Annotated in this window: 53 protein-coding genes (2 of these 53 cut by a window edge); 33 read left to right on the forward strand and 20 right to left on the reverse strand. The window is 62.5% G+C overall.

What is annotated here, in order from left to right; all coding sequences use genetic code 11:
• The 4 genes from HX898_RS26725 to HX898_RS26740 form a co-directional block, all read right to left on the reverse strand.
• On the reverse strand, positions 1-621 hold the 5' end (the start) of the coding sequence (locus tag HX898_RS26725) for an ATP-binding cassette domain-containing protein (RefSeq protein WP_180196266.1). The gene continues 1,071 nt to the left of window position 1, outside the view; 621 of the gene's 1,692 nt are visible here — the first part of the coding sequence; the start codon lies at positions 619-621; its stop codon lies off the left edge, out of view.
• Complete coding sequence (gene cydD, locus HX898_RS26730) at positions 618-2,363, reverse strand: thiol reductant ABC exporter subunit CydD (RefSeq protein ID WP_180196267.1); 1,746 nt, start codon at positions 2,361-2,363, stop codon at positions 618-620. Before cydD ends, HX898_RS26725 begins: the two co-directional genes overlap by 4 nt.
• A gap of 4 nt (positions 2,364-2,367) precedes the next feature.
• On the reverse strand, positions 2,368-2,946 hold the full coding sequence (locus tag HX898_RS26735; RefSeq protein ID WP_180196268.1) for a GbsR/MarR family transcriptional regulator: 579 nt from the start codon (positions 2,944-2,946) through the stop codon (positions 2,368-2,370).
• A 296-nt stretch (positions 2,947-3,242) separates the two neighbouring features.
• Positions 3,243-3,842, reverse strand: a complete 600-nt coding sequence (locus HX898_RS26740) for a HupE/UreJ family protein (protein ID WP_180196269.1) — start codon at positions 3,840-3,842, stop codon at positions 3,243-3,245.
• 275 nt (positions 3,843-4,117) lie between these two features.
• On the opposite strand from HX898_RS26740, the gene HX898_RS26745 reads away from it, so the two are divergent.
• Positions 4,118-5,149 carry a hydroxyacid dehydrogenase gene (locus tag HX898_RS26745; RefSeq protein ID WP_180196270.1) on the forward strand — a complete coding sequence of 344 codons (1,032 nt, stop codon included), beginning with the start codon at positions 4,118-4,120 and terminating at the stop codon, positions 5,147-5,149.
• Between the two features lie 27 nt (positions 5,150-5,176).
• Here the strand turns inward: HX898_RS26745 and HX898_RS26750 are convergent, their stop codons facing one another.
• On the reverse strand, positions 5,177-6,172 hold the full coding sequence (locus HX898_RS26750; RefSeq protein ID WP_180196271.1) for a Tim44 domain-containing protein: 996 nt from the start codon (positions 6,170-6,172) through the stop codon (positions 5,177-5,179).
• 84 nt (positions 6,173-6,256) lie between these two features.
• On the reverse strand, positions 6,257-6,715 hold the full coding sequence (locus HX898_RS26755) for a YbaK/EbsC family protein (RefSeq protein WP_180196272.1): 459 nt from the start codon (positions 6,713-6,715) through the stop codon (positions 6,257-6,259).
• 248 nt (positions 6,716-6,963) lie between these two features.
• Between HX898_RS26755 and HX898_RS26760 the strand changes: the two genes are divergently transcribed.
• The 7 genes from HX898_RS26760 (at position 6,964) to HX898_RS26790 (ending at position 14,152) form a co-directional block, all read left to right on the forward strand.
• Entirely contained in the window at positions 6,964-8,310 is a 1,347-nt protein-coding gene (locus HX898_RS26760; protein WP_138334004.1) for an extracellular solute-binding protein, read from the forward strand.
• Positions 8,311-8,374: 64 nt separating this feature from the next.
• The gene (locus HX898_RS26765) at positions 8,375-9,676 is read left to right on the forward strand and encodes a sugar ABC transporter permease (RefSeq protein WP_180196273.1); all 1,302 of its coding nucleotides are present in this window, start codon (positions 8,375-8,377) and stop codon (positions 9,674-9,676) included.
• Between the two features lie 2 nt (positions 9,677-9,678).
• Positions 9,679-10,521 carry a carbohydrate ABC transporter permease gene (locus HX898_RS26770; protein WP_003549234.1) on the forward strand — a complete coding sequence of 281 codons (843 nt, stop codon included), beginning with the start codon at positions 9,679-9,681 and terminating at the stop codon, positions 10,519-10,521.
• Entirely contained in the window at positions 10,521-11,576 is a 1,056-nt protein-coding gene (locus HX898_RS26775; protein WP_138334010.1) for an ABC transporter ATP-binding protein, read from the forward strand. The genes HX898_RS26770 and HX898_RS26775 overlap by 1 nt, the downstream gene beginning before the upstream one ends.
• Positions 11,576-12,349 carry a glycerophosphodiester phosphodiesterase gene (locus tag HX898_RS26780; protein WP_180196274.1) on the forward strand — a complete coding sequence of 258 codons (774 nt, stop codon included), beginning with the start codon at positions 11,576-11,578 and terminating at the stop codon, positions 12,347-12,349. The genes HX898_RS26775 and HX898_RS26780 overlap by 1 nt, the downstream gene beginning before the upstream one ends.
• A complete protein-coding gene (locus HX898_RS26785) occupies positions 12,339-13,343 on the forward strand; it encodes a LacI family DNA-binding transcriptional regulator (protein WP_180196275.1) in 1,005 nt (334 codons plus the stop codon). The genes HX898_RS26780 and HX898_RS26785 overlap by 11 nt, the downstream gene beginning before the upstream one ends.
• The gene (locus tag HX898_RS26790) at positions 13,343-14,152 is read left to right on the forward strand and encodes an inositol monophosphatase family protein (protein ID WP_180196276.1); all 810 of its coding nucleotides are present in this window, start codon (positions 13,343-13,345) and stop codon (positions 14,150-14,152) included. Before HX898_RS26785 ends, HX898_RS26790 begins: the two co-directional genes overlap by 1 nt.
• A 49-nt stretch (positions 14,153-14,201) precedes the next feature.
• Here the strand turns inward: HX898_RS26790 and HX898_RS26795 are convergent, their stop codons facing one another.
• The 11 genes from HX898_RS26795 to HX898_RS26845 form a co-directional block, all read right to left on the reverse strand.
• The gene (locus HX898_RS26795; protein WP_180196277.1) at positions 14,202-15,857 is read right to left on the reverse strand and encodes a GGDEF domain-containing protein; all 1,656 of its coding nucleotides are present in this window, start codon (positions 15,855-15,857) and stop codon (positions 14,202-14,204) included.
• A gap of 130 nt (positions 15,858-15,987) precedes the next feature.
• Positions 15,988-16,851, reverse strand: a complete 864-nt coding sequence (locus HX898_RS26800; RefSeq protein ID WP_180196334.1) for a glycerophosphodiester phosphodiesterase family protein — start codon at positions 16,849-16,851, stop codon at positions 15,988-15,990.
• A gap of 168 nt (positions 16,852-17,019) precedes the next feature.
• Entirely contained in the window at positions 17,020-18,114 is a 1,095-nt protein-coding gene (locus HX898_RS26805) for an aminotransferase class V-fold PLP-dependent enzyme (protein WP_180196278.1), read from the reverse strand.
• A gap of 11 nt (positions 18,115-18,125) precedes the next feature.
• Positions 18,126-18,908 (reverse strand): dipeptide/oligopeptide/nickel ABC transporter ATP-binding protein, encoded by a 783-nt coding sequence (locus HX898_RS26810; protein WP_138389956.1) that lies wholly within the window; start codon positions 18,906-18,908, stop codon positions 18,126-18,128.
• Positions 18,905-19,699 carry an ABC transporter ATP-binding protein gene (locus HX898_RS26815; protein ID WP_138334025.1) on the reverse strand — a complete coding sequence of 265 codons (795 nt, stop codon included), beginning with the start codon at positions 19,697-19,699 and terminating at the stop codon, positions 18,905-18,907. The genes HX898_RS26810 and HX898_RS26815 overlap by 4 nt, the downstream gene beginning before the upstream one ends.
• Positions 19,696-20,529 carry an ABC transporter permease gene (locus HX898_RS26820; RefSeq protein WP_180196279.1) on the reverse strand — a complete coding sequence of 278 codons (834 nt, stop codon included), beginning with the start codon at positions 20,527-20,529 and terminating at the stop codon, positions 19,696-19,698. Before HX898_RS26820 ends, HX898_RS26815 begins: the two co-directional genes overlap by 4 nt.
• Entirely contained in the window at positions 20,526-21,515 is a 990-nt protein-coding gene (locus tag HX898_RS26825) for an ABC transporter permease (RefSeq protein WP_180196280.1), read from the reverse strand. The genes HX898_RS26820 and HX898_RS26825 overlap by 4 nt, the downstream gene beginning before the upstream one ends.
• Positions 21,516-21,555: 40 nt before the next feature.
• A complete protein-coding gene (locus tag HX898_RS26830; RefSeq protein WP_180196281.1) occupies positions 21,556-23,178 on the reverse strand; it encodes an ABC transporter substrate-binding protein in 1,623 nt (540 codons plus the stop codon).
• A 130-nt stretch (positions 23,179-23,308) separates the two neighbouring features.
• Positions 23,309-24,715, reverse strand: a complete 1,407-nt coding sequence (locus HX898_RS26835; protein WP_180196282.1) for an LLM class flavin-dependent oxidoreductase — start codon at positions 24,713-24,715, stop codon at positions 23,309-23,311.
• Between the two features lie 16 nt (positions 24,716-24,731).
• Positions 24,732-25,793: an ABC transporter permease gene (locus HX898_RS26840; RefSeq protein WP_180196283.1), complete on the reverse strand. Its 1,062-nt coding sequence runs from the start codon at positions 25,791-25,793 to the stop codon at positions 24,732-24,734.
• Positions 25,790-27,274, reverse strand: a complete 1,485-nt coding sequence (locus HX898_RS26845; RefSeq protein WP_180196284.1) for a sugar ABC transporter ATP-binding protein — start codon at positions 27,272-27,274, stop codon at positions 25,790-25,792. The genes HX898_RS26840 and HX898_RS26845 overlap by 4 nt, the downstream gene beginning before the upstream one ends.
• A gap of 237 nt (positions 27,275-27,511) precedes the next feature.
• On the opposite strand from HX898_RS26845, the gene HX898_RS26850 reads away from it, so the two are divergent.
• Entirely contained in the window at positions 27,512-28,558 is a 1,047-nt protein-coding gene (locus HX898_RS26850) for a substrate-binding domain-containing protein (RefSeq protein ID WP_138389948.1), read from the forward strand.
• A 78-nt stretch (positions 28,559-28,636) separates the two neighbouring features.
• Entirely contained in the window at positions 28,637-29,845 is a 1,209-nt protein-coding gene (locus tag HX898_RS26855) for an acyl-CoA dehydrogenase family protein (protein ID WP_180196285.1), read from the forward strand.
• Between the two features lie 79 nt (positions 29,846-29,924).
• On the opposite strand, the gene HX898_RS26860 is transcribed toward HX898_RS26855, so the two are convergent.
• On the reverse strand, positions 29,925-31,142 hold the full coding sequence (locus HX898_RS26860) for an SfnB family sulfur acquisition oxidoreductase (protein ID WP_180196286.1): 1,218 nt from the start codon (positions 31,140-31,142) through the stop codon (positions 29,925-29,927).
• Between the two features lie 321 nt (positions 31,143-31,463).
• Between HX898_RS26860 and HX898_RS26865 the strand changes: the two genes are divergently transcribed.
• Complete coding sequence (locus HX898_RS26865) at positions 31,464-32,798, forward strand: LLM class flavin-dependent oxidoreductase (RefSeq protein WP_171599527.1); 1,335 nt, start codon at positions 31,464-31,466, stop codon at positions 32,796-32,798.
• 45 nt (positions 32,799-32,843) lie between these two features.
• On the opposite strand, the gene HX898_RS26870 is transcribed toward HX898_RS26865, so the two are convergent.
• Complete coding sequence (locus HX898_RS26870; RefSeq protein WP_246697996.1) at positions 32,844-33,092, reverse strand: type II toxin-antitoxin system Phd/YefM family antitoxin; 249 nt, start codon at positions 33,090-33,092, stop codon at positions 32,844-32,846.
• A gap of 50 nt (positions 33,093-33,142) precedes the next feature.
• Positions 33,143-34,186, reverse strand: a complete 1,044-nt coding sequence (locus HX898_RS26875) for a substrate-binding domain-containing protein (protein ID WP_180196287.1) — start codon at positions 34,184-34,186, stop codon at positions 33,143-33,145.
• A gap of 215 nt (positions 34,187-34,401) precedes the next feature.
• Between HX898_RS26875 and HX898_RS26880 the strand changes: the two genes are divergently transcribed.
• The 22 genes from HX898_RS26880 to HX898_RS26985 form a co-directional block, all read left to right on the forward strand.
• Entirely contained in the window at positions 34,402-35,436 is a 1,035-nt protein-coding gene (locus HX898_RS26880) for a Gfo/Idh/MocA family oxidoreductase (RefSeq protein ID WP_138334049.1), read from the forward strand.
• Positions 35,437-35,447: 11 nt separating this feature from the next.
• Complete coding sequence (locus tag HX898_RS26885; protein WP_138334051.1) at positions 35,448-36,350, forward strand: sugar phosphate isomerase/epimerase; 903 nt, start codon at positions 35,448-35,450, stop codon at positions 36,348-36,350.
• 62 nt (positions 36,351-36,412) lie between these two features.
• Positions 36,413-37,645 carry a sugar ABC transporter substrate-binding protein gene (locus HX898_RS26890; RefSeq protein ID WP_138334053.1) on the forward strand — a complete coding sequence of 411 codons (1,233 nt, stop codon included), beginning with the start codon at positions 36,413-36,415 and terminating at the stop codon, positions 37,643-37,645.
• 246 nt (positions 37,646-37,891) lie between these two features.
• Complete coding sequence (locus tag HX898_RS26895) at positions 37,892-38,794, forward strand: sugar ABC transporter permease (protein ID WP_003552007.1); 903 nt, start codon at positions 37,892-37,894, stop codon at positions 38,792-38,794.
• On the forward strand, positions 38,791-39,618 hold the full coding sequence (locus HX898_RS26900; protein WP_171599532.1) for a carbohydrate ABC transporter permease: 828 nt from the start codon (positions 38,791-38,793) through the stop codon (positions 39,616-39,618). The genes HX898_RS26895 and HX898_RS26900 overlap by 4 nt, the downstream gene beginning before the upstream one ends.
• Positions 39,615-40,685 carry an ABC transporter ATP-binding protein gene (locus HX898_RS26905; RefSeq protein WP_138334055.1) on the forward strand — a complete coding sequence of 357 codons (1,071 nt, stop codon included), beginning with the start codon at positions 39,615-39,617 and terminating at the stop codon, positions 40,683-40,685. The genes HX898_RS26900 and HX898_RS26905 overlap by 4 nt, the downstream gene beginning before the upstream one ends.
• 301 nt (positions 40,686-40,986) lie before the next feature.
• Positions 40,987-42,531 (forward strand): phosphoric/sulfuric ester hydrolase PehA, encoded by a 1,545-nt coding sequence (gene pehA, locus HX898_RS26910; RefSeq protein WP_138334056.1) that lies wholly within the window; start codon positions 40,987-40,989, stop codon positions 42,529-42,531.
• A gap of 34 nt (positions 42,532-42,565) precedes the next feature.
• Entirely contained in the window at positions 42,566-44,200 is a 1,635-nt protein-coding gene (locus HX898_RS26915; RefSeq protein WP_180196288.1) for an ABC transporter substrate-binding protein, read from the forward strand.
• 188 nt (positions 44,201-44,388) lie between these two features.
• Positions 44,389-45,396 carry an ABC transporter ATP-binding protein gene (locus tag HX898_RS26920; RefSeq protein ID WP_180196289.1) on the forward strand — a complete coding sequence of 336 codons (1,008 nt, stop codon included), beginning with the start codon at positions 44,389-44,391 and terminating at the stop codon, positions 45,394-45,396.
• Positions 45,387-46,388 (forward strand): ABC transporter ATP-binding protein, encoded by a 1,002-nt coding sequence (locus HX898_RS26925; protein ID WP_138334061.1) that lies wholly within the window; start codon positions 45,387-45,389, stop codon positions 46,386-46,388. Before HX898_RS26920 ends, HX898_RS26925 begins: the two co-directional genes overlap by 10 nt.
• Before the next feature lie 3 nt (positions 46,389-46,391).
• A complete protein-coding gene (locus tag HX898_RS26930) occupies positions 46,392-47,321 on the forward strand; it encodes an ABC transporter permease (RefSeq protein WP_138334063.1) in 930 nt (309 codons plus the stop codon).
• An 11-nt stretch (positions 47,322-47,332) separates the two neighbouring features.
• Positions 47,333-48,202 carry an ABC transporter permease gene (locus HX898_RS26935; protein ID WP_180196290.1) on the forward strand — a complete coding sequence of 290 codons (870 nt, stop codon included), beginning with the start codon at positions 47,333-47,335 and terminating at the stop codon, positions 48,200-48,202.
• Positions 48,203-48,333: 131 nt separating this feature from the next.
• Positions 48,334-49,356 (forward strand): LacI family DNA-binding transcriptional regulator, encoded by a 1,023-nt coding sequence (locus tag HX898_RS26940; protein WP_138334066.1) that lies wholly within the window; start codon positions 48,334-48,336, stop codon positions 49,354-49,356.
• A gap of 38 nt (positions 49,357-49,394) precedes the next feature.
• Positions 49,395-50,348, forward strand: coding sequence for a substrate-binding domain-containing protein (locus tag HX898_RS26945; RefSeq protein ID WP_138334068.1), 954 nt, complete (start codon positions 49,395-49,397; stop codon positions 50,346-50,348).
• The gene (locus tag HX898_RS26950; protein ID WP_138334070.1) at positions 50,345-51,166 is read left to right on the forward strand and encodes an ATP-binding cassette domain-containing protein; all 822 of its coding nucleotides are present in this window, start codon (positions 50,345-50,347) and stop codon (positions 51,164-51,166) included. The genes HX898_RS26945 and HX898_RS26950 overlap by 4 nt, the downstream gene beginning before the upstream one ends.
• Entirely contained in the window at positions 51,163-52,167 is a 1,005-nt protein-coding gene (locus tag HX898_RS26955) for an ABC transporter permease (protein WP_138334072.1), read from the forward strand. The genes HX898_RS26950 and HX898_RS26955 overlap by 4 nt, the downstream gene beginning before the upstream one ends.
• Before the next feature lie 4 nt (positions 52,168-52,171).
• The gene (locus HX898_RS26960; RefSeq protein ID WP_138334074.1) at positions 52,172-53,251 is read left to right on the forward strand and encodes a phosphotriesterase; all 1,080 of its coding nucleotides are present in this window, start codon (positions 52,172-52,174) and stop codon (positions 53,249-53,251) included.
• Between the two features lie 118 nt (positions 53,252-53,369).
• Complete coding sequence (locus HX898_RS26965) at positions 53,370-54,143, forward strand: glutamine amidotransferase (protein ID WP_180196291.1); 774 nt, start codon at positions 53,370-53,372, stop codon at positions 54,141-54,143.
• 35 nt (positions 54,144-54,178) lie between these two features.
• The gene (locus HX898_RS26970) at positions 54,179-55,021 is read left to right on the forward strand and encodes a BtpA/SgcQ family protein (protein WP_138389929.1); all 843 of its coding nucleotides are present in this window, start codon (positions 54,179-54,181) and stop codon (positions 55,019-55,021) included.
• A gap of 2 nt (positions 55,022-55,023) precedes the next feature.
• Positions 55,024-55,671: a TenA family protein gene (locus HX898_RS26975; protein ID WP_138389928.1), complete on the forward strand. Its 648-nt coding sequence runs from the start codon at positions 55,024-55,026 to the stop codon at positions 55,669-55,671.
• Between the two features lie 23 nt (positions 55,672-55,694).
• Positions 55,695-56,588, forward strand: a complete 894-nt coding sequence (locus HX898_RS26980) for a ribokinase (RefSeq protein ID WP_180196292.1) — start codon at positions 55,695-55,697, stop codon at positions 56,586-56,588.
• 105 nt (positions 56,589-56,693) lie between these two features.
• Positions 56,694-57,193, forward strand: the 5' portion of a protein-coding gene (locus HX898_RS26985) for an inositol monophosphatase family protein (RefSeq protein ID WP_138389926.1). 334 nt of this gene lie beyond the right edge of the window; the window shows 500 of its 834 coding nt (coding positions 1-500); its start codon is at positions 56,694-56,696; the stop codon falls past the right edge of the window.

Genomic DNA, 57,193 nt, shown 5'->3' on the forward strand with positions numbered 1-57,193 from the left:
CCGCAGCGCCTCGATGCCATGGGCGCGTTGGCGGGCATGTTTGCGCGCCGCCCGGCCAGCGATCAACGGCAGGCCGAGGCCGGCACCGGCGAGAAAAAGGCCGAAGCACAGGCCGAACACGGGATGCATCAGCCCTAGCACGAGGCTTGCCGCCAGCGCTGCACCGATCGCCGCCGCAGCCGGCACGAGGATGCGCAGGTAGAGGGAATCGAGCGCATCGATATCGGCCGTCAGCCGGAAGAGCAGCCGTGCCGGACGATGGAGCAGGGCGCGGGCAGCACTCGGTTCGGCAAAACCGCGAAACAGCCTTTCGCGCAGGGCGGCGAGCACGCCGAGCGTTGCGTCATGGGTCGCAAGCCTTTCGCCGTAGCGCGCGGCCGTACGGACGATGGCGAGCAGGCGGATGCCGGCTGACGGCGCAAAGACGTCGAATGTGATGGCGGCAGCAGCCGAAAGGCCGGCGAGTGAGGTGGCGGTGATGAACCAGCCGGACAGGCCGAGCAGGGCGATGCCGGCCGTTACCGTCGCTGCAGAAAGTGCCGCGCCGAGCAGCAGCGCACGCCGGCGCTCGGCAAGGAACAGACGCAGGATCGGCTTGAGGTCCGCAGCAAATCCGCTCATTCGGCGGCCTCCCTGATAACGATGCCGGCATCGACGCGCTTGGCGCGATGCATGCGGGCAGCAAGCAGCGGATCGTGGGTCGCAACGATCAAAGTGCGACCCCTGGCGAGCGAAAGCAGGCTCTCGGTCACCTCGGCGGCGGTGGCGGCGTCGAGATGTGCGGTCGGCTCGTCGGCCAGGATGATCCGGAGATGCGGATTGCAGGCCGCCCGCGCGATCGCCAGCCGCAGCGCCTCGCCGCCGGAAAGCCCGATCCCGCCTTCGCCGAGCGGCCGGTTGCCATAGGCGGCGGCGACTTTTCCGAGCCTGGCGACGTCGAGCGCATCCGTCACGTCGCCGCGCAGGATACCGGGCCTGCCGAGCGCGATATTGCCGGCGATGGTGCCTGCGAAAATATGCGGTCTTTGGCCGATCCATGCCATGCTGGCGCGCAAGGCGTGGGCGCTATCGTCCACAAGTTCGATGCCGCCGATGACGATGCGGCCACCGGTACAGGGCGCCAGTCCTGATATGAGCGAAAGAAGCGTCGACTTGCCGGAACCGCTAGCGCCGAGAAACGCCAGATGTTCGCCGGCCGCGATATCGAGGTTGAAATCGTCGAGGATCAACGGTTCGTCGGCGTTGTAGCGGAAATCGACATTCTCAAGACGAATGGCCGGCGCTTCGGCGACGGCAGATGCCGCTGGCGCGACTTCGGCTGCTCCTCGGATGGACAGGCTGCCGGCAGCGAGGGTGTCCAGGGCCTTCAGCGCCGCTTCGCCGGCCGCCCGATCGTGCCAGACGGCCGAGAGTTCGCGCAGAGGCTCGAAGAAGGCTGGTGCGAGCAGCAGGATGAACAGTCCCTCGGTCAGATCGAGCCGGCCTACCCAAGTGCCGAAGCGGATCTCGCCGAGCAGGCTGAAGCCGACATAGACGGCAATCATCGCCACGCCGAGTGCGGCGAAAAGCTCGAGCACCGCCGAGGACAGAAAGGCGATCTTCAGCACCGCCATGGTGCGCGCACGCAGCGACTCTGCCTCCGACCGCAGGCGGAGTGCCGTTGCATCGACTGCGTCGAGCGAACGGATGGTCGCCAGTCCGCGCAGCCGATCGAGCAGGAAGCCGTTGAGGCCACCGGTCGCGGCGAGTTGCCTTTCGCTGGCCGCCTGGGCACGCCAGCCGATCAGCGCCATGAAGATCGGGATCAGCGGCGCGGCAAACAGCAAAACCAGAGCCGCGATCCAGGAGACCGGAAGGATGAAGGCAAGGATAATGAGCGGCACGAGGCTGGCCTTCATCCGTGCCGGCTGGAAACGGGCGAGATAAGGCACGATCAGCTCGGCCTGTTCGCCAATGACACTTGCCGCTTTGCCGGAGGCAGATCGGTCGCGATCGACCGGCGACGACACGGAAAGTGCCGCGGCGGCGATCTGCCGCCTGCGGCTGAGTTCAGCGCGGGCGGCTTGAAAAGCCAGGCGGCCGCCAGCCGCATCGAGACAGCTTCTTGCAAATCCGAGGGCGAGGATACCGAGGGCGGGCCAGAGAACGTCATGCAATCCGCCGCCATCGGCGATCCGGCCGACCGAGACGGCGAGCAATGCCGCCTGCGGGATCCAGATGGCGGCGGCCATCGCCTGCAGCATTGCCGCTCTGCGCAGCCCACCTTTGACATTATCGGGGCCAGTGACAGGCGAGACAGTATCGCCGTCCGGCACCGGCTTGGCGCCCCGTCCGTCCTTCGCGTCGAAGAAAGCAGTGCCCATGGCGCTAACTCTTGTTCGCAGGATTTGGCCGGCGGCTGCGGCCGAGCGAAACGACCCGGTCCTTGGCCTCCAGAAGCTTGGTCACTTTCGCGCCAAGCGAGAGTAGCGTTGCGAGCCTTTCTGTTTCAAGTTGTTTTACGTCTTCATACCAATGCGTCAGCTGCTCGATCAGCGTGTGCATCTCGCTCATGCGTTGCTGCGCATGCCGCTCGGCGTCGCTGGCCGGCCGCTGCATCAGGATCTCTCGAAGAACCGACAGCGTCGGATCGACTTCGCGCTTCTTTCGCTCCTCGGCAAGCGTCCTCAATATGTGCCAGACATCGTCCGGGGTGGTGAAGAAATCGCGGCGATCGTCCGGCTTGTGTTTCAGGATGACAAGGTTCCAGGCCTGCAATTCGCGCAGGCTCATCGACACATTGGAGCGCGAGATGCCGAGCGACTCGGCGATCTCCTCGGCGCAGATCGGCGCGGGCGAGACGTAGAGCAGGGCATAGATCTGGCCGACCGTGCGGTTGATTCCCCAGCGCGACCCCATTTCGCCGAAGTGGAGAACGAAGGACTGGACGAGAGGCGGAAGGTTCATGGTCGTTTCCGTTGCGTCTGTGATTTCAGAAATTTCTGAAATCACTATACTGACTTTCACGTCTCGCCGACAATCGGCAAGGCATGCCTGCGTCAATTTGGATGTCCGTTCGTTGATCGTTGGCTAGATATAGCCCGGTACGACGTGGCTGGATTTGACTTGGGTCAAGTCCACAGCACTTTACCGCAATCACGCAGAAACGCCCGGCAATGCGCTTGCCTGCCGGGCGTTCTGGTCGGATTGAGATGTCTAGGCCGCCGCCGCTGCCCAGTTTTCGTTCAGGAATGCCGTCCGGCTCAGATCAAGCCGGCCAGGATGCCGACACCAGCAATGGCGGCAATGCCACCTGCCGTGCGCGTCACGAAGACGCCCTGGCGTTCACCGGCGCGGCCGATGACGTAACCAAGGACGAGACCGGCGACATGCAGCAGCGCCGTCGCGGCCATGAAGCCGGCGGCATAGGCGGCACCGGCGGCATTTTCCGGCATTTCGGCGCCATGTGCATGACCGTGGAAGATGGCGAAGAGGCCGATCATGCCGAGTGCTGCGGCGAGCGGCGCCTTGACATTGAGCGCAACGACGGCGCCGAGGACGACGACGGAAAGCGCGATGCCAATTTCAACGAAGGGAACATTGATCCCAGCAACGCCGAGCGCACCGCCGAGTGCCATCACCAGAACGAAGGTCGTAGGCACGAGCCAGGTGGCGCGGCCACCGAGCTGAAATGCGAAAACACCGACCATCACCATGGCGAGGACATGATCGAGGCCAGAGATCGGATGGGCAAAGCCATGGCTGAAGCCGGCAGCTTCGCCGATGGCGGGATGGGCATAGGCGACGGCTGGAAGCGCTGCGGCAGCCAAGGCAAACAGACCGCTCTTGAGTGCTGATTTCATTGCTCATTCCCTCGTGAGTTCGAATATCCTGCGGCCGCCGAACAAAGGCATGGTTCCAAGTCGCGTGCATCACGCTAGTTCAAAGAATTCGCGCCGTCAACGAAAATGCCATGAAATACCGAGCCAATTCAATTGCTTATCTGATAGGCAGATGCCGCTTTCGATAGCGCCTCCCAGCGCCCCAGCGACTCAAGATCGAACTGGAAACGGTCCCCCACAGAGGCTATCAATCGTCCGGCAGAGACGGCGCAGACCGCCGTGATGGAGGAGACGCCATGACGAATACCGAACGGCCGCTGGCGATCAGCGCGCCCGAGCCGCGCACGCTCGATCTGATTTTCAGCGACAAGGCGCGCGCCGAATTGCAGGCGAAATATGAGATCGTCGAGGCAGATCCCGAGAATATCGCCGGTCTCGGCGACGAAGTCCTCGGCAAGGCGCGTTACATCATCGGTCAACCGCCACTTTCGGCGGAAACGCTGGCCAGAATGCCGGCCTTGCGTTCGATCCTCAATGTCGAAAGCAATCTTCTCAACAACATGCCCTATGAGGTGCTCTTTGAGCGCGGCATCCATGTGGTGACCACAGGCCAGGTCTTTGCCGAGCCAGTCGCCGAAATCGGTCTCGGTTTCGCGCTGGCCTTGGCGCGCGGCATCGTCGATGCGGATGTCGCTTTTCGCCAAGGCAACGAACTCTGGGGAGGGGAGGGGAATGCAAGTGCGCGGCTTATCGCCGGCTCCGAGATCGGCATCGTCGGCTTCGGCGATCTCGGCAAGGCGCTGCGGAGGCTGCTGTCCGGCTTCAGAGCCCGGATCAGGGTGTTCGATCCCTGGCTGCCACAATCGATCCTCGAGGAAAACGGCGTCGAGCCGGCGAGCCTCGAGGATGTCCTGACGAAGAGTGATTTCGTCTTCGTCGTCGCGGCCGTCACCAGCGAGAACAGAAGATTTCTCGGCGCTAAGGCCTTCGCCAGCATGCGCAGGGGCGCGGCCTTCATCCTGCTCAGCCGCGCCGATGTCGTCGATTTCGATGCGCTGATGGCGGCCGTCTCGTCAGGCCACATCGTCGCGGCCAGCGACGTCTATCCTGAGGAGCCGCTGCCGGCCGATCATCCGGTGCGGAGCCTGAAAGGCTTCATCCGCTCGGCCCACCGGGCCGGCGCGCTCGACAGCGCCTTCAAGAAGATGGGCGACATGGTGCTCGAAGATATGGAGCTGATGGATCGCGGCTTGCCGCCGATGCGCTGCAAGCGGGCGGAACGCGAGACGGTCTCCCGCATGCGTTCCAAACCGGTGGCGGTGAATTAGAACAGAATGCCGACGTGACGCGTCGCTTTAGGCGGCGCGCTGCTCGGCACCCTGAATCGCCGCAAGCTTCCAATCGGCGCCAGACTTGCGGACGAAGGTCCAAACCTCGGTGCTTTCGCTCGGACGGCGGTCGTCGCCGGAAACGACGCGGCCGCTGTCGCGTTCGACCATCGCGTCGATCGAGGAATAACGCATGGCGAGCGTCGCATATTCCTGGCCGTCTTCGCGCCAGGCCTCGGCAATATCGCCCTGCAGCAGCTTGACGTCGGAGACGCTGTTGCGCACACCGTTGGTGGCGTTTTCGCCAAGCTCCTCGGCAAGATAGGACATCGCCTCAGGCGTCGTCAGCCGGCGCAAGGTGCCGTAATCCTCGGCGCCGTAAGCGGTCTGCACTTGGGTCAGCAGTTCCTCGAACTGATCGAGATCGGCCTGCGCCAGCCCGATCTCGTCGCTTGGCCGATTGCCGCGCGACTGCCCGCCGAATCCGCCGCCCGAACCGATCGTTGGGATCTGGAAGGACGAATTATTCTTGGGCGACATGTTATAGGACCGGCTCTGGCCTCCGACGCCGTAGGAAGGCTGGCGGCGGTTGGCGAAATAACGCATGGCGAGCATGACGGCGCCGCCGATCAGCGCGATCTGCAGCAGCATGCCGAGCAAGCCGAAACCGCCGCCGAAACCGTGACCGAGCAGCATGCCGAGAAGGCCGCCGGCAATCAGACCGCCGATCATCGAACGGCCGAAGCCACCGAGGAAACCGGGGCGCTGAGCGCCGAGAGGCTGCTGTGCGGTGGCGGGTGCCGTGGTCTGCGAACGCGGCGTCATCGACCGTTCGATCGGCGCGGCGGTTCCAGGCGCAGTGCTGGTGACAGGCGGTGCCTGGAAGGTGCGCGTGCCGCGGCTGCCAAAACCGCCGCTGCCGGCGCGGCGCGCCTCGGCATCGTCAAGGGAAGCAAAAACGGTAGCGCTCGTCAGAGCGGCAATGGCCGCGACCTTGGCAAAACGCGAAACGGCACTCGGCATTCCTGATCTCCTGTCATGCGCAATCACGGCATATCGAGATGTAATATAGGGACTCTTTCCGCCGTGTGAAGCTCTTCGCCGCCATTACTGGCAGACATCGACCCAGCTGGCGCCGGTCAGCTCCGCCAGCCGTCCGGTTTCGATGCGCACGGCCGAGTTTGTCGAGCCGGCGGCCGGCACGACTTCATCGAAACGTTTCAGCGAGATATCGCAATAGATGGGCAACGGCGACGGCAGGCCGAAGGGGCAGACGCCGCCGACCGGATGGCTGGTGACGGCCACAACCTCTTCGGCATCGAGCATGCGCCCCTTGGCTCCGAACGTGTCCTTGAACTTGCGATTGTCGAGCCGCGCCGTGCCGCCGACAACGACCAGCATCATCTGCTCGCCGACACGCAGGCAAATCGTCTTGGCGATCTGGGCCGGCTCGACGCCATGGGCTTCGGCGGCAAGCGCCACCGTCGACGAACTCTCGGCGGTTTCGATGATTTCAATATCGGGTGCGTGGGCGCTGAGGAAGGCGCGGACGGATTCAAGGCTCATGACGCGATGCTAGCCCAGGAAATACGCAATTTGAAGCGTAAAAGACGCCTGTCGAAAACCGCCGCTTGCAAGTCGCGCGGACATCGTCATAATAATTTTGCACACGTGCTCAATTTTGTCATTCGGCCGTTACGTTCAACCCCTAGAGCGGGATACGCCACGTTTTCGTGGGGTTTTCGGAGCGGTCATCATCAGCAGTGCTGACCCGTCAAGAGGCCTCACACTGCTCTTCTAGGGAGACGAAGAAGATGACCATTTTGCCGACATTGAAATCTCTTGCCGTCGCAGCCGCCATCCTGGCTTCGACCTCCGCAATTGCACTCGCCAAGGACGTTCACATCAGCGTCTGGGCCGGCGGTACCGGCCCGAACGACGTCTATCGCCTCGACGCCATCGAGATCGCAGCCCAGCAGCTGCAGCGCGAAGCCGCCCTCAAGGGCGAAGAGCTGAAGATCACCGTCGAGAAGAAGCCCTATTCGGCCTGGGAGGACTTCAAGCAGGCGCTGACCCTTGCCGCCGAAGCCAAGACCGCTCCGAATATCGTCGTCAGCGGCCATGAAGACATCGCACCCTGGTCGCAGGCCGGGCTGATCGTTCCGATCGAGGATTATGTCGATCTCGACTCCTGGCCGCTCAGCGACATCTATGAAAACCTGCTGCAGATCGCGTCCTATAACGGCACCGTCTACGGCATCCCGCAGGATGCCGAATCCCGTCCGATGTTCTTCTGGAAGCCTTACATGAAGGCGATCGGTTACAGCGATGCCGATCTGGATGCGCTGCCGCAGAGCGTCCAGGACGGTAAGTACACCATGAAGAACCTGCTCGAAGACGCCAAGAAGATGCAGGACAAGGGCCTCGTCCAGGCCGGCTACGGTTTCTATCCGCGCACCAGCAACGGCCCTGATTACTGGCAGTTCTACACCAGCTTCGGCGGTACGATGGAAGAAGGCGGCAAGCTCGTTTTCGACAAGGCCGCGATGACCCGCACCTATCAGTTCTTCGCCGATGCCGTGAAGACCGGTGTTACCAAGAAGAACCACATCGGCATGCCGGGCGACCAGTGGTGGAAAGAAGTCGCCACCGGCAAGGCCGGCATCTGGGACGGCGGCACCTGGCACTATGCCCGCCTCGTCAACCAGGAAGGCCTGAAGGACTTCTTCGGCAACGTGATCTTCACGCTGATCCCCGCCGGCGAAGGCGGCAAGGCCAACACGCTGACCCATCCGCTCGTCTACCTGCTGACCGCAGGTCACGACCAGGAAGACACCGAGATCGCCGCCCAGCTGGTCAAGATCGCCTCCGAGCCGCGCACCAACGCGCTGCATGCGGTCAAATCAGCCCATCTCGGCATCTCCAAGTCGGAAGCCACGGTCGACTTCTACTCGGCCGACCGCTGGACCCGCGAAGCCACCGAGCGCCTGCTGCCGCATGCCAATGCGATGCCGAACAATTCCGATTTCGGCAAATATTGGAACATCATGTGGAAGAACCTCGAAGCATCCTGGACCGGTGCCAAGACCGTCGACGCCGCCATTGGCGATGCCGAGAGCGAGCTGAAGAGCACGCTCGGCGACAAGATCGTCATCCGCTAGATCGAAGCACTCTTCCGGGCGGCGGTAACCCGCTGCCCGGTCGGTCCGCGATGAGGGGGCTTCCATGAAATCGTCCAGAACGCTCGGACTGGTGATGATCGCGCCTGCGGCGATCATGATCGTTCTTTTCTTCCTGATGCCGGTGGTTCTGACGGCGGTCTTCTCGATGACCAACATGACGACGGCGACCGGCATTTCCGGCGGTGTCTACCAGATCGCGCCCAATTCCCTGATCGCGCTGAAATCAGCGATGCCAGACATCGCTGCCGAGATGGCCGAACCGCGCTACACGATCGACGACGCAGGCCTCAAGGCCGTCGAGGGCCTCGGGCTTGCGCCGGGGATTGCCGCGGAATTGCGCGCCAAACATACAGGTGAGGTCTTTCCGACACGCCGCGACGTCGAGCGCATGATCAAGGATCTTGCCGAGCGACCTTCGACACGCGAGGTCAAGCAGATCTCCGAACAGTTCAACCGCTCCGTCCTCAACACCCGTTTCGACAGCAAGGAGCAGCTCTTTTCGGCGCTGGACAGTCTGGGGTTCAAGCTGACGCCGGAACAGAAGGAAACCGTCGCCAGGGTCACCTATACCGGCTGGACCTGGACGACCGACAATTTCTCACGCATGGCCACCTCGCCCGACATGGCGCGCGTGCTTTTCAATACCGTGCTCTACGTCGCGCTGGTGCTGATGCTGTTCAATGTCGGTTATGCGCTACTGCTGGCCATCTGGACGCATTACATGCCGCCGACGCCGGCATCGATCTTCCGAGGCATCTGGCTCCTGCCGCGCATCACGCCCGTCGTCATCTACGTCATGCTGTGGAAGTGGCTCGCCTGGGACAGCGGATTCATCTCTATCCTGATGGGCAAGTTCGGCTATCCGCCGAAGAACTACCTGCTCGACAACGCCTATAACGCCTGGCTCTTCGTCGTGCTGATCAACGGCTTCATCGGCGCCTCGATGGGCATGCTGGTGTTCTCCTCGGCGATGAAGGCCATTCCGAAGAGCCAGTTCTATGCGAGCGAGGTCGACGGCGCCTCGCGCTGGCAGCAGATCCGCTACATCATCCTGCCGCAGATGCGCTGGCCGATCCTCTTCGTTACCTGCTATCAGACGCTGTCGCTGCTTGCCTCCTTCAATGAAATCCTGCTTGCGACCAATGGCGGACCGGGCAATGCGACCGAGGTCTGGGCGCTGTCCGCCTATCACACGGCGCTGAGGAACTATGCCGGCAATCTGGAATACGGGTTGGGTGCCGCCATGGCATTGGTGCTCGTCGTCATCGGCGTGATGCTGTCGCTCCTCTATCTGCGCGTCTTCAACTACGGCACGCTTGTCGCCAAGCCCTTGATCGAGGATTGACCATGGCCGAACGATCGCAGCCCTCGGCAAATTACCGCAGCTGGCCTGTCATAACGGCGCTGACTATCGTCAGCCTGCCGCTGCTGCTGATGTATGTCTATCTCTTCCTCGACACCGTGACCGTGAAGCAGGCGGACGCGCTGCTGCCCTCCGGCTTGACGCTTAGTCACTGGCGATTCCTTTGGCAGACGACGGAGGGCAAGGCGAACATCTGGCAGGTGACTGTGAATACGCTGCTCTTTGCGGCCTGCACCACCAGCCTCGTGCTCATCGTTTCGTCGATGGCGGGCTATGTTCTGTCACGACTGAACGTGCCGGCGCGCGGCTTCTTCCTTGCCGGCGTCATGGTGCTGCATGCCTTCCCGTCGGTGACGCTGATCATCGCCATCTTCATCGTGCTGCAGATGATCGGCCTCTACAATTCGCTTATCGGCGTCATCCTGGTGAAGGCGGCGATCGACCTGCCGCTCGGCATCTGGCTGATGAAGGGCTTCTACGACACAGTGCCCTGGGAAATCGAAATGGCCGGCGTCGTCGACGGCGCCTCGCGCTTCCGGGTCTGGCGCAGCCTCGTCTTGCCGCAGGTCAAGCCCGGGATCATGGCGCTTGGCCTCTTTTCTTTCCTCTCCGGCTGGGGCGAGTTCATCCTACCGCAAGTGCTGGCGCCTGGTAATCAGGTGCAGGTGCTCTCGGTCTATCTCGCGGCCTTCCTCGCCGACGACAACAACTATGATTTCAACATGTTCAAAGCGGTCGGCGTCTTCTACCTCGTTCCGGTGCTGATCGTTTACGCGCTCTTCAACAAATATCTCATGAACATCTATGGCGGCGGGAGCAAAGGCTGATGCGCATCCTCCTCGACAATTTTTCGAAGAGCTTCGGCTCCACCAAGGTCATCGAGAACATGACGCTCGAAGTCGGCAACGGCGAGATGCTGGCGCTGCTCGGCCCTTCCGGCTGCGGCAAGTCGACGACGCTGTTTTCTGTCTGCGGCATCCACCGGCCGAGCGGCGGGCGCATCCTCTTCGGCGACCGCGACGTCACCGACCTGCCGAGCCAGGCCCGCAATGTCGGAGTGGTCTTCCAGTCCTATGCACTCTATCCGCACATGACGGTTACCGAGAACATCGGCTTTCCGCTGAAGGTGAAGGGCATGCCGGCCGCCGAAATCCGCAAGGAAGTCGACCGCATCGCCGCCCTCGTTCAGATCGGCAACCTGATGGGCCGCAGGCCGGCCGAGCTTTCCGGCGGCCAGCAGCAGCGCGTGGCGCTGGCCCGCGCGCTGATCCGCAAGCCCGATGTGCTGCTGCTCGACGAGCCGCTCGCCAATCTCGACGCCAAGCTGCGCCTCGAAATGCGCTCGGAAATCCGCCGCCTGCAGCGCGAGACCGGCATCACCGCCATTCTCGTCACCCACGACCAGGTCGAGGCGATGAGCATGTGCGACCGCATCGCCATCATGAAGGAAGGCGAGATCGTTCAGATCGCCACGCCTGCCGAAATGTACAATGATCCGAAGACCGCCTTCGTCGCCGGCTTTCTCGGCAATCCGCCGATCACCTTCCTGCGCGGCGTCGTGGACAAGGGCGCCTTCATCATCCCGCAAAGCGAGATCCGCGTGCCGCTGCCGGATTCTGTCGGCGCCGCCGAGGGCACGAAGCTGATGCTCGGCGTCCGGCCGGAGCATTTTACGCCGGCAGGCGACATCGCCGTGCCGGGCAAGGTCACCTTTGCCGAAACACAGGGTCGCGAGAACCTCTACGACGTGGCTCTTGCCGGCGGACCGCTGCTGCGCTCGATCCAGCCGGTGCGCAGCGATATCCATGTGGGCGACGACGTCCGCTGGGCGATCGACAGCCGCGGCATATTCGTCTTCGACGAAAATGGCAGGAGGCTCTGATGACCCGCGATTTCTCGGCATTTTTTGAGCGTTACGGCTGGCCATCGGGCAAGGGCCGGCTTCCCTTTTGCATCGGCCATCGCGGCGCCAGCGGCCATGAACGCGAAAATACCATCGCCGCCTTCCGCCGCGCCGCCGAGCTCGGCGCGGAAATGTGGGAACTCGACACGCAGCTGACCAAGGACGGCGTGGTCGTCGTCTCGCATGACGATCACCTCGAGCGCGTCTTCGGCATCGACCGCCGCATTTCCGAGATGACGGCGGCGGAGCTTGCCGGCCTCGACGGCGTCGACGTGCCGAGTTTTTCGGAGGTGGCCGCACTCGGCCGCGAGACCGGGACCGGCCTCTATATCGAATTGAAGGCGCCTGGGACCGGCATGCGCTGCTGGCAGCACCTTGCCGAGATGAACCAGCGTTTCGCCTGTCTCGGCTCCTTCGACACAGCACAGGTGCGCGAACTTAGCGACGCGGCCTGCGATTTCCCGCTTTCGGTGCTGATCCGGGTCGGCCACGATCCGCACGCGCTCGCTGACGAGGCCGGCGCCGATATCGTGCATCTATGCTGGGAGAGGGCAGGCGAACGTCCGCAGGATCTGGTGACCGACGCGCTGATGCGCCGTGCCTTCGATGCTGGCCGCGAGATCGTGCTCTGGCACGAGGAGCGGCCGGCCATTCTCGATGACATCATGAAGCTTCCGGTTCTCGGCATCTGCACGGATCTGCCCGATCTGATGCGGCCGTCGGCAGTCAAGGAAAAAGCAGTTGGCAGATAGGGATAAGGGACCGCGCAAGGTAACCTCCTTCGACGTGGCGCGTGTGGCCGGCGTCTCGCGCGCCGCCGTGTCGCGCGCCTTCACGCCGGATGCCAGCGTCTCGCCGAAGACGCGCGAGAAGGTCTATCAGGCCGCCAAGGAACTTGGCTACCGGGTGAATTATCTTGCTCGAAGCCTGACCAACAAACGCTCCGATCTCGTCGGCGTCGTCGCCGCCGGCCTCGACAATCCGTTCCGCACGCTGCAGATCGAGCATCTGGCAAGAATGCTGCTCGCCCGCAATTTCCGCCCCATCCTGCTGCCGACCTCGCCGGAGGCGGATACTTCGACGGTCATCGGCCAGCTGCTGCATTACGCCGTCTCAGGCGTCATCGTCACCTCGGATGCCCCGCCGACCGAGATCTGCGAGCAGTGTGCGGCTGAGGGTGTGCCGATCGTGCTGATCAACAAGGGCAATGACATTCCCTTCGTCGACCGCATCATCTCCGATGATCGCATGGCCGGCCATCTCGCCGCCACCCACCTGATCGACAGTGGCGCGCGAAAACCCGCCGTGATGGCCGCCCCTGCCATATCCTATACGGCGCGGCGGCGCAGCGAGGCCTTCATTGCACGCTGCAAGCAGCTCGGCGTCGAGGCGCAGTTTCTGCAGGTCAGAATCAACGACTACCGGAGCGGCTACGATGCTGCAGCCGAACTTGCCGCATCCGGCATAGACGGGCTGTTTTGCGCCAACGACTACATGGCCTGCGGCGTCATCGACCGCGTCATGCAGGGCCGCGGCCGCGATGATGCGCCGCCGCTCTCCATCATCGGCCATGACGACATTCCTCAGGCGAGCTGGACCGCCTACGATCTCACGACCATCCGTCAACCCTGCGACGTTCAGGCCGAAAAGACGATCGACCTGCTGATGAGCCGGATGGCTGAACCGGACCTGACGGCGCGTGTCGAATTTACGCCGGTGACACTGATCAAAAGAAGGACCGCCTGATGAACTCCGCATTCGACGCCGCTGCCATCCGCGCACGGGCGGAGGTCGCCATCACCGTTGCCCTCGAGGTCGGGCGGGAAACGGCCCGGTTTCGGCACGAGTCTGAGCTCGGCGCGCTTGCCGTCGAGAACAAGGGACTGCAGGATTTCGTCACCATCGCCGACAGGAAGGCCGAGCAGGCGATCCGCGAGGGGCTGCTCTCGCGCTTTCCGGATGATACTTTCATGGGCGAAGAAAGCGGCGGACGATCGGGCGAGGGCGGCACCTGGGTTGTCGATCCGATCGACGGCACGACCAACTACATCAGAGGCTTCCGGCACTGGGGCGTCTCGATCGCCTTCGTCGTCGGCGGCAAGGTGGAGATCGGCGTGGTCTACGACGCCGCCGGAGACAAAGTCTTTCACGCCGTCCGCGGCGGCGGCGCCTTCAAGGACGGTCTTCCGGTGCATGCGGCTGCGACCGTCGATCCGGCCAATGCGCTTGTCATTCTCGGCCATTCCCGCAAGACGAGCTTCGACGATTACCTCGCGCTCTCGCGGCGGCTCCACGAACGCGGCATGGATTATCGCCGCATGGGTGCTGCCGCCATCGACCTCGTTCGCGTCGCCGAGGGTGCCGCCGATCTCTATTACGAACGCCACCTCAATGCCTGGGACATGCTCGCCGGCGCGCTGATTGCCGAAGAGGCCGGCGCTGTGGTGGCGATGCCGCCGGTTGACAGGCTGCTTGCGCAGGGCGGACCCGTCATCTCTTACTCGCCGGGGCTTGCCGGCGAATTCGCGTTCATCCTCGACATCGAGGGGCTATAGATACACCGTCCCAGAGACGCGATCCGCCCGATTGGCGAAACTGCGAGCGTTACCCAACAACGCGATTGCGGCCGCTCTTTTTAGCCGTGTAGAGATTCTGATCGGCGATCGCCAAAATCTCGTTCGGAGACTTGGCAGACAGGGTATTGGCAACACCTATGCTGATCGTGACGTGCAGCCCGTTGCAGATCTCGGACCAGTCCCACTGTTCAATGGCCGAACGCAGCTTTTCGCAGACATCGGCGGCACCTCGGGGAGCGCCAGCGAGCAGGACGACGAATTCCTCGCCGCCAAAGCGAACTGCCTGATCGGTAATTCGCAACTGGCTACGCAATATGGCCCCAATGGTACTAAGGACCCGGTCGCCGATCATGTGAGAGAAGTTGTCGTTGATCGACTTGAAGTGGTCGACATCCAGCATCGCGATGGAATATGGACGCTTCTCAGACATCAGTTCCTTAAAGCGGCTGTCGAGATATTTGCGGTTATAGAGCCCGGTCAGCGTGTCCAGATAGACGGCACTGGCAAGGATATCGGTTTGCTCCTGCAATTTCTGATAGGAGGCCTCCAGCGTTTCTGCGCGCTTCGTCTCCGTTTCGGCAACTTCCTTGAACCGCCTGGTTTCATAGTAAATTTCGGCGAGACGTGCGCGCTGCTGGGTTCTCTCGGCGCTATTGCGCAAATAGGCCTGATGGTATTTCTTATGAGCCGCCAGCGCCGGATCGAACTGTCCCAGCCCTTCATAGGCCTGCGACAGATAGAGATAGATCTGGATACAGGAATCGAAACTACCGCCGTCGTCGATCAGCTCCACCGCCTCGAGCAGCGGCGACAGGGCTTCCGCGAATTTTCCGGAATTGTTGTAGATCTGGCCCAAGGTGTAGAGATATTGCTGCCTGTCCCTGACATAGCTGTTCTCTTGAAATAGCCGGTAGCGGACCATGCACTGGAGCGCCTTGTCATGTTCGCCCAAGTGGCTGTGGAATTCGGCTTTATTGCCGAGACAGATGCGAGCAGCCCAGCTGTCGCCGGTCTCGGTTGCAATGTCGAGCGCCTGTTCGGTCAGTTCCAGCGCTCTCACCAGCATCTGGCGTCCTTCCCCCGGCTGGCCGAGCGCCTCCGCGATATATCCGCCTTCCGAATGAGCGCCGCCGAGATTGATGAGCCACCAGCATTCGTAGGTCTTATTGCCGATTGATCTGGCGAGTTCGACGGACCGCTCACTCATCAAAATGGCCCGGTCGGGCTGTTTGTTGTACCAGAAGATAATTCCAATGACGTTGGTCGCCAGGCTTTGCGCTTTCAAGTCTGCGGTCTTGTCGGCCAGATCCAACGCGCGGGTGGCTTCTTCGATCGCTTCCTCGGGCAGGCCCAGTTCCAAGAGCAACCATCCGGAATACGCCCGGGCACAGGATTCCTGTTTGGGCTCCCCGCTCAATTTCCAGAAGTCTACCGCCCGGCGGACATGCGTCAGTCCAAGTTCGGCCTTGCCGATCTGAAAACAGTACCAGGCAATGTCGGTGTCGCATTGCGCGGCGAGCCGATCGTCGCCCCGCGCCTTGGCATCGGCAAGAATTTCGCCGGCCAGTGTGAGTGCCTCAACCGACCGGCCCGTACACCCAAGATGCCACGCTTCCTGCAAGCTGGAATTTGCTTGTTGCGCAATTGCTTTAGTATCAACAACTTGCATATCGAACACCAACATTTGTCTGCTGGATATGGATAGCATCAGAAGTTTAAAATGATGCAAACTGCAAAAAAACAGGCGACAAACCCAGAACCAGGGTATCGAAAGCTTCTCATACCTTTCGGCATTATGCTCCAATGTCCGCCGGTTAATCCGCCATGCGGCGGCGCCAGGCGCGTTCTGTCGCCGGTGCCTCGTCGGTGGTGATCTGATCCGGCTTCAGGGCCACCAGCGCCGAAAAGCCTCGCCATTCCTCTTCGCTGAAACCGGCCTCCGGATCCTTCAGGGTGAAGGTCCAGGCATCGACGCGTTTGCCTTCGTCCTGGCAGAGCGCGATCATATCCAGCCCCGCATTGGCCGCATCAAGGATCAGCGGCCAGTGCAGATAGATCGTGTCCGGCTCGGTCGGGCCGCGCAGGTCAGCGCGCAGTTCCGTCTCGACCGCCTTCCAGCCGCTGGCCTTCCTGATGCCGTAGAGCTTGTCAGTCGGATCGATGCCGCGCAGGAGATCGGGAAGTTTCTCCTTGACCGCGACGATGAGGTCGAGACTGTCGCCGCTGACAATCACCGAGGCGGCGATATCCCTAAAATGCGCGGCCAGATGCGCGACGCCCCTGGCGCCGATCGCTTCAAAGTCGTCCTTCATGTCGAATTGCAGCAATGCGGCTGGATGCGTCGATTGCATCATGGCAGCGAGATCCTCGCTGAGGATCAGCGGCCGGTCGCCCTCTTGCATCCTGATATCCCTGAGGTCACTGACGCTCTTTTCGGCGACCGGTCCATGTCCTGTCGTCTCGCCTTCGAGTTCCTTGTCGTGCAGCACGACGAAACCGCCGTCGGCGCGCACGCGCAGATCGAGCTCCATCGAGGCGCCCGCCGCAAAGCCTTCCGCCATCACCTCGGCGGAAAACAGCGGATCGGCACACTGCTTGCGCAACCGGTGCCATTTCAGGCGGGTACGATGCCCCTCATGCGAAATCTCCAAGCCCTGCGCATCCAGCAATCTCGTCATCTGCATCAAGTCTCCGCGATGCCACTCTCCTGCCTTGACGAGCCGTGATTATCAAGGGCCGAATAGGGCTTTCGTCGGGGTGCCGGGAAGTTTTCGTCAGGCCGGGCTTAAGTCGGGCTGGCGGCCTTGTGGTCGCCGACAGGCCTTCCCGGCTCTGAGAACATCCTATCAGCGGCTATAGGCCGCCGACATCGCCTCCGAAGCGGCTGGGATATCCGCAGCATGGCCGGCCTGCCTGAGGGCCGCACCATACGCCACGACATTCGAGAGCACCGTCTGGAATGCGGCGCGCGGACCAGTGTGGTTCAGCCGCACGAGACGGGCCGGCGCGGTTCCGACGCCTTCGCTCAGCTCGACCCCGAGCTGCCCGGCGGTTGCGATCAGCGCGGCAGGCGCCAGCGCCTCCGGCACCGGCACCGCCGTCACCAGGTTCGAAGCCTTTGCTGCCGGTACCCAGGCCGAGGCTCCGAGTGCGGCAAGCCCTGCCCGTGTCGCCGATGCCGCCAGAGCGTGGCGAGCGACGACATTCTCCAGGCCTTCGGCCTCGATGCGGTCGAGCGCCGTCTCCAGCGCGAAGAATTCCAGCGGCGCCGGTGTTCCCGGCAGGCTACGGCGGCCGCCGTCGATCCAGCTCTTCAGATCGGCCAAAGACAAGATCGAATCGCGCGGGGCGCCGTCTCTGAGGATCAGATCCCAGGCGCCGCCGCTGACGGAAAGTGCGGACACGCCGGCCGGGCCGCCGAGCGCCTTCTGTGGCCCGATCACCGCGATGTCGATGCCGAGATCGTCAACGTTAAGTTCATGGCCACCAACCGAGGCGACTGCGTCGACAACAGTGACGATGCCGCGTGCCTGCGCAAGCGCCAGTATCTCGGGCAGGGGGTTCAGAATGCCGCTCGCCGATTCCGCGTGAACCAAGGCAAGCACATCGATCCGGGGACCGGCGTCGAGCGCTTTTGCCACCGCCTCGATCTCGACCGGCAGGCCTGGCTCGGCGACAATATCGGCGACCGTCGCACCACCCCGCCGCAGCCATTGCCCGAACCAGCCGCCATAGGGGCTGGTGATGATATTGAGTGCTGTCAGGCCGGGACGCGCAAGACTGACGGCCGCCGCCTCCAGCGCCACCACCGCCTCGGCCTGCACGAGCAGGATGTCGTTGCGGCTGCGCAATATGCCGCCGATCCTGTCGGCAAGGGCAGCGAAGCGCTCTGCGGGGTAGGAGGGGACACCGTGCAGGGGATTCCAACCAGGATCGGACATGGACACTTCCTTCAGCAGGGATCGGTCACGAGACGAGGGACGGCGGCAACGAGCGCGCGGGCGGCATCGGATTGCGGCGCGGCAACGACCGCCGCTGCCGGTCCGGTCTCGACGATCCGTCCGCCATCCATAACGGCGATGCGGTGGGAGACGGCGCGCACCACAGCAAGATCGTGCGAAATGAACAGACAGGCAACGCCCTGTTCTTTCTGCAGATCGACCAGAAGCTCCAAGATCCTGCCACGCACGGTCACATCGAGCGCCGAGACCGCCTCATCGAGCACCAGTAACGAGGGCCGTGTCGCGATCGCCCGCGCAATCGCCACACGCTGCCGCTGGCCGCCGGAGAGTGCCCGCACCGGACGGGCGGCATGATCTGCGGTGAGGCCGACACGCTCCAGCAGCTTGGCGATCTCGCCAGGACGTCGATCTTTCGCGACGACGCCATGGATGCGAAGCGGATCGTCGAGCACTGCACCGACGCTCGCCACCGGATTGAAGGCGGCGAGCGGATCCTGAAACACCATCTGCATACGCGCCCGCCGGCGCCGCAAAGGCGCACCATTCAGCGCGAGCCAATCCTCTCCCTCGAAGCGAATCGAGCCGGCATCGGCAGCAACAAGCCGCAGCAGGATGCGCGATAGCGTCGATTTTCCACTGCCGGAGGCGCCGACGAGACCGAGCGTTTCCCCCGCCGCGATGGTGAGCGACACATTATCGAGAGCGGCAATCCGGCGTCCCGCAGACGAAAAACCTTTCGACAGGTTTTCGATGGAAAGCAGCCTGTCGTTCATGACCGCACCTCCACGATCAGCGGCGGCGTCGCGAGGTCTCGATGGCTGGCGATCAGGGCGGCGGTATAGTCGCTCTTAGGCGCCGAAAGCACCGAACAGACGGGGCCTGCCTCGACCAGCCTCGCATTGCGGAAAACGGCGATGCGATCGACAAAGCCGGAGGCAAGCGCGATGTCGTGGGTGATGAAGAGCAGCGTCATGCCGTCTTCGCGTACGAGCCCGTCGAGCAGGCGGACGATCTCGGCCTGGACGACGACGTCGAGCGCGCTGGTCGCCTCGTCGGCGATCAGCAGCGCAGGCCTCGCGGCAATCGCCGCCGCAATCGCCACGCGTTGGCGCTGGCCGCCGGAAAGCTGATGCGGAAAGGCCCGCATCGCCTTGTCGGGCTGCGGTATTCTCACCCGCTCAAGCAATTCCTCGGCCCTGATATAGGCCTGTTTCCAACTTAGGCCGAGATGGCGTCTGGCGCCCTCGGCGATCTGTTCGCCGATCGTCAAAACGGGATTGAGGCTGGAGCCCGGATCCTGGAAGACGAGGCCGAAATCGCGGCCTGGGCGGGGCGGATGGCCAAGGCCGGGCCAGAGTATCTCGCCGCCGACCTTCGTTCCCTCCGGCAGCAGACCGGCAAGCGCGCGGGCAAGTGTGCTCTTGCCGGAGCCGCTTTCGCCGATGATCGCCAGCCTTTCGCCGGCGACGATATCAAGATCGATATTGTCGAGCGCGGCCGCGCCGTTCCCACTGCGCCCGTAGGTGACCGAAAGCTGCCGCAGGCTACAGAAGACGCCGCTCATGCCGCCCTCACGCCATTGTCGCCAAGCGCCTTGCCCAGACCCTCGCTGAAGAGATGGACGCCGAGCACGGTCACGGCGAGTGCCGCACCCGGTATGACCGAGAGATAGGATGCTGAACGCAACACGCTGCGGCCCTCTGCGATCATCGAACCCCAGGTGGCGATATTGGGGTTACCCAGACCAAGGAAGGACAGCGCTGCCTCAGTGAGGATCGCACCGGCGACGATGGTGGCCGAAAGCGCCAGCACCGGTGGCAATGCATTCGGCAGGATTTCCCGGAAAGCGATCTCGGCCGGATGCATGCCGATCACCCTTGCCGAGGCGACATAATCCTGCTCGCGGATCGCAAGCACCTGCGCTCTCGTCAGCCGCGCCGGATCGGCCCAGGTGCCGAGTGCGATGGCAAGGACGACAATGGGTGTCGACACGCCGATGGTGCTGACGAAAGCGAGGGCGAGCAGGAAAGCCGGCACGATCTGGAAGGCGTCAACCACCCGCATCAGCGCCTCGTCGACGAGTCCGCCGGCAAAACCGGCCGCAAGGCCGACGCAGAGCCCAAGCACCATGGCCGCAAACGCCGCCGCCAGGCCAACGGCAAGCGAGGTTCTGGCACCATAGAGCAGGCCCGCCAGCACGTCGCGGCCGAGACGGTCGGTGCCAAGCGGAAAACCCGGATCGGTGAATGGCGCCAGCAGGGCGTGGCCGACAATTTTCAGCGGATCGCCCGGCGAAATGACGGGAGCGAGCAGCCCGGCCGAAAGCAGGACGAGAAGGATCGCAAATCCTGCAGCACCTTCCGGCGTGCGCAGCAGCCGCCGCAGCCAGCTCATGCGCCGCCCTCCGATGCGCCGATGCGCGGGTCGAGTGCGGCATAGACGAGATCGACGAGGAAATTGACCGAGATGACCAGGACGGCGCTGGTGACGGTGATACCCATCAACAACGGCGCGTCACGGCCGTTGACCGCCTCCTGCGCCAGCCGCCCGAAGCCCGGGATTGCAAAGATGCTCTCGATCACCACGCTGCCGCCGAGCATGGCCGCCGATTGCAGCCCGAGCATTGTGACGAGCGGCAGCAGCGCATTGCGCGCGACATGGCGCAGCACGATCCGGCTCCGCGACAGCCCCTTGGCGCGGGCGAAGAGCACGAAATCGAGCTTCCATGCCTCGGCCATGCCGCTGCGCATCACCCGCAGGAACAGAGCGAGATAGATCAGCGCGAGCGCGCCGACCGGCAGAACGAGGTGATCGGCGATATCGAGCACGCGCGAAAATCCTGTTTTGCCGGAAGCGATCGTCTCGACGCCGGCGATCGGAAACCAGCGCAGCTTCACCGAAAAGGCGATGCTCAGCACCAGGCCGAGCCAGAAGCTCGGAATGGCATAGACGATCAGCGAGCCGATCGACAGCAGCCGATCCCGCAGACCACCCGGTCGCGCGCCGGCAAGGATGCCGAGCGCCGAGCCGAGGCCGAAGGAGAGTGCCGTCGCGCTGCCCATCAGCAGCAGCGTATTGGGCAGGCGTTCGGCAATGAGCGCACCGACCGGTCGGCCGAAGGCGACCGACCAGCCGAGATCGAAGCGTGCGAGTGAGGAAAGATAGAGCCAGAGGCGCGCGAACATCGATTGGTCGAGGCCGTAGCTCTCGCGCAGCGACTGCCTAAGTGCGGCATCGCCGCCGCCGATCGAGCCAAGATAGGCGTCGACGGCATCGCCCGAGGCGGATTCAAGCAGGAAAAAGGTGAAGATCACCACGATCAGCAGCACCGGAATGCTGCTGATCGCCCTGCGCCTCAGGAGGATGATAGCACGTCTCACGCCGGACAGGGCCTCTGGAAGAGAATTGCCGCCGATCCTATCACGATTGTAGCGCCGTATCGCCCCAGTTCGAGACAGCCCAACGCGGATTATCCGCAACGTTGAGCACGCTGTCGCGCGCGACGGTGATGAAACCCCATTCCGCGACGTTGATCAGCGGCAGATCGGCTGCGACGAGCTGCTGGAACTTGCGATAGAGATCGGTGCGCGACGCCGTGTCGACGGTCTCGGAGGCCTGTTTGATGATCTTGTCGACCTCCGGATTGACGTAGCCGCCCTGATTGGAGAAGGGCACGCCGGCTGGCGTCCCGGACTGGACGAGAATGGTGGTGGAGATCGCCGGATCACCGCGAAAGACCGGCGGACCGACGGCGAGATCGAAGTCGTGGTCGGTATAGACTGCCTTCTGGTGCGAAGCCGCATCGGCATTGACGATTTCCGCATTGATGCCGATCACCGCGAGCGCCTGGCGAAGGTAATCGCCGAACTGCCGGGTCTCGTTGAAATAGGGCGCGGGGCGCAGTTTCAGCGTAAAGCGGTTACCATCCGGTCCTTGCTTGTATCCTGCCTTGTCGAGAATGTCGTTGGCGGCCGCTGGGTCGAAGGCATAGGTCGCTACATCGGGTGTATAGAACTCCGGCGCATTCTTCGGCACCGGGCCGGTCGAGGCGGCGGCATAACCGAGGAAGATCGTGTCGACCACGAATTTCTTGTCGATCGCCTGCGCGATCGCCTGCCGCACCCTGAGGTCGGCAAGCTCCTTGCGGCGATGATTGATCTCGACGACGAGCTGGTAGGTCAAGGCCTCATAACCCTTGGAAATCACCTTGATGCCATCGACCTTGGAGATGCGGTCGAGATCGGCGAGCGGCACAGCCGAGAAGGCGGCAAGCTGGATTTCCTCGGCTTCGAGCGCCGAACCCGCTGCTTCGCGATCGGGCAGCACGCGGAAGATGATCTCGTCGAGTTTCGGCTGCTCCTTGTCCCAGTAATTCTCGTTGCGCGTCAGCCGGTAATATTCGCCGGGCTTGTGTTCGGCGAACTTGAAGGGACCGGTGCCGATCAGCGTGTTGTTGGCAGGGTTGGTGGCGATGTCGGTGCCGTCGAAAATGTGCTTGGCGACGACGCTAGTGACAACAGGCAGGGCGTTGCGGATCAGCTGGAACGGCGTCGGCTTGGAGAAGCGGAAGATGGCGGTGTAATCGTCGGGTGTATCGACGGCTTCGAGATTGGTGAAGACCAGGCGGCCAAGATTCTGCAGCGGCTTCCAGACGTTGAGCGCCGAGAAGGCGACATCGACCGAGGTAAACGGCTTGCCGTCATGCCAGGTGACGCCATCGCGCAGCTTGAAGGTGACGGAGAGGCCGTCATCCGAGCCCTCCCAGGAGGTGGCAAGCCGCGGCGAAAGCCCATCCTTGCCGTCGAACGACGCTTCGGCGAGCGGCTCGATCACCTTGCTTGCGACGAAGAAGACGCCGTTCGAGGCGACGATGGCGGGATTGAGGTTCTTCGGCTCAGAATCGGCCGCAACGATCAGCCGGCCGCCGCCGCCCGGGGTGGTCTGCGCGGTCTGCGCAAGCGCCTGCCGGGCGAGCGCCGTCGAGGCAAGCAGCAGGGCAGTGCCCTTCATCAGCGTGCGCCTGGAGATAGATGGTACGGTCATGACCCCTCCTGGTCGGTGAACAATTCGCCAGACTATATTCGAAGCGAAAAGATCATTGCGACGGATATTAGATTCAAATGCGCAAGCCGGGCGAGATATTTTTCTGCCCTGTGCGCATTCGCCCGAGCAATCACTGCCGGTCAGCCGCGGCGGCAAGCCTGACCGGTTCTCCCGCCAGATTACGATAGGCAGCACCCGGATGCGGCGCGACAAGCCGCGGCCCCGCTCCCCCAAGCTTTTCCCGCAACGTTCCCTTGGCGTAGTCGGTCTTGTAGACGCCGCGCTTTTGCAGTTCCGGCACCAGCAGATCGACGGCATCCTCGAAACTCTCGGGCGTCACGGCATAGGCGAGGTTGAAGCCATCCACATCGGTGTCCTCGATCCATTCCTGCATCAGATCGGCGACCGTCTGCGGCGAGCCGACGAAAACAGGGCCGAAACCGCCGATGCCGACCCAATCGGCCATTTCGCGCACCGTCCATTCCTTGGTGGGATCGATTGTCGTGAAGGTCTCGACAGCCGATTGCACTGCATTGGTATGGCGGTGGCGCAGCACCTCGTCCGGCCCGAACTGCCCGAAATCGATGCCGGTCCAGCCGGAGATCAGCGTCAGCGCACCCTCGAAGGAGGCGTATTTGCGGTATTCGTTGAACTTCCGCTGTGCTTCGGCATCGGTCTCGCCGAGGATCACGGTCTGCAGGTTGAAGGCAAGGATTTCGCGCGGGTTGCGGCCGACGCGTTCGGCCGCCTCGCGGACATTGGCGACGTAGCGCTTCAGCACGGCTTTCGATGGCGACGCGACGAAGATGCACTCGGCATGGGCGCCGGCGAAATCCTTGCCGCGGCTGGAAGCGCCGGCCTGGTAGAGCACCGGCGTGCGCTGCGGCGAGGGTTCGCTCAAGTGAATGCCGGGCACGTTGAAATGCTTGCCGGAATGGCGGATCGGGTGGACTTTTTCTGGATGGGTGAAGATGCCGGTTTCCCGGTCGCGGACGACCGCGCCGTCCTCCCAGCTTCCCTCCCAGAGCTTGTAGCAGACCTCGAGATATTCCTCGGCGAGGTCGTATCGGTCATCATGCTTCGTCTGCGCCGGCTGGCCGATATTGAGCGCGCCGCTGTTCAGGTAGGAGGTGACGATATTCCAGCCGACACGCCCTTTGGTCAGATGGTCGAGTGTCGAGATGCGGCGGGCGAAGGTGTAGGGATGCTCGAAGGAAAGCGACGCCGTCAGGCCGAAGCCGAGGTGCTCGGTCTCGTAGGCCATGGTGGGGATCAGCTGCAGCGGATCATTGACCGGCACCTGCGCCGAATGGCGAAGTGCAGCATCGACATTGCCGTTCAGCACATCGTAGACGCCGAGCACGTCGGCGATGAACAGCCCGTCGAACCTGCCTCGTTCCAGCGTCTTTGCCAGATGCACCCAGTAGTCGAGATCCTTGTAGGTTGAGGACTTGTCGCGCGGATGGCGCCAGAGCCCCGGCGACTGGTGTCCGACGCAATTCATGTCGAAGGCGTTCAGCCTGATTTCCCGGGTCATGTTTTCTTCCTTGGAATTAGGGATTGCTGCGGCCGAGGCCGTAGGTCAGCGCCAACGCGCCGACGAGCACGGCGCCCTTGACGAAATCCTGTGTGTAATAAGGGGCGTTCAGCATGGTGAGGCCATTGAGCAGCACACCGACGAAGACGGCGCCGGCAATGGTGCCGAGCACGTTTGGGCGGCGCAGGTTGAAGACGGCAAAGCCGATCAACGCGGCAGCGACCGAATCCATCAGCAGCGAACCGCCGGAGGAAATGTCGCCGCGCCCGACGCGGGCGGCGATGACAATGCCGCCGAGCGATGCCAGCGTGCCCGATAGGACATAGGCGAGCGTCTTCAGCCGCACCGTCGAGGCGCCGGCAAGCCGGGTGGCGACCTCGTTGCCGCCGGTCGCAAACAGCAGCCGACCGATGCGGGTGCGCTCGGTGAGGATGAAGAGCCCGATGGCGACCGCCGCCATCAGCACGACGGAAACGGGCAGAGTGCCGAGGATGCTGTAGCGGCCGATCAGCAAAAAGGCCGGATCGTAGGCGCCAGCCGCCTTCGATCCGTCGGGCAGGGTGAGGCCGGCCGAAATCGACCGGCCGGCGGTCGGGATCAGTTGCAGGCCGGAAAGCAAAAACATCATCGCCAGCGTCGCCAGGAGATCCGGCACCTTCAAGCGGACGATGAGGAAGGCGTTGACGAGACCGACCAGAGCGCCGAAGGCGAGCACCAGCGGCACCGTCGCATAGGCATCAAGGCCCCAGACGATCATCGCATAACTCGCCGCCATCACGCTCGATGCGGCGACCGCGCCGATCGACAGGTCGAAACCGCCGACAGCCAGCGTGACGGTGACGCCTGCGCCGAGAATGGCGACGACGGACACCGCCTGCAGGATGCTCATCAGATTGGCGATATTGATGAAAGCGGGCTCGGCGATGGTGAAACCGACGACGAGCAGTGCCAACAGGATGAACACCGCGCCTGCCCGGAGGAACGTCCCGAGTGCTGCAAGAAGACCGCTATCGGCTTGCGGCGATGCCTTTGGCCGGGCGCTTGTCTGTGGAAGAGTGTCGTCATCGATCGTCGTCATGCGGATATTCCCTGAATAGCGGAAGGAGTGGCAATTCCGTCTGCCGCGGGCCTCAACTCGTGGCGGTCGATGACGAGGATGCGGTCGGCCACCTCATAGGCCTCCTCCGGGTCGGAGGTCGCAATCAGCGTCGCCCGGTCTCTGCGCGCGCGGATTGCCCGGATGATGTCATGCCGGGCGCCGACGTCGACACCCTGGAAGGGTTCGTCGAGCAGCAGCAAACGGCTCGGTTCCGCCTCCCAGCGGGCGATCACCGCCTTCTGCTGGTTGCCGCCGGACAGCGACCAGACCGAGGCGAGCGGGCCTGTGGCCTTGATGCCGAGACGGGAGATCGCCTGCTCGGCTTCGCGTCGCTCGCGGCCGCCGACAAGGAAACCGCGCGGATACCATTTGCCAAGATGCGGCAGGCTGATCGTCGCCGACAGCGAATGGCCGGGCCATGCCGGTGGCATCAGCGAGGAACGATGACGGTCTTCGGCCGCCATCGCCACGCCTGATGCAATCGCTTCGGCCGGACCTTTCGGCCGGTAGGGCCGACCGCCGAGGAACATCGCACCGCCTGCAAGCGCAGTTACCCCGAAGATTGCCGATAGCAGCCGGCTCTTGCCGGCGCCAAGCACACCGGTCACCGCCACCACCTCGCCCTCATGCAATGACAGATCGAAGGAGGCAGCCCCAGTGAGCAGTCTGATATCGCGCATCTCGAAAATCACTGGTCCGGTCGCAGGCCGCGCATCCGGCCGAGCCGCATCCAGTCTGCGGCCGATCATCGTCTCGACGGCGCTCGAAAAATCGATCGGCCGCGCGAAGGTGCCGACGACGCGGCCGCCGCGCATGACGAGCGCGCGGTCGGCGATGGCTTCGAGGTCGGCGGTACGATGCGAGATATAGAGGATCGCCAGGCCCCGCTTACGAAGCTTCAGCAGAATATCGAAGAGGCGGCGACTTTCCTCTCCGGAAAGGCTCGCCGTCGGCTCGTCGAGGATGAGGAGGTCGGCGCGGTTGGCAAGCGCGCGAGCGATCGCCACAAGTTGCCGATCGGCGCTGGCGAGGTCACCGAAATCGCGGTCCAGCGGCAGGGTGAAGCCGGCGGCATCGAGCATGGACTGGGCGGCACGGCGGATGCCGGCGCGCGAGACGAAGAAGGGTGTGCTGCTATCGGCAAACCGGTTGAGCAGCAGGGCATCGGCAACGGTCACACCGGCCGCGCCGACGAGATCCGTCGATTGATGCACCGTGACGACACCAGCCCTTGCCGCTTCGGCCGGGCTGCGCGGCGCAAAGGCGCGGCCATCGAGGCTGACCATGCCGCCATCGGCCGGAAGCACGCCGGAAAGGATCTTGACCAGCGTCGATTTGCCCGCGCCGTTTGCGCCCATCAGAGCCACGATCTCGCCGCGCTCCATAGAAAAATCAGCGCCGGCAAGCGCCCGCGTCGACCCGAAGCTGCGGGTGATATTTTCAATGTGAAGAAGCGGCATCGACAAAGGTCCGGGACTGTAATCGAAGCCGGAGTGTGCCCTGTCCGGGCGGTCGAACTCCAGGCACGGCTTTCCCCGGCGAACTGCCCTCGGGAAACAAAGAATCTCCCACAGCCCATAAAATCGGATCATTTACTCTACTAAAAACATAGAGATTATATCTAATAATCCGACGCGTCGCAGGGGCTGCCAGACCTGTCAGACGACGCCCCGCGATTTGCTAGAAGGAACGCGACGATGAAATCCCTCGCACGGCTCGCACTGTCTGCCGCCGTCATTCCGTTCATTTTCATTCAAGGCGCAAAAGCCGACGGTCTGTCCGGTGCTCCTGCCCCTTTCGACAAGGGCGGCGTCAAAGTAGCGCTGATCAGCTACATCTCGGCCGGCGATTTCTTCCAGGCCTACCAGGCAGGGGCTGAAGCCCAGGCCAAGGCGCTGGATATCGACCTGCGCATCTTCCCCGGCCGGCAGGATGCCGCCGAGCAGCGCGAACAGATCCTCCAGGCGATCAATCTCGGCGTCTCCGGCATCGTCATCGATCACGGCCTACCGGAATCGCTCGGCGACGTCGTGCAGCAGGCGCTCGACAAGGGCATCAAGGTCGTGGCCTTCGACGTCAACCTCAACAACCCCAAGATTCCGCAGGTGGAGCAGAGCGATCACGAACTCGCGTCACTGGCGCTCGAACAGGTGGTGAAGGACAACGGCAACAGCTTCAACGCCGGCTATGTCTATGTCGCGGGCTTTGCGCCGCTCGACCGCCGCAACGAGGTCTGGGACAAGTTCAAGTCGGACAATAAAGGCGTGATCGAAAAGGCTCGCTTCGGCAATGTCAGCGACACGACGGCGACTTCGACTGCCGATCAAGCGAAGGCCGTGCTCACTGCCAATCCCGATATATCGGTCATCTTCGCCCCCTATGACGAATTCGCCCGCGGCGTGAAGCTCGCCGCCAATGATCTCGGCATAGCAAGCAAGCTCAAGATCTATTCGGCCGATGTTTCGACGGCCGATATCCAGGAAATCACCGAGGAAGGCAGCCCTTGGGTCGCAACCGTCGCGACCAATCCTGCCGTCGTCGGCGCCGTCTCCATTCGCGCCGCCGCACTCAAAATCGCCGGGCAGACGGTTCCCCACCAAATTACCGTGAAGCCGACGCTTCTGACGCAGGAGAGCCTGCGTGCGGCCGGCGTCAAGACGATCGAGGAACTGGCCGAAAAGATCCCGGCCTTCAGCACGAGCGATGCGGCGACCGCCAGCTGGATCCCGGACAAGCTGTTCTGAGAGCTCGCACTTCGATCCTTCCGGCGGAAGCGTGCGGCTCCCGCCGGATCATCTTTTTGGAGAATTGGAGTTCCGCCCATGAGCCAATCCAATGTCATCTTCGCCGCCAGCCGCAACCCGACGCGCGAAGACCTCTTTGCCCGTGCCGAGGAGATCTCTGCCGACCTGTCGCGGCGTGCCGCAGACCTCGACCGCGAAGGCCGTCCGCCGCTCGCCGAGATCGTCAAATTGAAGAATGCCGGGCTGCTCAATGCGCTGCATCCCACGCAAATCGGCGGCGGCGGCCTCGATTGGGTCGACGGGCTGAAACTGGTGCGTATCCTCGCCCGCGGCGAAAGCTCGATCGGCCAGCTGCTCGGCTACCACTATGTTAACAGCCAGTACATCTATTGGGCGCTCGACCCCGCACGCGCCCATGCGCTGGGCAACGAGACGGTAGCGAAGAACCTCTATTGGGGCGCGGCGGTCAATCCGCGCGATCCCGGGCTGGTGCTTACCCGTCGCGGCAACGGTTATGTGTTGAACGGACGCAAGTCCTTCTCCACGGCGGCGCGGGTCTCCGACTATATCAATGCCAATGCGGCGCTCGACGACAAGATCGCCGGCTTCGCCGTGCCGACCAATCGTCAAGGTTACGTCGCCAATGACGACTGGGACAATATAGGCCAGCGCCTGTCCGACAGCGGCAGCGTCGAATTTCATGATTTCCCCGTTTACGAGGAAGATTTCGTCGGCGCGCCGGCTGCACCCGATGTGGCGCCACCGGTGCTTTCGACCTTCAATACGCCGTTCATCCAGCTGGTCTTCGTCAACTTTTATCTCGGCACCGCGGAAGGCGCGCTGCAGGCGGCCGTCGATTACGTCCGCAACACGACCCGGCCGTGGATAACCTCCGGTGTCGAGCGGGCGGCAGATGATCCTTATATCCTCGAACGCGTCGGCGAATTCACTGCCGCGCTGAAAGCATCGGCGGCCCTTGCCGACAATGCCGCAGCCGCCGTGCAGGCGGGTCTTGCCCGCGGCCGCGACGTCACCGAGCGCGAGCGCGGCGCAGCAGCGGCGGAAGCCTATGCCGCCAAGGTCCACGCCACCCATGTCTCGCTCGACATCACCTCGCGCGTCTTCGAGCTGACGGGCGCGCGCTCGACGGCCGACAAATACCGTTTCGACCGGTTCTGGCGCAATGTCCGCACTCACACGCTGCACGATCCTGTCTTCTACAAGGCGAAGGAAGTCGGTGAATTCGTGCTGAACGACAAGATACCGGAGGTCAGCCTCTATAGCTGAGGCGGCTATCTTTCACCGAAAGCAAAAACCCCACTGCCGGCACCGGCGGTGGGGTTTTCGGTTGGAAGACGGGGAGATTTCAGAGCGCGCCGTTCTTCGGCGGCGCTACGCCGTTCAAATGGTAGTTGCCGACGACGTGATATTTCCAACGCACGGGATCGTGCAGCGTATGGGTGCGGGCATTGCGCCAGTGGCGGTCGAGGTTGAGGCCAGCCTGCACCGACGAAGTTCCGGCAAGCTCGAAAAGCGTGTTCGAGGCCTCGATCGCCACTTCGGTCGTCAGCACCTTGGCGGCGGCAACCGCCAGCGTCGCCGCGATCACCTTTTCCTCCGTCGTCTCGACCTGCGCAGCATCGACCTTATGGCCGGCGCGCTCCACCAGAGCCGTTGCAGCTTCCAGGCGAATGGCGATCTGGCCGACCTTGGCGATCGTCAGCGGATCGTCTGAGGCACGCTCAAGGCCGCTGTCCATCCAGGGGCGCGATTTCGTCCTGACGAACTCAAGCGTTTCGGCAAAGGCCGCCCGTGCGATACCGAGATCAACGCCGGCATGGATGATCTGGCCGACCGAGCCGATCGTCGTCGGCCGCTCGAAACCCTTGTGATGGAAGACCACGGAATCGGCGCTGACATAGACATTGTCGAGGATGGTCGTACCGCTGCCGGTGGTGCGCTGGCCGAAGCCGTCCCAGTCGTCGACGATCTCGACGCCTTCGGTGCCCTTCGGCACGAAGGCCATGGTCAGCCGATCCTCCGGATCGAGCGCGAAGATGGTAATCCAGTCGGCGAAGAGGACGCCGGTCGAATAGAATTTACGGCCGTTGATCCGGTAACCCGGACCGTCGCGGGTGATGCGCGTGTTGTAGTGGCCGACCGTCTTCGTACCGCGCTCGGAAAGCGCATTGCCGAAACGATCGCCGGCCAGCACCCGGCCGAAGAAATAACGCTGCTGCTCCTCGCCGCCGTCGGTTCTGAGCGCCTCGAGAATATAGAAATGGTTCTGCGGAATCTGGCCGATCGAACCGTCCGCCTCAGACAGGATCGCGGTGATCTCGGCAAGCACGGCGTTGGAGACATCGAGCCCGCCATATTGCGCTGGCACGGTGATCGCCAGAAGGCCGGACTGGGCGAGAAGATCCAGTTCGGTAAACGGCAGGATCCGGTCAGCGTCGCGCTCGGCTGCGCGTGCGGCAAATTGCGCCGCCAGTCTGCGGGCGGTGGCGATCGCCTCATCATCGCTGCCGATACGGTCGGCTACGGGCCGGATCTGATCTGCTTGCCTCAGCACGGTGTTCATCGATGTCTCCAATTCTGACGAGCCTATCGGTGAAAGAAATTAAGCGCCGACATAAGAGCACAAATTCTATAGATGCGATGGAAAATGAAAAGTGTTTGCTTATCGGCTTCTGGCTGCCGCGATTAGTGTCTCAGTCGGGCGGTTCTGCGAAAACGTGGCTGAAAAAGCGCCGAAATCGCTACCAGAAATTAGCGGAGCCGGCCTCGATTTGAATTCGTCGAGTTCCTACGTAACCGATATCCGATGCGTCGCTGCAGCGGCTTCAGACAGAACGCCCAATGCGGGGCAGGCGGCCGCCTTGCCCGATCCATGAGGAAAGTCATGACCCCACGGCAGTTGCGCCTCGGCGCCTTCATGCGTCCCGTCAGCCTGCATACCGGCGCCTGGCGCTATCCCGGTTCTTATCCCGACGCCAACTTCAATTTCGCCCATCTGAAGTCCTTCGCGCAGGCGTTGGAGCGGGCGAAATTCGACGCCTTCTTCATGGCCGATCATCTTGCCGTGCTCAACATGCCGGTCGAGGCGCTGAGGCGCAGCCACACTGTGACCTCCTTCGAGCCCTTCACGCTGCTCTCGGCGCTGGCAGCGGTGACGGAGCGTATCGGCCTTGTCGCCACCGCTTCCACCACTTTCGACGAGCCCTATCACATCGCCCGGCGTTTCGCCTCGCTCGATCATATCAGCGGCGGCCGCGCTGGCTGGAACATCGTCACGACATCGAACCCCGATGCCGCGCTCAATTTCGGCCTAGACGAACATATGGAGCATGGCGAACGCTATCATCGCGCCCGGGAATTCTATGATGTGGTAACCGGGCTCTGGGATAGTTTCGCCGACGATGCCTTCATCCGCGACCGTGAAAGCGGCCTGTTCTTCGATCCGGAGAAGATGCATGTGCTCGGCCACAAGGGCGAGGAACTGAGCGTCCGCGGACCCCTCAATATCGCCCGGCCGCCGCAGGGTTGGCCTGTCATCGTCCAAGCCGGCCAGTCGGACCCCGGCCGCCAGCTTGCCGCCGAGACCGCCGAGATGGTCTTCTGTTCGCCGCGCGATCTGGCCGCCGGCAAGGCGCTCTATGCCGATATCAAAGCCCGCATGGAAGCTATCGGCCGCAACCGCGACCATCTGAAGATCCTGCCCGCCGCCTTTATCATCGTCGGCGACAGCATCGACGAGGCACGAGCCAAACGCGCCACGCTCGACAGTCTGGTGCATTACGACAGCGCCATCGCTTCGCTTTCGATCGCACTCGGCCATGACGCTTCGGGCTTCGATCCCGACGCCCCGCTGCCGGCCGATATTCCCGACACCAATGCCAGCAAGACCGGCCGCGCCCAGGTGCTGAAGCTTGCCGCCGAAGAAAATCTGACGGTGCGGCAGCTGGCACAGCGCTACGGCGGTTATGCTGGCCTCGCCTTCGTCGGCACGCCGGCAAGTATCGCCGACGACATGGAACGCTGGCTGGACGAGGAAGGCTCGGACGGTTTCAACGTCGTCTTCCCCTATCTGCCGCAGGGTCTCACCGACGTCACCGAACGGCTGGTTCCCGAATTGCAGCGCCGGGGCCTGTTCCGCAGCGAATACGAGGGCACGACGCTGCGCGAGCATCTCGGATTGCCGCGGCCGGAGAACCGGTTTTTTCCGGCCGGTGCGTAGGACGCTGCGGGCAGTCCCCGCGCGGCAAGACGATACAAGTAGCCTTCAGAATTCGACGGTCCTGTTGTCGAAGCCCAGCTGCGCGTGTTCCAATTCCCTCTCATCAACGGAGGGATCGCGCAATGCCTCAAACAGCGTCTTCGGCGTCCAGTTCATCTGAAATTCGGCATAGCTGACAAGGACATAGGCTGCTTCGCCGCGATCAGTGATCACCACCGGCCGCTCGCTCGCTTCCTTCTTCGCCTTGCTCGGATTCCGGTTGAAGGCTGCGCCGGTCATAAAGGACATTTTCATCGAAACCATCCACTCTCCATCAAGCCGGGACTATATCCAACCTGCCACCTTCAGACCATGGCCCCAACATCGAACGCATCGCTTTCGCCGGGCATCAGTTCGAGGGGCCAGACGATGTTGCGGCCCTCGTTCGGATAGAAATCTCGATAAGCCGGCATGTTGGCGAGAAGCATCCGGCCCAGATCGACGCCGAGATCGAAGAGCGAGATGCGGAAGCAGCTCAGCGACGGCTGCAGAAACCGTGCGCGCGGAGCGTCGCGGAAGCCGATCACCGCAAGGTCGCGGCCGGGCATGACGCCCGATTCCATCAGACGGCGATAAAGGCCGATCGCCATCAGCTCGTAGATCAGGATCACCGCCGTCGGCCGCTCTTCGAGCAACAGCAGCTCATGAGCCGCCTGATAGCCGCCCTGTTCGCTCGACTTGACGCGGATGACGAGCGAGGGGTCGAAGGGAATATCGTGCCGCTCGAGCGCGCGGCAATAGCTTTCGATAAAGAGATAGCCGAGATTGGCCTCACTCGACGGCGCAGTGATCGCAATCCGGCGATGTCCCAGCGCGATCAACCGCTCGACGGCATGCTCGGCCACGCCCTCGAAATCGAGATCGATCCATGGAAAATTGCTGGCCGAAAGGCTGCGGCCTAGCGCGACGAAGGGAATCTTCGCCCGCGACAGAAAGTCGATGCGCCGGTCGACGCGCTGCGTGTCCGAGATGATCATCGCATCGACGATGCGCCGCGCCACCATCCGCTTCAGATATTCGTGCGGGTCCTCGTCGCTCGGGCAGGGCAACATGATGAGGTCGAGCTTGTGGCGGGCAAAGACGCTCTGCAGGCCGCTGGTGACGCCGAGGAAGAAGTTGTCGGCATTCTCGACCGTCTCCTTGCTGGATTCGATCATCAACCCGATGACCTTCGTCTCTCCCTGCCTCAGGCTCCGCCCAGACTGGTTGGCGACGTAGCCGAGTTCCTCGGCCGCCGCCAGCACTCGCCGGCGGGTTTCCTCATTGACATCGGGCTTGCCGTTCAGCGCGCGGGAGACCGTGCCGATCGAGATATTCAAGTGTTCGGCAAGCTGGCGAATCCCCTTCATCGCTGACGATTTTCCCGGGAGCATGATGCCGAAAAGTGTGCGCGGTTTTCGGACGACATCATGCTCCATTTCTATAATTCAGATCCGTCCGGATCTGGGCCTGTAATTTCCCATTTGGCGTCTATTGACACCGCAAAATGTTTCCGCATACAGTCGTAAACGTTTACGGAGTGCGTGTCACGAGGAGAGTGGGCACCGTTCCCCTGGAGGAAATCGTGAAATTCAGTGCCATTCTGTGCGGGTGCGGAGCTATGTCCAAAGGTTGGTTGCGAGCCATCGCTTCCAACCCTCTGCTGGCCGACTCCATCACCATTGTCGGCCTTGTCGACCTGAGCCGCGAGACGGCCGAAAAGCTTGCTGCGGAGTTCGGCCTTGATGGCGCCGTCATCGGTTCGGACCTGTCCGACGTCATCGCGGCCACAAAGGCCGACCTGGTCTTCGACATCGTCATTCCGGCCGCGCGCTACGACGTCGTTTCCACCGCACTCAAGGCCGGCTGCCATGTGCTCAGCGAAAAGCCGATGGCGGCCTCGCTTGCCGAGGGCGCCGCGCTGATCGACCTTGCCGCCGAGACTGGCCGCATCCACGCCGTCATCCAGAACCGCCGCTTCATATCAGGCGTCAGGCGCTTGCGTCGCTTCGTCGACAGCGGCGCGATCGGCGAACTCACCGGCATCCATTGCGACTTCTTCCTGGCGCCGCATTTCGGCGGCTTTCGCGAAGAAATGGACAACGTCCTGCTTCTCGACATGGCGATCCACACTTTCGACGCGGCACGCTACGTCGCCGACAGAAAGCCGCTTGCCGTCTATTGCGTCGAGCGCAATCCGAAGGGTTCGTGGTACCGGCACGGCGCTGCAGCCAACGCCATCTTCGAATTTTCCGACGACATCGTCTTCACCTACCGCGGCTCCTGGTGCGCTGAGGGCGAGCGGACTAGCTGGGAAAGCCAGTGGCGTCTCGTCGGCTCGAAGGGGATGCTCACCTGGGATGGCGAGGAGAGTTTCAAGGCGACTGTTGCCGGCGAAGAGCCCGGCCTTTTGCATGGTACCGCTGCCGTAAACGTTCCCGGTCCGGAACATGACGAGGAAACCCATGGCCACGCCAGCGTCATCGCCGACTTCATCGCGGCGATCGGCACCGGCAAACGGCCCGAGACGGTCAATTCCGACAATATCAGAAGCCTTGCCATGGTCTTCGGCGCGATCGAAAGCGCCAAGACGGGCAGGCGCGTCGAAATTTCAGCATAGGAAGACGTGACGTGAGCAACCCTGCAAAATCCATTCGAATCGGCACCATGGTCAGCGGCAACAAGGGCGATGCCGCTACCCGCATCGGCGAGATCGCCGGCATGGGCTTCGAAAGCTTCGAACCCTTCTTCTGGCAGACGACCAAGGGGCAGGATCTCGCCGAACTCGGCAAGCGCTGCCTCGATGCGATCGGCGACCGCGACATCACCATCTCGACGCTTGGCATGTTCGGCAATCCGCTGGAAGAGACCGCAATCGACCTCGAGACGCTGGAGGGCTGGAAGCATTGTATCGACAATGCCCATCATTTCGGCGCCACCTGCGTTGCCGGCTTCACCGGCCGCATCCGCGGCAAGCCGCTGACCGACAGCCTGCCTCGCTACAAGCAGATCTGGAGCGAGCTTGCCAAGCGGGCGGCCGACAAGGGCGTCAAGATTGCTTTCGAGAATTGCGCCATGGACGGCAACTGGGCAAGCGGCGACTGGAATATCGCGCATAATCCCGACGCCTGGGAACTGATGTTCAACGAGACGCCGGACGATAATATCGGGCTGGAGTGGGAGCCGTGCCATCAGATGGTCTATCTGATCGACCCTTTGCCGCAGATCCGCAAATGGGCGCATAAGTTCTTCCACGTCCACGGCAAGGACGCGACCATCCGCTGGGAGGTCATCAAGGAACACGGTATCTTCGGCAAGGAGAAATTCGTCTTCATGCGCACGCCGGGCTTCGGCGACAGCAACTGGACCGACATCATTTCCGAGCTGCGCCTTGCCGGCTGGTCGGGCTCGATCGACATCGAAGGCTGGCACGACCCGGTCTATCGCGACGCGCTTGAAATGACAGGCCAGGTCTATGCGCTGAACCACCTCAAGCATGCCCGGGGCGGCGAATTCGTCGTCGATCCCATCTGATGATATCGTTTCCGGCAAGGAGGAATTGCCGGAAACGGGGATAACCACAAAGGAGGAGAACCATGGCTATCCGCAAATATGCAATTCTGGGCGCTCTCGCGCTTGCAGGCGTCTCGCTGTTCGGTCTTTCGGCCAAGGCCGAGGACGTCACGCTGACGCTCTGGTCGCTGGACAAAGACACCCAGCCGGCGCCGAACCTCGTCAAGGAGTTCAACGCCCAGAACAATGGCATTAAGATCGAATACCGGCTGATCCAGTTCGACGACGTCGTCACCGAGGCCATGCGCGCCTATGCGACCGGCCAGGCGCCCGATATCATCGCCGTCGACAATCCGGAGCATGCGCTGTTTTCGTCGCGCGGCGCCTTCCTCGATCTCACTGACATGATCGCCAAGTCGACCGTCATCAAGCCGGAGAACTACTTTCCGGGGCCGCTGAAATCGGTCGAGTGGGATGGCAAGTATTTTGGGGTGCCGAAGGCGACCAACACGATCGCGCTCTACTATAACAAGGACATGTTCAAGGCCAAGGGCCTCGATCCGGCGAAGCCGCCGCAGACTTGGGACGAGCTCGTCGAGGACGCGCGCAAGCTGACCGACCCCGCCAAGAATGTCTATGGTCTCGCCTTCTCGGCCAAGGCCAACGAGGAGGGCACCTTCCAGTTCCTTCCTTGGGCTCAGATGGGGGGCGGCAGTTATGAGCACATCAACGCCGAAGGCGCGGTGAAGGCGCTCGAGGTCTGGAAGACGATCATGGACGAGAAGCTCGCTTCTCCCGATACGCTGACGCGCGGCCAGTGGGATTCGACCGGCACCTTCAATTCCGGCAATGCGGCAATGGCGATCTCGGGTCCATGGGAGCTCGACCGCATGACGCAGGAAGCGAAGTTCGACTGGGGCGTCACTCTGCTCCCGGTTCCCAAGGAAGGGGCTGAACGCTCCTCTGCCATGGGTGACTTCAACTGGGCGATCTTCGCCACCAGCAAACATCCGGCCGAAGCCTTCAAGGCGCTCGAATATTTCGCTTCGCAGGACGACAAGATGTTCAAGAACTTCGGCCAGCTCCCGGCCCGTTCCGACATCTCGATCCCCGAGACCGGCCAACCGCTGAAGGACGCCGCCCTCAAGGTCTTCCTCGAACAGCTGAAATACGCCAAGCCGCGCGGCCCGCATCCGCAATGGCCGAAGATCTCCAAGGCGATCCAGGACGCTATCCAGGCAGCACTCACCGGCCAGATGAGCCCGAAGGACGCGCTCGACCAGGCCGCGGACAAGATCAAGGCTGTGCTTGGGTGAAGAACGTTTCGGCGCAGCCGAAGCAATCGATCCAGTGAATCGATTGCAGCGACGAACGCCCTGTGCCCAAAGCGAAGGGCCGGGGGCCGCCGTTTGCTCCCTCTTCTCCCCAGCGGGGAGAAGAGGAACCGGAAGCAAAGCGTCTTTTAACCGGATGAGCCTCGGTTCATCCCATCATTTCCTCCCGGCAGGGGCCGTCTTCCGCATCATGCGCCAGGCGGCCCCGTTCGGAGTATCGGAGGACCCATGAAGAGGATCCTGATGAGCGTCAGGGACGGCCGCGGTTTCGATATCGTGCTGGTCGCTTTCCCGCTCGGCTTTCTGTTCCTGATGGCGGGGCTGCCGCTGATCTACAATGTCGTGATGAGTTTCCAGGAGGTCGACATGTTCAGCCTCGGGACCTTCTCGCGTCCCTTCGTCGGCTTCAAGAATTATACCGACCTCTTCGCGCAGCCGGAGACGCTGCCGATCCTCTACAACACCGTCATCTTCGTCGTCGGCTCCATCGCCGGCCAGTTCCTGATCGGCTTCGGCCTGGCGCTGTTCTTCTGGGTCAATTTTCCCGGCGCCTCATGGATGCGCGGCCTGTTCCTCGTCTCCTGGGTGATGCCCGGCCTCGTCGTCGGCGCCATCTGGAACTGGATTCTGTCGGGCGATTTCGGCGTGCTGAATTTCATCCTGAAGGAAAGCGGCATCATCTCGGGCAACATTTTCTGGCGCTCGGACCCGCATTATTCGCTCTATGCCGTCATCATCGCCAATGTCTGGCTCGGCACCTCCTTCAACATGATCCTGCTCTCCGTCGGCCTTGCCGGCATTCCCGCCGATCTCTACGAGGCCGCCGAACTCGACGGCGCCAATGTCTGGCAGCGCTTCTGGACGATCACGCTGCCGATGATGCGCTCGACCATCGGCGCCATCATCGCACTTGGCCTGATCTTCACCTTGCAGCAATTCGATCTTTTCGCCGCGATCACGTCGGGCGGGCCGAACAATTCATCGAACGTCACGCAATACTGGGCCTGGGATCTCTCCTTCCGCCAATACGACTTCGCCAAGGGCGCAACGATCTCCGTCATCATGATCGTCTTCGTCATGTTCGCGTCCGTCGTCTATGTCCGGTCCACACGCCACGAGGTGCGCGGATGATTACGACGAACCGCGACCGCCTGATGCTCGCCATATCGGTCGTCATGGCGGCGATCTATCTGTTCCCGCTCTACTGGATGTACATCACCGCGCTGAAAAGCGGCTCGGAGATGTTCGCGACGCCGCCGAGCTTCTGGCCGACTGCACCGCAATGGGGCACCTATGCCTATGTCTGGGAAAGCCGCGACATGGGCCGCTATCTCTGGAACTCGCTGGTCATCGCTCTCGGCTCCATGGCGCTCATCACCCTGCTTGGCGTCGGCTGCGCCTATGTGCTCGCCAGATACCGCAATGTCTGGGTGGATATCGGTCTCTTTCTCATCCTCATGCTGCAGGTCCTGCCGGCCTCGCTGATGATCACGCCGATCTTCGTCGGCTTTTCGCAGATTGGCATGCTGAATTATCCACGCCTTGCCGTCATCATCGCGGTCGCGGCAAAGAGCATGCCCTTCTTCGTCATTCTGGTGCGCGCCACCTTCATGAGCGTTCCCCAGGAACTGGAGGAGGCGGCCCTGGTAGATGGCAATTCGCGCGTCGGCGCCTTCTTCAACATCGTGCTGCCGCTCGCCCGCAACGGCATCCTGGTCAGCGCCATCCTGATCTTCATGCAGGCCTTCGGCGAATTCGTCTATTCGAAGTCGATGATCCAGGCGGTTGACCTTCAGCCGGCAAGCGTCGGCCTCAATTCCTTCATGGGGCCGAACACCAACGAGTGGAACAACATCATGGCCTACGCCACGATGTATGTGACGCCGATCCTTGCCATCTTCGTTCTCTTGCAGCGCCGCATCGTATCCGGCCTCACCTCTGGAGCCCTCAAATGACCACACAGATCGAGCTCAGAGGCGTCAACAAATATTACGGCGCCTTCCACGCCCTGAAGAATATCGACCTTTCGATCGCCAAGGGCACTTTCGTCGCGCTCGTCGGCCCGTCGGGCTGCGGCAAGTCCACGCTGCTGCGCTCGCTTGCCGGCCTCGAAAGCATTTCGTCGGGCGATCTCAGGATTGCCGGCGAGCTGATGAACGGCGTGCCGCCGCGCAAGCGCGATGTCGCCATGGTGTTCCAGTCCTATGCCCTTTATCCGCACATGACGGTCGAGGAAAACCTGACTTACAGCCTTCGCATCCGCGGCATCGCCAAGGCGGAGGCCAAGAAGGCCGCCGAGGACGTGGCGGCGACGACAGGTCTTTCCCATCTCCTGAAGCGCTATCCGCGCGAGCTTTCCGGCGGTCAGCGCCAGCGCGTCGCCATGAGCCGCGCCATCATCCGCCACCCCAAGGCCTTCCTGTTCGACGAGCCGCTGTCCAATCTCGATGCTGCGCTGCGCGTCCACATGCGCAAGGAAATCCGGTCGCTGCACGACCGACTGCACGCCACCTTCGTCTACGTCACGCACGACCAGGTCGAAGCAATGACGATGGCCGACCATGTGGTGGTGATGCGCGACGGCGTCATCGAACAGCAGGGCGCGCCGCTGGACCTCTACGACCGGCCGGCGAACCGGTTCGTTGCCGGCTTCATCGGTTCGCCGGCCATGAATTTCATCCCCGCGATCGCCGCGGAAGACGGAAAGAGCCTGATCCTGGATTTCGGCGCGGTGAAACAGACGCTTGCGATATCACGCGCCATCGAACCCGGGCGTAAGCTCATCGCCGGCATCCGGCCCGAACATATCGGCGTCGTCGAGCCCGGGCATGGCAGTTTCGATGTGCCGATCGCCTTCGTCGAATCGACCGGTTCCTCGACCTTCATCGTCGCGGAGACCCAGCCGGAACTGACGATCGTCGAGACGCGGCGCGACAGGGTCAAGGCAGGAGACATGATCGGACTTTCGATCGATCCGACCCAGATCCATCTCTTCGACGCGTCGACGGATCACTTGGTATAGACTCAGTCGAGCACCGATCCGGCAGAGCAGCCGTCGTCTGATCGTAGGAGACGTCTCTCGCGTCCATGATCTTGCCGAGGGAAGCACGCCTCAGGTTCTCAAAGAACGGCAAAACGGACAGTGCGTGCCGCGGTCAGGTCACGCGCGCGCGATGAGTGTGTCGTGAATATTACAATTGCATGACGCTTCTGGAATAAAAGCGAAGAAACCCACGATCCGTTCAATGTCATGGAACTTTGAAAAAGTGGTCATCGCGCTGCAATAATCGCGGTTCAAACAGCCCCGCACAAGTGGGGGCTCCATGCGAAAGAAAAACGTTCTACTCATCGTCGTTGACCAATGGCGAGCCGATTTCGTTCCGCACGTTCTGCGTGCCGACGGGAAAAACGATTTCCTGAAGACACCCAATCTCGACCGGCTCTGTCGCGAGGGCGTGACCTTCAGGAACCATGTGACGACCTGCGTTCCCTGCGGCCCGGCCCGTGCGAGCCTGCTCACCGGCCTCTACCTGATGAACCATCGCGCCGTGCAGAACACGGTGCCGCTCGACCAGCGCCACCTCAACCTCGGCAAGGCGTTGCGCGGCGTCGGCTACGATCCGGCGCTGATCGGCTATACGACGACGGTGCCGGATCCGCGCACCACTTCGCCGAACGATCCGCGCTTCAGGGTGCTCGGCGACATGATGGACGGCTTCCATCCGGTCGGCGCCTTCGAGCCCAATATGGAGGGCTATTTTGGCTGGGTGGCACAGAACGGCTTCGAGCTGCCGGAGCATCGTCCTGATATCTGGCTGCCCGAGGGCGAGGGCGCCGTTGCCGGCGCCACCGACCGTCCGTCACGCATTCCGAAGGAATTTTCGGACTCGACCTTCTTCACCGAGCGGGCGCTGACCTATCTCAAGGGCCGCGACGGCAAGCCCTTCTTCCTGCATCTCGGTTATTACCGGCCGCATCCGCCCTTTGTCGCCTCTGCTCCCTATCATGCCATGTACCGGCCGGAAGACATGCCGGCGCCGATCCGCGCAGCCAACCCGGACACCGAGGCTGCACAACATCCGTTGATGAAATTCTATGTCGACAGCATCCGCCGCGGCTCCTTCTTCCAGGGCGCAGAAGGGTCCGGTGCGACGCTCGACGAAGCGGAACTGCGCCAGATGCGCGCGACCTATTGCGGCCTGATTACTGAGGTCGACGATTGCCTTGGCCGGGTCTTTAACTATCTCGATGAGACCGGACAGTGGGACGATACGCTGATCATCTTCACCAGCGACCACGGCGAGCAGCTCGGCGATCATCACCTGCTCGGCAAGATCGGCTACAACGATCCGAGCTTCCGCATTCCGCTCGTCATCAAGGACGCCGGCGAAAATGCACGCGCCGGTGCGATCGAAAGCGGCTTCACCGAGAGCATCGACGTCATGCCGACCATTCTCGACTGGCTCGGCGGAAAGATCCCGCACGCCTGTGACGGCCTGTCGCTGCTGCCCTTCCTGAGCGAGGGCCGGCCGCAGGATTGGCGTACCGAATTGCACTACGAATACGACTTCCGCGACGTCTATTATTCCGAGCCGCAGAGTTTCCTCGGCCTCGGCATGAATGATTGCAGCCTCTGCGTCATCCAGGACGAGCGATACAAATACGTTCATTTCGCAGCGCTGCCGCCGCTGTTCTTCGATCTGCAGCACGATCCGAACGAATTCACCAATCTCGCCGACGATCCGGCCTATGCCGCGCTCGTGCGGGACTATGCGCAGAAGGCGCTCTCCTGGCGCCTGAAACATGCCGACAGAACCCTGACCCACTATCGCTCCGGCCCCGAAGGCCTGAGCGAACGCAGCCATTGATCCGAACCACCAGAGAACCCAAGGAGATATTCCCATGGTCACCTTCACCCGTCGCGGTGCTCTCGGCCTTGCCACCGGCGTCGCCAGCTCGCTGATCCTGCCGCGTTTTTCCATCGCCCGGGCCGACAACCGTCCTTCGATCACCATCGCCGTCCAGAAGATCTCGAACTCGAACACGCTGGATACGTTGCGCGAACAGTCGAATGTCGGCCAACGCATCTTCAATTCGTCGCTCTGGGAAAGCTTGATCGGCCTCGACTGGCTCGGCAACCTCTCGGCCGTTCCGTCGCTCGCCACCGAATGGCGCCGCATCGACGACAAGACCGTCGAGCTGAAACTTCGCCAGGGCGTCAAATTCCACAATGGCGACGAGATGACGGCCGAAGACGTCGCCTTCTCCTTCAGCAAGGAACGCATGTTCGGCGATACGCAGCCGAGCACCGGCAAGACGATCTTCGTCACCGAAAAGAACCCGCTCGGCCGCGAAAGCAAGGAACTGCCGGTCGAAATTCCGGCCGTCGCCCGCCGTATCTGGCCGGCCCTGCTCGGCATCGAAATCATCGACAAATACACCGTCCGCTTCGTCAACGGTTCGCCTGACGTGACGATGGAAGGCCGCATCTCCGTTGCCGCCAGCGCCATCGCCAACCGCCGCAGCTGGGATGAGGCCAAGAGCTATCTCGACTGGGCCCGCGCACCGATCACCACCGGTCCCTACCGCGTCGCCGAATTCAAGCCGGATACCTACCTGATCTACGAAGCGCATGACGAGTATTGGGGCGGCCGTCCTCCGGTGAAGCAGATCCGCTTCGTCGAAGTTCCGGAAGTCGCCTCGCGCGTCAACGGCCTGCTGTCCGGCGAATATCACCTCGCCAGCGACATCCCGCCGGACCAGATCGAAGGCATTGAAAAGAACGCGGCCTTCGAAGTCCAGGGCGGCATCATCACCAACCACCGCCTGACTGTGTTCGATAAGACCCATGCCCAGCTCGGAAACCCGCTGGTGCGCCGTGCCTTCACGCATGCCATCGACCGCCAGGCGATCGTCGACTCGCTCTGGGCAGGCCGCACGCGCGTTCCGGCCGGCCTGCAGTGGGACTTCTATGGCGACATGCTGGTCAAGGATTGGACCGTGCCGGAATATAATCCGGATCTCGCCCGCCAACTTCTCAAGGAAGCCAACTACAAGGGCGATCCGATCCCGTATCGCCTGCTGAACAACTACTATACCAACCAGACCCCGACGGCGCAGATCCTCGTCGAAATGTGGGCGCAGGTCGGCCTCAATGTGCAGATCGAGATGAAGGAAAACTGGCAGCAGATCCTCGAAAAGACGCCGACGCGCGCCGTCCGCGACTGGTCGAACTCCGCGAGCTTCCCCGATCCGGTTTCCTCGATCGTCGCCCAGCACGGTCCGAACGGCCAGCAGCAGCAGGTCGGCGAGTGGACCAACGCCGAAATGAACACGCTGTCGACCTTCCTCGAGACCAGCACCGATCGCGCCAAGCGTCATGACGCTTTCGCCCGCATGCTGCAGATCTGCGAGCGCGAAGACCCCGCCTATACCGTTCTCCACCAGAACGCCGTCTTCACCGCCAAGTCGAAGTCGATCAATTGGAAGGCCGCATCGGCCTTCGCCATGGACTTCCGCCAGGGCAACTGGTCCTGATCAAGACCTGACGACATCAGCGAGCCGGGGGAAACTCCGGCTCGCTGCCATTTGGTGCACCGGCTATCCGGAAACCAGGCAAGCCCGACAGGCACGAGCATGATGCCGAATAGTGTGAGCGGTTTTCGGACGACATCATGCTCTCATTCGGATCTGGCGGCCGGCGGGAATGCAAGAGGGAGAGGCGAATGCCATTGGTCGAAATTTCCAATTTGAAGGTCGCTTTCAGCGGTATCGAAGTCCTGCACGGCGTCGATCTGGCGATCGAGAAGGGCGAGGCGGTGGGTCTCGTCGGCGAATCCGGCTGCGGCAAGTCGGTCACCTGGCTGGCGGCACTCGGGCTCCTGCCTGGAAAGGCTTCCGTCTCAGGCAGCGTGCGTCTCGGCAGCGATCAGCTGATCGACGCGTCGCGCACGAAGCTCGAAAGCATTCGCGGCAGCCGCATCGCCATGATCTTCCAGGATCCGTCGAGCTCGCTCAACCCGGTTATCCGCGCCGGGCGCCAGATCGCCGAAGCCGTCGAACTGCACCGCGGCCTGACCGGCAGGGCCGCCCGCAACGAGGCCGTCCGCCTGATGGAAATGGTCGGCATTCCTGACGCGGTGCGCCGTTTCGACAATTTTCCGCATGAATTTTCCGGTGGCCAGAACCAGCGGCTGATGATCGCCATGGCGCTCGCCGGCAATCCTGATCTGCTGATCGCCGATGAGCCGACGACGGCGCTGGACGCAACCATCCAGGCGCAGATCCTCGATCTGCTGATTTCGATCCGCGAGGAAACCGGCATGGCGATCGTCTTCATCAGTCATGATCTCGGGGCGGTGTCGCAGATCTGCGAACGCGTCTGCGTCATGTATGCCGGCAACATCGTCGAGAAATGCCCGACGGAATCGTTGTTCCGGTCGCCGCGCCATCCCTATACGCGCGGACTATTCGATGCCATTCCGCGTATCGATGCCGGCCGCGACCGGCTGGTACCGATACCCGGCACCGTGCCGCAGCCCGGCCGGATGCCCGGCGGCTGCGCCTTTGCGCCGCGTTGCGGCCATGCCTCGGAACTCTGTCATAACAAGGTGCCGCCGCTCGTCGCACTTGACGACGACCGTGCAACCGCCTGCTTCCATCCGCTCGGCGACGGCGCCACCGCATCAAAGCCGAACCTCACGCAGGCACAGCAGGGAGTGGCATGGGCATGAGCGAACATCAGCTGATCGAAGCGAACGACCTCGTCAAGACCTATACGATGCGCCGCGGCGTCTTCGGAAAGCCGAGCCATGTCCGGGCGGTCGACGGCGTTTCGCTGTCGGTCGCGCCGAAGACGACGCTCGGCATCGTCGGTGAATCCGGCTCAGGAAAATCGACGATGGGCCGGCTGCTGCTCGGGCTCGAAGCTCCGACCGAAGGCAGCGTCCGATTCGACGGGGAGGCGATGCCGGCACTCAGAACGCCGCGCTGGCGTAGCCTGAGGGCGCGCATGCAGCTCGTCTTCCAGGATCCGTTGGCAGCCCTTGACCGGCGTATCTCGATCGGCGCTCAGATCGGCGAACCGCTTGCCATCCATGCCGTCGGAAGCGGGGAGGGGCGGCGCGAACGTGTCGACGAACTGCTCGTCGCCGTCGGTCTTCGCCGCGATCAGGCGGAGCGTTATCCGCACGAGCTTTCGGGCGGCCAGCGCCAGCGCGTCGTCATAGCGCGCGCCATCGCCACCAATCCGGAGCTTCTGGTCTGCGACGAACCGGTCTCGGCTCTCGACGTCTCCATCCAGGCGCAGGTGATCAACCTGTTGCGCGACCTGCAGGAAAAGCGCGGCATCGCCATGGCCTTCATCAGCCATGACCTGAAGGTCGTACGCAACATCGCCGATCGAGTCGCGGTGATGTATCTCGGCCGGATCGTCGAGGAAGCAGCTTCGGAGGATATTTTCCGCAGCCCGTTGCATCCCTATACGCAGGCACTGGTCTCCAGCGTTCCGGTTCCCGGCACGGCGCTGCGCGACCGTATCATCCTGCAGGGAGAACCGCCGAACCCCGCTGCCCGGCCTGCCGGCTGCGCCTTTCATCCCCGCTGCGGCCATGCGGTCGAGCGCTGTCGCATCGAGACGCCTGAACTCGTCACCGTCGAGGCGGGCCGGAGAGCTGCCTGCCACCTTGTTGCGCCCGCACCCGCATCAACGCTCATGGAGAGCTGAGCCATGATCCGTTTCTTCCTGATAAGAGCGTTCCGCGCACTGATGACCATCGTGCTGGTGGTCACCTTCGCCTTCGTCGTCCTGCGTCTTTCCGGCGACCCGGCCTTGACGATCATGGGTCCGGAAGCGCCGCCGGAGGCAATCCGCGCCTTCCGCACCGCCTGGGGTCTCGATCAGCCGATCTGGGTGCAGTATCTGCGTTATTTCGGGGCGATCGCCCGCGGGGATCTCGGTATCTCGATGCGCGACGGCCAATCGGCGATCCAGCTCGTGCTCGACCGCATTCCGGCAACGCTGGAGCTGACGATCCCGGCCCTCATCCTTAAGCTGGTGATCGGCATTCCGGCCGGCGTCTACGCCGCCCTCCACCGCGACAGCTCGACCGACCGCGCCGTCATGGCGAGCGCGGTGGTCGGCTTCACCATGCCGAGCTTCGTGCTCGGCCTCGTGCTGGTGCTGATCTTCTCCGTCACGCTCGGCCTGCTGCCATCGGGCGGCCAGGACAGCTGGATGCATGCCATTTTGCCGATCATCACCATGAGCATCGGCGGTGCCGGCATTCTTGCCCGCTTTGCCCGAAGCGCGATGATCGAGGTGCTTGGCCAGCCCTATATCCGCACCGCCAGCGCCAAGGGCACTGCCTGGCGAAACGTCGTCTGGCGCCATGCGCTGCCGAATGCGGCGATCCCGATCGTGACGATCGCCGGCTTCATGGTCGGCACACTGATCGCCGGCGCCGTCGTGGTGGAATCGCTGTTCTCCTGGCCAGGCGTCGGCCGGCTTCTCGTCGTCGCCGTCTCAAACCGCGATCTCGCCGTCGTCCAGTGCATCCTGTTGCTGGTGGCAGCGACCATGGTGTTTTCGAATTTCGTCGTCGATATCCTTTACGGCTATCTCGACCCGCGTCTGCGCAGCAACCAGGCAAGGCATTAAGGAGCGGAACCATGACAAATATCTCTGCTCAACCGGCGACCGTCATCCACGAAGTGCGCGCAACGAAGAAGCGCGGCGTGCCCGTTTTCGTGATCATCGGCTTCGCCTGGATCGCCGTCGTGATCCTGATCGCGCTGACGGCCGACTGGATCCGGCCCTACAATATCACCGCCTTCGACCTGAAGAACCGGCTGTCACTGCCAGGCAATGCCGCGCATTGGCTCGGAACCGACGAACTCGGCCGCGATGTTCTCTCCCGCCTCATCGTGTCGATCCGCATCTCGCTGCTGATCGCCTTCGGCGCAACGCTGATCTCGGCCTTCGTCGGCACGACGCTCGGCTTTCTCGCGGCCTATTTTCGCGGCGTTGTCGAACAGATCGTCGTCATGCTTGCCGATTTTCAGGCCGCCATGCCGTTCCTGATCATGGCGCTCGCCGTACTTGCCTTCTTCGGCAGTTCGCTGCCGCTGCTTATCTGCCTGATGGGCTTCTACGGCTGGGAACGCTATGCGCGCATCGCCCGCGGCCTTGCCATCGCCGCCAGTGGCCAGGGTTATGCCGCCGCCGTCACGCAGCTCGGCGCCAAGCCGGCCCATGTCTATCTCAAGCATATCCTGCCGAACATCGCCTCGACGCTGATCGTCTCGATGACGCTGACTTTCCCAGAGATCATCCTGATGGAAAGCAGCCTTTCCTTCCTCGGCCTCGGCGTGCAGCCGCCGATGAGCAGCCTCGGTAACATGGTCGGCTACGGACGCGAATATCTGACCCGCGCGCCCTGGATCATGCTGGCGCCGTCCTTCGTCATCATGCTGACGACGCTGTCGATCAGCATCACCGGAGACTGGCTGCGCGACAAGCTCGACCCGACGATCGGCTGACATCCTGCCGGTCGAGCTTCGATCGTCTCGCAAAAAAACAGATCCTGCACATTCATCGCTGTTGACAACGGCGAGCAATCGATATTGTCTTGTAAAGCGCTTTACTAAACCGCTTTACAATAGGTCCATCAATGGCCAGGGGAACGACGCCAAGTCTGAAGGATGTTGCCGCCGCTGCCAGCGTCTCGGTCACCACCGTGTCGCGTTTCGTCAACGGAAGTCTCGATCTTCCCTTTCAGACCAAGAAGCGCATCGAGGATGCGATCAAGACGCTGAACTACCGGCCGAACCCGCATGCGCGCCGGTTGAGCAGGGGCCGCTCGGACACGATCGGCCTCGTCGTGCCCGATATCGCCAATCCCTTCTTCGCAACGCTCGTCGCCGCCGTCGAGCAGGCGGCCGATGAAAAGAAGCTCGCGGTCTCATTGCACGCCACGCTCAACCGGCCGGGACGCGAGATCGAATATCTGCAGCTGATCGAGCGCAATCACGTCGACGGCCTGATTTTCGTCACCAACCATCCCGACGACGGCGCGCTTGCCGCGCTGATCAACGGCAGCGGCAAGGTCATCATCGTCGACGAGGACATTCCCAATTCGAAGGCGCCGAAGCTGTTCTGCGACAATGAGCAGGGCGGTTATCTCGCCGGCCAGCATCTGGCCGAACAAGGCCATCGCCATGTCCTGTTCATCGGCGGCGACGAGCGCATGATCAGTGCCCGCAGGCGTTATGACGGCCTGCTGAAGGCGCTCAGGGAACAGCATGGCGACGAGGCCCGGGCCGATCGTTATGCCGGCGAATATACGATAGAATACGGCCGTGCGGCTGCGCTCGACTATCTCTCCGGAAACCGGAAGGCGACGGCGATCTTCGCCAGCTCCGACGAGATCGCCATCGGGCTGGTCGAGGTCTTCAGAAGCCAAGGCGTCTCGATCCCTGCTGACATCTCGGTCATCGGCTTCGACGATGTCGGTCCGCTTCATCTCTTTGCGCCGCCGCTGACGGCCATCCGTCAGCCGGTGCGCCAGATCGGCCGGCGGTCGCTGGAGCTGCTACTGGAAACCAATTGGCACGAGTGGAAACCATCCGCCTCGGAAGAACTCCTGCCTGTCGAAATCGTGGTGCGGAACTCCGTTGCGCCGCCTGCGAAATAATAATCAGCAACGTCAAAAAACCAAAAGAGGATGAGAACATGACACTGAATTTGACAAGACGAACGATGATCGCCGCCGCCGGCTTCACGGCATTGACCTTCATCGGCCTGTCCAGCGCCGCGGCGCAGGAAAAGAAGACCGTCGCGCTGGTGCAGATCAACCAGCAGGCACTTTTCTTCAACCAGATGAATGAGGGCGCCCAGAAGGCGGCCGATGCCGCCGGCGTCAAGCTGGTGATCTTCAACGCCAACAACGAGACGACGGCGCAGAACAGCGCCATCGAAACCTATGTTCAGGAAAAGGTCTCCGGCCTTGCGGTCGTGGCGATCGACGTCAATGGTATCATGCCGGCGGTCAAGCAGGCGGCCGATGCCGGCATTCCCGTCGTCGCCATCGATGCCATCCTGCCTGATGGCCCGCAGAAGGCACAGATCGGCGTCGACAATGCCGCGGCCGGCGCCGATATGGGCAAATACTTCCTCGACTACGTCAAGGCGAACATGGGCGGCAAAGCCAAGCTCGGCGTTGTCGGCGCGCTGAACTCGTTCATCCAGAACATCCGCCAAGAGGGCTTTGAAAAGACCATGAAAGGCGTCGACGGCATTGAAATGGCCGGCGTCGTCGATGGGCAGAACATCCAGGACAACGCCCTTGCGGCGGCTGAAAACCTGATCACCGCCAATCCTGACCTGACCGCGATCTACGCCACCGGCGAGCCGGCCTTGATGGGGGCGATCGCCGCCGTCCAGAGCCAGGGCAAGCAGGATAAGATCAAGGTGTTCGGCTGGGATCTGACTGCCGAAGCCATTGCCGGCATCGATGCCGGCTTCGTCGTCGCCGTCGTCCAGCAGGATCCGGCCGCAATGGGCGGTGCCGCCGTCGACGCACTCGTCAAGGCCTCGGCCGGCGAAGCCGTCACCAAGACGATCTCGGTGCCGATCACCATCGTCACCAAGGAGAATGTCGAGCCGTACCGGGCCGTCTTCAAATGATCGAAAGCGGACAGCGTGACATCGCTGCCGCCGCTTCCGGAGGGCTCGCACCCTCCGGAACCGGAACTTCCGGCGGCACCCGATCCGACCCGCGCATCTCGCTACGCGGCATCCGCAAGTCGTTCGGCTCGCACCAGGCCCTGCGCGGCGTCGATCTCGACATCTTCCCCGGCGAATGCCTGGGCCTCGTCGGCGATAACGCCGCCGGCAAATCGACGCTGACGAAAATTATCTCGGGAACCTACATTCCCGATGCCGGCACAATCACCATGGAAGGCGAAGAGATTCGTTTCTCCGGCCCCGCGGATGCGCGTGGGCGTAACATCGAAATGGTGTTCCAGGATCTCAGTCTCTGCGATCATATCGATGTCGTCGGCAATCTCTTTCTCGGCCGTGAACTCAGCCGCGGGCCGTTTCTCGACACCAGGACGATGTTGGCCGAAGCGCGCAAGATGCTGGATTCGCTTGAGATCCGCATCCCGAGGCTGACCGGCAAGGTCGCTCAGCTCTCCGGCGGGCAGCGCCAGGCGATCGCCATTGCGCGCGCCGCCTCGTTCAAGCCGAAGGTGCTGATCATGGACGAGCCGACGTCAGCACTTGCAGTCGCGGAGGTCGAAGCGGTGCTGGCCCTGATCAACCGCGTCAAGGCGAACGGCGTTTCGGTGATCCTCATCACCCACCGGCTGCAGGACCTCTTCCGGGTCTGCGACCGCATCGCGGTGATGTACGAGGGCACGATGGTGGCCGAGCGGCAGATCGGCAGCACCAACCTCGAGGATCTCGTCAGGCTGATCGTCGGTGAAGGAGCCAGACAATGACGGCTTATACGGAACGCGGCCACGGCTCGCGCGTCGCCGATTTCTTCGGTGAACACGCACAGGTCCTGTCGATCGCCATTTTCTTCCTGGCCTGCATGATCTTCTTCTCGATCGGCAGCGAAACCTTCTTCACGCTTGGCAATATCCTGAACATCGTGCGCCAGGCTGCTCCCATCCTGATTGTCGCCATCGCCATGACCTTCGTCATCATCACCGGCGGCATCGATCTGTCGGTCGGCTCGCAGGTCGCCCTCGTCAATGCGGTCGCGGCGATCGTCATGGCGATGGGTGTTCCCTGGCCGTCGGTCGTCATCGGCATGCTCGTGCTCGGCGGCTTCATGGGGCTGGTTCAGGGCTGGTTTACCGCCTATCAGGGCATTCCGGCCTTTATCGTCACGCTCGCCGGCCTCTCGATCCTGCGCGGCCTGGCGCTCTATCTGACCCAGGGCTATTCCATCCCGATCAAGGATGCACCGGGCTTCTTCGCGCTCGGTCGGGGCGAAATCCTCAGCTTCCCGATCCCGGCGGTCATTGCCGTCGTCATCGCCATTCTCGGTTACGTCGTCATCACCGCGACCAAATATGGCCGTCAGGTCGTGGCGGTCGGCTCCAATGCGGAGGCGGCGCGGCGTGTCGGCATGCCCGCCAAATGGATCATCGCCTCGGTCTATATCATCTCCGGGATCGCCTGCGCCGTCGCCGGCCTGCTGATCGCCGCTCGCCTCGGCTCCGGCTCATCCAATGCCGCCGTCGGCTTCGAGCTGCAGGTGATCGCCGCCGTCGTGCTCGGCGGAACGTCGCTGATGGGCGGACGCGGCACCATCCTCGGCACCGTGCTCGGCACGCTGACCATCGCCGTCATCGGCAATGGCCTGATCCTGATGCACATATCGCCGTTCTTCACCCAGATCGTCACCGGCGCCATCATCCTCGTCGCCATCTGGCTGAACACGCGCATCTTCACGGCCAATTTCCATTTCCGGCTGGGCAGGAAAGGATGAAGCGATGAGCGAACAGACAGCAGATAGCCTGTCCGAAGCGCATGTCCACTCCGGCAAGGTGATGACCGTTACCGGCCCCGTTTCGGCGGATGCACTCGGCGTGACGCTGATGCACGAGCATATCCTCAACGACTGCCGCTGCTGGTGGCATGCGCCGAAGACGCCGGAACGGCAATATCTCGCCGAAAGCTTCGTCTGCATGGAGATCCTCGGCGAACTCAGGCAGGATCCCTTCGTCAACAAGCACAATATCACGCTCGACGACGAACATTTGGCGGTGGCCGAACTCAAGGACTTCGCCGCGGCGGGCGGGCGCACCGTGGTGGAACCGACCTGCAAGGGCATCGGCCGTGATCCGCTGGCGCTCCGGCGCATCTCCGAAGCGTCCGGCCTCAACATCGTGATGGGGGCCGGTTATTACCTCGGATCCTCACATCCGGAAGGCGTCGCGGCAATGAGCGTCGATGACATCGCATTAGAGATCGTCCGCGAGGCGAGGGAAGGCGTCGACGGCACCGGCGTCAGGATCGGCCTGATCGGCGAGATCGGCGTCTCCTCGGATTTCACCGCCGAGGAAGAAAAATCGCTGCGCGGCGCTGCCCGGGCGCAAGTGCTGACCGGGCTTCCCCTGATGGTGCATCTGCCGGGTTGGTTCCGCCTCGGCCACCGCGTGCTCGACGTGGTGGCGCAAGAGGGGGCGGATCTCCGCCACACCGTGCTTTGCCACATGAATCCATCGCATGACGACATTGCCTATCAGAGCGAGCTGGCGGAGCGTGGCGCCTTCATCGAATACGACATGATCGGCATGGACTTCTTCTATGCCGACCAGCAGGTGCAGTGCCCGAGCGACGAGGAGGCGGCGCGCGCGATCGTGCGTCTTGTCGAGACCGGATATCTCGACCGGATTCTTCTGTCGCACGACGTCTTTCTGAAGATGATGCTGACGCATTACGGCGGCAATGGCTACGCCTATATCCTTCGCCATTTTCTTCCCCGTCTTCAGCGGCACGGCCTCGACAGGACGGTTCTCGACGAGATGATGCGCAGCAATCCGCGCCGCGTCTTTCATGCCGGGGGCTAAAGCGCGTCGCGCTTTAGGTCTTTGTTTTTACGCATGTCGTTATCGCAAAACCGCTTCACACTTTTGCGCGACGTGCTTTAGCTCCATCAATTCAATCGATCACAGGTAACCGCAGACCATGACCAAGAAAATCCTCCTTGTCGGCGAGAGCTGGGTCAGCTCCGCCACGCACTACAAAGGCTTCGACCAGTTCGGCAGCGTCACCTTCCATCTCGGCGCCGAACCGCTGGTGAAGGCGCTCGCCGGCAGCGCCTTCGAGCTCACCTACATGCCGGCGCACGAGGCAGTGGAGAAATTCCCCTTCGATATGGCGGGGCTCGACGTCTATGACGCCATCATCCTCTCCGATATCGGTGCCAATTCGCTGCTGCTGCCGCCGGATGTGTGGCTGCATTCGCGCACCGTGCCGAACCGGCTGAAGCTTCTGAAGGCATGGGTGGAAAAGGGTGGCGGCCTGTTGATGGTCGGCGGCTATTTCTCCTTCCAGGGCATCGACGGCAAGGCGCGCTGGCGTCGCACCCCCGTCGAAGACACGCTGCCCGTCACGTGCCTGCCTTATGACGACCGCGTCGAGATCCCCGAGGGAACTGTTGCCGAGGTGGTGAAGCCGGAGCATCCGACGATGCGGGGTCTCGAAGGTGCATGGCCGGTGCTTCTCGGCGTCAACGAGGTTGAAGTGCGCGACCGGGCCGACGTCGAGATCGTCGCACGTCTGCCCGAGGATCAGGGCGGCCATCCGTTGCTCGTCGTCGGTACGCATGGCACTGGGCGGACGGCGGCCTGGACGTCGGATATCGGCCCGCACTGGCTCTCGCCCGCTTTCTGCGAATGGGAAGGTTATGGCCGGCTCTGGAAGAACATCCTCGGCTGGCTCACCGAAAAGCAGGCATGATTTCAGCACGCGGCGGGAATTGGAAAGGGAATGACATGCAGGAAATTTCGGACAGGCCGTCCAACGCCATCAGGGATATCTTCGGCAGGGACAAGGTTTTGATCGGCATGATCCATTGCCCCGCCTTTCCGGGTGCGCCGCGCTACCGGGGGGCTGCGATGGATACGATTTACGACGCGTGCATGCGCGACGCCGAAGCCTGCGTGGAAGGCGGCCTGCACGGGCTGATCATCGAAAATCACGGCGATGTGCCGTTTTCGAAGCCCGAGGATATCGGCCCCGAGACGACGGGGTTCATGTCCGTCGTCACCGATCGGATCGCGCGCGCAGCCGGCATTCCGCTTGGCGTCAACGTGCTGGCCAATGCGCCGATCCCGGCCTTCGCCATCGCCATGGCAGGCGGGGCCAAATTCATCCGCGTCAATCAGTGGGCCAATGCCTATGTCGCCAATGAAGGTTTCATGGAGGGCAGGGCCGCCGAAGCCATGCGCTATCGCTCGCTGCTCAGGGCCGAGCATATCAAGGTCTTTGCCGACAGCCACGTCAAGCATGGCAGCCACGCTATCGTCGCCGACCGCTCGATCCAGGAGCTGACACGCGACCTCGCCTTCTTCGATGCCGACGGCGTCATCGCTACCGGCCAGCGGACCGGCAATTCGGCAACGATGGAGGAGATCGAGGAAATCGGCGCGGCGACGCACCTGCCGCTGCTCGTCGGCTCCGGCGTCAACAAGGACAATATCGTCGATATTCTGAGCCGCACCAATGGCGTCATCGTTGCGTCTTCGCTGAAGCACGGCGGCGTCTGGTGGAACCCGGTCGACGTCGAGCGCGTGCGCGCCTTCCGGGCGGCGGCCGAACCGGGACTGGAGGGCTGAGCATGGCGGCAGAGAGCCTTTCGGCCCGCATCCTGCGCGAGAACGACGCTGTCCTTGGCGCGATGCTGAACCACCGCTTCGTCGAGGACGTGAAAAATGACAGGCTGAGCAAGGAGGCGTTCGAGCGTTATCTCGTCTATGAAGGCGCCTTCGTCGACAGCGCCATTTCGATCTTTGCCTATGCGGCGGCGACCGCCAAGACGATGACGCAGAAGCGCTGGCTGATCGCGGTTCTCGACGCGCTTGCCAACGAGCAGATCACCTATTTCGAGCGCACCTTCGCCAGCTGCGGCATCGATCCCTCGTCCTTCGACACCGGCATCGCCGAGGTCGAGGCCTTTCGCGCCGGCATGTTGGAAATCGCCCGCCAGGGCGGCTTCCTCGATACGGTCGCGGCGATGTTTGCGGCCGAGTGGATGTACTGGACTTGGTCGAAGGAAGCAGCTAACCGCCCGATCAGCAATCCGCTCTTGAAGGAATGGGTCGACCTGCATGTCGATCCGAATTTTGCCGCCCAGGCGCAATGGTTGAAGAATGAACTCGACATGGCAGGAGAAACGCTGGAAGAGGATGAAAAAGCGCGGCTCAGCGCGATCTTCGGCCGGGCGATGCAGCTCGAGATCGATTTTCACGATGCGTCTTATCTTTAGCTTCACCTTGCGAAAGCGGATGCATGCGCGCCTACATAGTCGGTAACGTCGCCATCGACGAAACCATTGCCGTCTCCGAACTTCCCGTCATCGGCGCTTCCATCCTCGGCAATGCCGGCGGAAGCGATCTCGGCGGCAAGGGCACGAACCAGGCGGTCGTCATGGCCCGCTGCGGCGTGCCGACAACGCTGGTGGCGCCCGTCGGCAGGGATGCGAGGGCCGATATGATACGCCATTACCTCGCGGACGAGCCGCTTCGGAGCGAACTGATCGAAATGGAAGGGGCGTCGAGCGATGTCTCGATCATCTTCCGGCTGCCAGGCGGTGAGAATGCCATCGTCACGACGACGGAATCGGCGCAGAGCCTGTCCCTGTCTCATGTCAGGCGGATCCTGTCGACGGCCGGTCGCGGCGATTTCATGATGCTGCAGGGCAATCTGTCCGACCAGACGACCCGCGATATCCTGGAGCATGCAAGAGAGATCGGCATGATCACCGCGTTCAATCCCTCGCCGGTGCGCTCCTATTTCTCCGATCTTTGGGGGTTGATCGACATCGCCTTCCTCAACAAGGGTGAGGCGCAGGCCCTGACGGGAGCGACGGGCAGGGATGCAGCCGAATATCTGTTGAGCCGCGGGCTGCGCGAAATCGTCCTGACGCTGGGCGGCGACGGCGCGACGCTCGTGAACCGGCACGATAGCATCGAAGTGCCCGCCCAGATCTGCGATGTTGTGGATACAACGGGCGCAGGCGATACGTTCATGGCCGCAGCACTTGCATCCTGCGCGCTGCGCGGACAGCGGCTGGACAGGTTAGCCATCGAACACGCAGTTGCAGCCGCGGCCGTCACCGTCTCAAGACATGGAACAAGAAAGGCGTTTCCGACCATTTCCGAGCTTGAAGCGATCCTGAGATAATCCGCTCGGTATGAGCGCGCTTCATAAAATCATCATCGGCCTCTGCGAAGGGATGGGCTCCTCGCGATTCACTCCGTCCATATCAGCAGCATCCGGACTTTTCTCATGACATCTTCCCAGATTTCCGCGCGTCTTTCCCCGACCGCCTCGTCCCGTCTCGTCGTGCTTGCCGAAACAGTATTGAAGGCGGGCGAAACTGCCCGCGGCTCGCTGCGGCGGCGAACGTCGGCAGAAATGCTCGCCAAGGCGCCGCGCGATTATCAGACCGAAATCGATGTCGCCGTCGAGCGGATCATCGTCGACGAGATGGCGAAGGCCTTCCCGGACTATGCCATCCAGGGCGAGGAAGCCGTCGGCAACCGCACGGCGGGTCCGGACACTCCGATCATCTACATCGACCCGATCGACGGCACGACCAATTACGCCTGGGGCATTCCGCATTTCGGCATGACGATCTCGATCGTCGAAAGCGGCAGGCTCGTCATGGGCGTCGTCTATGACGCCATGCAGGACGAGCTGTTCAGTGTCGAGATCGGTGGCGGCGCCTATCTGAACGGCGAACGTATCCGCTGCGCCGATGTCGGTGACATCGAGAATGTGCTTGT

The sequence above is a fragment of the Rhizobium sp. WYCCWR 11128 genome, from assembly GCF_013416305.1.
GTDB classification, from domain to species: Bacteria; Pseudomonadota; Alphaproteobacteria; order Rhizobiales; family Rhizobiaceae; genus Rhizobium; species Rhizobium indicum.

Bases quoted from the DNA above. Each gene is read 5' to 3' on its own strand.
- cydD (WP_180196267.1), bottom strand. From the start codon at position 2,363: ATGGGCACTGCTTTCTTCGACGCGAAGGACGGACGGGGCGCCAAGCCG.
- HX898_RS26735 (WP_180196268.1), bottom strand. From the start codon at position 2,946: ATGAACCTTCCGCCTCTCGTCCAGTCCTTCGTTCTCCACTTCGGCGAA.
- HX898_RS26740 (WP_180196269.1), bottom strand. From the start codon at position 3,842: ATGAAATCAGCACTCAAGAGCGGTCTGTTTGCCTTGGCTGCCGCAGCG.
- HX898_RS26745 (WP_180196270.1), top strand. From the start codon at position 4,118: ATGACGAATACCGAACGGCCGCTGGCGATCAGCGCGCCCGAGCCGCGC.
- HX898_RS26750 (WP_180196271.1), bottom strand. From the start codon at position 6,172: ATGCCGAGTGCCGTTTCGCGTTTTGCCAAGGTCGCGGCCATTGCCGCT.
- HX898_RS26755 (WP_180196272.1), bottom strand. From the start codon at position 6,715: ATGAGCCTTGAATCCGTCCGCGCCTTCCTCAGCGCCCACGCACCCGAT.
- HX898_RS26760 (WP_138334004.1), top strand. From the start codon at position 6,964: ATGACCATTTTGCCGACATTGAAATCTCTTGCCGTCGCAGCCGCCATC.
- HX898_RS26765 (WP_180196273.1), top strand. From the start codon at position 8,375: ATGAAATCGTCCAGAACGCTCGGACTGGTGATGATCGCGCCTGCGGCG.
- HX898_RS26770 (WP_003549234.1), top strand. From the start codon at position 9,679: ATGGCCGAACGATCGCAGCCCTCGGCAAATTACCGCAGCTGGCCTGTC.
- HX898_RS26775 (WP_138334010.1), top strand. From the start codon at position 10,521: ATGCGCATCCTCCTCGACAATTTTTCGAAGAGCTTCGGCTCCACCAAG.
- HX898_RS26780 (WP_180196274.1), top strand. From the start codon at position 11,576: ATGACCCGCGATTTCTCGGCATTTTTTGAGCGTTACGGCTGGCCATCG.
- HX898_RS26790 (WP_180196276.1), top strand. From the start codon at position 13,343: ATGAACTCCGCATTCGACGCCGCTGCCATCCGCGCACGGGCGGAGGTC.
- HX898_RS26795 (WP_180196277.1), bottom strand. From the start codon at position 15,857: ATGTTGGTGTTCGATATGCAAGTTGTTGATACTAAAGCAATTGCGCAA.
- HX898_RS26800 (WP_180196334.1), bottom strand. From the start codon at position 16,851: ATGACGAGATTGCTGGATGCGCAGGGCTTGGAGATTTCGCATGAGGGG.
- HX898_RS26805 (WP_180196278.1), bottom strand. From the start codon at position 18,114: ATGTCCGATCCTGGTTGGAATCCCCTGCACGGTGTCCCCTCCTACCCC.
- HX898_RS26810 (WP_138389956.1), bottom strand. From the start codon at position 18,908: ATGAACGACAGGCTGCTTTCCATCGAAAACCTGTCGAAAGGTTTTTCG.
- HX898_RS26815 (WP_138334025.1), bottom strand. From the start codon at position 19,699: ATGAGCGGCGTCTTCTGTAGCCTGCGGCAGCTTTCGGTCACCTACGGG.
- HX898_RS26820 (WP_180196279.1), bottom strand. From the start codon at position 20,529: ATGAGCTGGCTGCGGCGGCTGCTGCGCACGCCGGAAGGTGCTGCAGGA.
- HX898_RS26830 (WP_180196281.1), bottom strand. From the start codon at position 23,178: ATGACCGTACCATCTATCTCCAGGCGCACGCTGATGAAGGGCACTGCC.
- HX898_RS26835 (WP_180196282.1), bottom strand. From the start codon at position 24,715: ATGACCCGGGAAATCAGGCTGAACGCCTTCGACATGAATTGCGTCGGA.
- HX898_RS26840 (WP_180196283.1), bottom strand. From the start codon at position 25,793: ATGACGACGATCGATGACGACACTCTTCCACAGACAAGCGCCCGGCCA.
- HX898_RS26845 (WP_180196284.1), bottom strand. From the start codon at position 27,274: ATGCCGCTTCTTCACATTGAAAATATCACCCGCAGCTTCGGGTCGACG.
- HX898_RS26850 (WP_138389948.1), top strand. From the start codon at position 27,512: ATGAAATCCCTCGCACGGCTCGCACTGTCTGCCGCCGTCATTCCGTTC.
- HX898_RS26855 (WP_180196285.1), top strand. From the start codon at position 28,637: ATGAGCCAATCCAATGTCATCTTCGCCGCCAGCCGCAACCCGACGCGC.
- HX898_RS26860 (WP_180196286.1), bottom strand. From the start codon at position 31,142: ATGAACACCGTGCTGAGGCAAGCAGATCAGATCCGGCCCGTAGCCGAC.
- HX898_RS26865 (WP_171599527.1), top strand. From the start codon at position 31,464: ATGACCCCACGGCAGTTGCGCCTCGGCGCCTTCATGCGTCCCGTCAGC.
- HX898_RS26870 (WP_246697996.1), bottom strand. From the start codon at position 33,092: ATGAAAATGTCCTTTATGACCGGCGCAGCCTTCAACCGGAATCCGAGC.
- HX898_RS26875 (WP_180196287.1), bottom strand. From the start codon at position 34,186: ATGAAGGGGATTCGCCAGCTTGCCGAACACTTGAATATCTCGATCGGC.
- HX898_RS26890 (WP_138334053.1), top strand. From the start codon at position 36,413: ATGGCTATCCGCAAATATGCAATTCTGGGCGCTCTCGCGCTTGCAGGC.
- HX898_RS26895 (WP_003552007.1), top strand. From the start codon at position 37,892: ATGAAGAGGATCCTGATGAGCGTCAGGGACGGCCGCGGTTTCGATATC.
- HX898_RS26900 (WP_171599532.1), top strand. From the start codon at position 38,791: ATGATTACGACGAACCGCGACCGCCTGATGCTCGCCATATCGGTCGTC.
- HX898_RS26905 (WP_138334055.1), top strand. From the start codon at position 39,615: ATGACCACACAGATCGAGCTCAGAGGCGTCAACAAATATTACGGCGCC.
- pehA (WP_138334056.1), top strand. From the start codon at position 40,987: ATGCGAAAGAAAAACGTTCTACTCATCGTCGTTGACCAATGGCGAGCC.
- HX898_RS26915 (WP_180196288.1), top strand. From the start codon at position 42,566: ATGGTCACCTTCACCCGTCGCGGTGCTCTCGGCCTTGCCACCGGCGTC.
- HX898_RS26920 (WP_180196289.1), top strand. From the start codon at position 44,389: ATGCCATTGGTCGAAATTTCCAATTTGAAGGTCGCTTTCAGCGGTATC.
- HX898_RS26925 (WP_138334061.1), top strand. From the start codon at position 45,387: ATGGGCATGAGCGAACATCAGCTGATCGAAGCGAACGACCTCGTCAAG.
- HX898_RS26930 (WP_138334063.1), top strand. From the start codon at position 46,392: ATGATCCGTTTCTTCCTGATAAGAGCGTTCCGCGCACTGATGACCATC.
- HX898_RS26935 (WP_180196290.1), top strand. From the start codon at position 47,333: ATGACAAATATCTCTGCTCAACCGGCGACCGTCATCCACGAAGTGCGC.
- HX898_RS26940 (WP_138334066.1), top strand. From the start codon at position 48,334: ATGGCCAGGGGAACGACGCCAAGTCTGAAGGATGTTGCCGCCGCTGCC.
- HX898_RS26945 (WP_138334068.1), top strand. From the start codon at position 49,395: ATGACACTGAATTTGACAAGACGAACGATGATCGCCGCCGCCGGCTTC.
- HX898_RS26950 (WP_138334070.1), top strand. From the start codon at position 50,345: ATGATCGAAAGCGGACAGCGTGACATCGCTGCCGCCGCTTCCGGAGGG.
- HX898_RS26955 (WP_138334072.1), top strand. From the start codon at position 51,163: ATGACGGCTTATACGGAACGCGGCCACGGCTCGCGCGTCGCCGATTTC.
- HX898_RS26960 (WP_138334074.1), top strand. From the start codon at position 52,172: ATGAGCGAACAGACAGCAGATAGCCTGTCCGAAGCGCATGTCCACTCC.
- HX898_RS26965 (WP_180196291.1), top strand. From the start codon at position 53,370: ATGACCAAGAAAATCCTCCTTGTCGGCGAGAGCTGGGTCAGCTCCGCC.
- HX898_RS26970 (WP_138389929.1), top strand. From the start codon at position 54,179: ATGCAGGAAATTTCGGACAGGCCGTCCAACGCCATCAGGGATATCTTC.
- HX898_RS26975 (WP_138389928.1), top strand. From the start codon at position 55,024: ATGGCGGCAGAGAGCCTTTCGGCCCGCATCCTGCGCGAGAACGACGCT.
- HX898_RS26980 (WP_180196292.1), top strand. From the start codon at position 55,695: ATGCGCGCCTACATAGTCGGTAACGTCGCCATCGACGAAACCATTGCC.